This is a genomic window from Pseudomonas sp. PVC-5-1, from assembly GCF_057444345.1.
Window position 1 is genome coordinate 1687193 of the sequence record NZ_CM172024.1, and the last position, 56648, is coordinate 1743840.

The 56648-nt window shown below is 62.4% G+C and carries 50 protein-coding genes and 2 pseudogenes (2 of these 52 running past the window's edge); 31 read left to right on the forward strand and 21 right to left on the reverse strand.

What is annotated here, in order from left to right; genetic code table 11:
• Positions 1-91 carry the 5' portion of an AAA family ATPase gene (locus tag AC2T3R_RS07720; protein ID WP_486744875.1) on the reverse strand. The gene continues 3554 nt to the left of window position 1, outside the view, so only the first 91 of its 3645 coding nucleotides appear in the window; the start codon lies at positions 89-91; its stop codon lies beyond the left edge, outside the window.
• Positions 88-1326 (reverse strand): exonuclease SbcCD subunit D C-terminal domain-containing protein, encoded by a 1239-nt coding sequence (locus AC2T3R_RS07725; protein WP_486744876.1) that lies wholly within the window; start codon positions 1324-1326, stop codon positions 88-90. The genes AC2T3R_RS07720 and AC2T3R_RS07725 overlap by 4 nt, the downstream gene beginning before the upstream one ends.
• Positions 1327-1736: 410 nt before the next feature.
• Here AC2T3R_RS07725 and tssI point away from each other — a divergent pair, with 410 nt between their 5' ends.
• The 13 genes and pseudogenes from tssI (at position 1737) to AC2T3R_RS07790 (ending at position 13354) form a co-directional block, all read left to right on the forward strand.
• Positions 1737-3572 carry a type VI secretion system tip protein TssI/VgrG gene (gene tssI / locus AC2T3R_RS07730; RefSeq protein ID WP_486744877.1) on the forward strand — a complete coding sequence of 612 codons (1836 nt, stop codon included), beginning with the start codon at positions 1737-1739 and terminating at the stop codon, positions 3570-3572.
• A 21-nt stretch (positions 3573-3593) separates the two neighbouring features.
• Positions 3594-4187 (forward strand): DcrB-related protein, encoded by a 594-nt coding sequence (locus AC2T3R_RS07735; RefSeq protein WP_367245650.1) that lies wholly within the window; start codon positions 3594-3596, stop codon positions 4185-4187.
• Positions 4184-5404, forward strand: coding sequence for a PAAR domain-containing protein (locus tag AC2T3R_RS07740; protein ID WP_082810641.1), 1221 nt, complete (start codon positions 4184-4186; stop codon positions 5402-5404). The genes AC2T3R_RS07735 and AC2T3R_RS07740 overlap by 4 nt, the downstream gene beginning before the upstream one ends.
• Positions 5405-5411: 7 nt before the next feature.
• Complete coding sequence (locus AC2T3R_RS07745) at positions 5412-6131, forward strand: hypothetical protein (protein ID WP_486744878.1); 720 nt, start codon at positions 5412-5414, stop codon at positions 6129-6131.
• Positions 6132-6254: 123 nt separating this feature from the next.
• Positions 6255-6494, forward strand: a pseudogene (locus tag AC2T3R_RS07750) (contractile injection system protein, VgrG/Pvc8 family); the annotation flags it as partial.
• A gap of 14 nt (positions 6495-6508) precedes the next feature.
• Positions 6509-7111, forward strand: coding sequence for a suppressor of fused domain protein (locus AC2T3R_RS07755; protein ID WP_247847165.1), 603 nt, complete (start codon positions 6509-6511; stop codon positions 7109-7111).
• Positions 7112-7150: 39 nt separating this feature from the next.
• Positions 7151-9928, forward strand: a pseudogene (locus tag AC2T3R_RS07760) (RHS repeat-associated core domain-containing protein); the annotation flags it as partial.
• Positions 9922-10338 carry an SMI1/KNR4 family protein gene (locus AC2T3R_RS07765; protein WP_486744879.1) on the forward strand — a complete coding sequence of 139 codons (417 nt, stop codon included), beginning with the start codon at positions 9922-9924 and terminating at the stop codon, positions 10336-10338. The pseudogene AC2T3R_RS07760 and the gene AC2T3R_RS07765, both read left to right, overlap by 7 nt.
• 70 nt (positions 10339-10408) lie before the next feature.
• Positions 10409-10801 (forward strand): HNH endonuclease signature motif containing protein, encoded by a 393-nt coding sequence (locus AC2T3R_RS07770; protein WP_486744880.1) that lies wholly within the window; start codon positions 10409-10411, stop codon positions 10799-10801.
• A gap of 10 nt (positions 10802-10811) precedes the next feature.
• Positions 10812-11303 (forward strand): SMI1/KNR4 family protein, encoded by a 492-nt coding sequence (locus tag AC2T3R_RS07775; protein WP_486744881.1) that lies wholly within the window; start codon positions 10812-10814, stop codon positions 11301-11303.
• A 33-nt stretch (positions 11304-11336) separates the two neighbouring features.
• A complete protein-coding gene (locus AC2T3R_RS07780) occupies positions 11337-11783 on the forward strand; it encodes a YrhA family protein (protein WP_486744882.1) in 447 nt (148 codons plus the stop codon).
• 519 nt (positions 11784-12302) lie between these two features.
• Entirely contained in the window at positions 12303-12656 is a 354-nt protein-coding gene (locus AC2T3R_RS07785; protein WP_486744883.1) for a hypothetical protein, read from the forward strand.
• 266 nt (positions 12657-12922) lie between these two features.
• Positions 12923-13354, forward strand: a complete 432-nt coding sequence (locus tag AC2T3R_RS07790; protein ID WP_015269456.1) for a DUF2628 domain-containing protein — start codon at positions 12923-12925, stop codon at positions 13352-13354.
• Positions 13355-13555: 201 nt separating this feature from the next.
• Here the strand turns inward: AC2T3R_RS07790 and AC2T3R_RS07795 are convergent, their stop codons facing one another.
• From AC2T3R_RS07795 to AC2T3R_RS07825, 7 genes are all read right to left on the reverse strand, one after another.
• Positions 13556-13822: a hypothetical protein gene (locus tag AC2T3R_RS07795; RefSeq protein ID WP_182328527.1), complete on the reverse strand. Its 267-nt coding sequence runs from the start codon at positions 13820-13822 to the stop codon at positions 13556-13558.
• Between the two features lie 443 nt (positions 13823-14265).
• Positions 14266-15900: a BatD family protein gene (locus AC2T3R_RS07800; RefSeq protein WP_486744884.1), complete on the reverse strand. Its 1635-nt coding sequence runs from the start codon at positions 15898-15900 to the stop codon at positions 14266-14268.
• Positions 15897-17615, reverse strand: a complete 1719-nt coding sequence (locus AC2T3R_RS07805; protein ID WP_486744885.1) for a vWA domain-containing protein — start codon at positions 17613-17615, stop codon at positions 15897-15899. The genes AC2T3R_RS07800 and AC2T3R_RS07805 overlap by 4 nt, the downstream gene beginning before the upstream one ends.
• Positions 17612-18688: a vWA domain-containing protein gene (locus AC2T3R_RS07810; protein WP_486744886.1), complete on the reverse strand. Its 1077-nt coding sequence runs from the start codon at positions 18686-18688 to the stop codon at positions 17612-17614. The genes AC2T3R_RS07805 and AC2T3R_RS07810 overlap by 4 nt, the downstream gene beginning before the upstream one ends.
• On the reverse strand, positions 18681-19175 hold the full coding sequence (locus tag AC2T3R_RS07815) for a DUF4381 domain-containing protein (protein ID WP_015269461.1): 495 nt from the start codon (positions 19173-19175) through the stop codon (positions 18681-18683). Before AC2T3R_RS07815 ends, AC2T3R_RS07810 begins: the two co-directional genes overlap by 8 nt.
• Before the next feature lie 13 nt (positions 19176-19188).
• A complete protein-coding gene (locus tag AC2T3R_RS07820; protein ID WP_013971643.1) occupies positions 19189-20133 on the reverse strand; it encodes a DUF58 domain-containing protein in 945 nt (314 codons plus the stop codon).
• Between the two features lie 4 nt (positions 20134-20137).
• On the reverse strand, positions 20138-21097 hold the full coding sequence (locus tag AC2T3R_RS07825; protein WP_013971644.1) for an AAA family ATPase: 960 nt from the start codon (positions 21095-21097) through the stop codon (positions 20138-20140).
• 231 nt (positions 21098-21328) lie between these two features.
• Between AC2T3R_RS07825 and AC2T3R_RS07830 the strand changes: the two genes are divergently transcribed.
• Positions 21329-22636: a DUF2235 domain-containing protein gene (locus AC2T3R_RS07830; protein ID WP_486744887.1), complete on the forward strand. Its 1308-nt coding sequence runs from the start codon at positions 21329-21331 to the stop codon at positions 22634-22636.
• Between the two features lie 88 nt (positions 22637-22724).
• Here AC2T3R_RS07830 and AC2T3R_RS07835 read toward each other — a convergent pair whose 3' ends face one another.
• Both AC2T3R_RS07835 and AC2T3R_RS07840 read right to left on the reverse strand, forming a co-directional pair.
• A complete protein-coding gene (locus AC2T3R_RS07835; RefSeq protein ID WP_486744888.1) occupies positions 22725-23921 on the reverse strand; it encodes an MFS transporter in 1197 nt (398 codons plus the stop codon).
• A gap of 59 nt (positions 23922-23980) precedes the next feature.
• A complete protein-coding gene (locus tag AC2T3R_RS07840) occupies positions 23981-25195 on the reverse strand; it encodes a benzoate/H(+) symporter BenE family transporter (RefSeq protein WP_410953202.1) in 1215 nt (404 codons plus the stop codon).
• Positions 25196-25297: 102 nt separating this feature from the next.
• Between AC2T3R_RS07840 and pdxR the strand changes: the two genes are divergently transcribed.
• The gene (gene pdxR / locus AC2T3R_RS07845) at positions 25298-26809 is read left to right on the forward strand and encodes a MocR-like pyridoxine biosynthesis transcription factor PdxR (RefSeq protein ID WP_410953203.1); all 1512 of its coding nucleotides are present in this window, start codon (positions 25298-25300) and stop codon (positions 26807-26809) included.
• A 37-nt stretch (positions 26810-26846) separates the two neighbouring features.
• Here pdxR and AC2T3R_RS07850 read toward each other — a convergent pair whose 3' ends face one another.
• Entirely contained in the window at positions 26847-27734 is an 888-nt protein-coding gene (locus tag AC2T3R_RS07850; protein WP_047932983.1) for a dihydrodipicolinate synthase family protein, read from the reverse strand.
• A gap of 44 nt (positions 27735-27778) precedes the next feature.
• Entirely contained in the window at positions 27779-28561 is a 783-nt protein-coding gene (locus tag AC2T3R_RS07855) for an aldolase (protein WP_486744889.1), read from the reverse strand.
• A gap of 238 nt (positions 28562-28799) precedes the next feature.
• On the opposite strand from AC2T3R_RS07855, the gene AC2T3R_RS07860 reads away from it, so the two are divergent.
• The 3 genes from AC2T3R_RS07860 to AC2T3R_RS07870 all read left to right on the forward strand — a co-directional run bounded on the left by AC2T3R_RS07860 (position 28800) and on the right by AC2T3R_RS07870 (position 32884).
• Positions 28800-30347 carry an AMP-binding protein gene (locus AC2T3R_RS07860; RefSeq protein WP_031325722.1) on the forward strand — a complete coding sequence of 516 codons (1548 nt, stop codon included), beginning with the start codon at positions 28800-28802 and terminating at the stop codon, positions 30345-30347.
• A gap of 14 nt (positions 30348-30361) precedes the next feature.
• Positions 30362-31528 (forward strand): acyl-CoA dehydrogenase family protein, encoded by a 1167-nt coding sequence (locus tag AC2T3R_RS07865; protein WP_486744890.1) that lies wholly within the window; start codon positions 30362-30364, stop codon positions 31526-31528.
• A gap of 102 nt (positions 31529-31630) precedes the next feature.
• Positions 31631-32884 carry an MFS transporter gene (locus AC2T3R_RS07870; RefSeq protein WP_023663062.1) on the forward strand — a complete coding sequence of 418 codons (1254 nt, stop codon included), beginning with the start codon at positions 31631-31633 and terminating at the stop codon, positions 32882-32884.
• Positions 32885-32896: 12 nt separating this feature from the next.
• Here the strand turns inward: AC2T3R_RS07870 and AC2T3R_RS07875 are convergent, their stop codons facing one another.
• Positions 32897-33841 carry a LysR family transcriptional regulator gene (locus AC2T3R_RS07875; protein WP_486744891.1) on the reverse strand — a complete coding sequence of 315 codons (945 nt, stop codon included), beginning with the start codon at positions 33839-33841 and terminating at the stop codon, positions 32897-32899.
• Positions 33842-34055: 214 nt separating this feature from the next.
• Here AC2T3R_RS07875 and AC2T3R_RS07880 point away from each other — a divergent pair, with 214 nt between their 5' ends.
• The 4 genes from AC2T3R_RS07880 to AC2T3R_RS07895 are packed head-to-tail and all read left to right on the forward strand — an operon-like array spanning position 34056 to position 37914.
• On the forward strand, positions 34056-35909 hold the full coding sequence (locus AC2T3R_RS07880) for a DUF1302 domain-containing protein (protein WP_043935454.1): 1854 nt from the start codon (positions 34056-34058) through the stop codon (positions 35907-35909).
• Between the two features lie 22 nt (positions 35910-35931).
• Positions 35932-37242, forward strand: a complete 1311-nt coding sequence (locus AC2T3R_RS07885; RefSeq protein WP_486745267.1) for a DUF1329 domain-containing protein — start codon at positions 35932-35934, stop codon at positions 37240-37242.
• Positions 37242-37628, forward strand: a complete 387-nt coding sequence (locus AC2T3R_RS07890; protein ID WP_486744892.1) for a YidH family protein — start codon at positions 37242-37244, stop codon at positions 37626-37628. The genes AC2T3R_RS07885 and AC2T3R_RS07890 overlap by 1 nt, the downstream gene beginning before the upstream one ends.
• Positions 37621-37914, forward strand: coding sequence for a DUF202 domain-containing protein (locus tag AC2T3R_RS07895; RefSeq protein ID WP_486744893.1), 294 nt, complete (start codon positions 37621-37623; stop codon positions 37912-37914). The genes AC2T3R_RS07890 and AC2T3R_RS07895 overlap by 8 nt, the downstream gene beginning before the upstream one ends.
• An 82-nt stretch (positions 37915-37996) precedes the next feature.
• Here the strand turns inward: AC2T3R_RS07895 and AC2T3R_RS07900 are convergent, their stop codons facing one another.
• Both AC2T3R_RS07900 and AC2T3R_RS07905 read right to left on the reverse strand, forming a co-directional pair.
• On the reverse strand, positions 37997-39958 hold the full coding sequence (locus AC2T3R_RS07900; protein WP_486744894.1) for an alkyl/aryl-sulfatase: 1962 nt from the start codon (positions 39956-39958) through the stop codon (positions 37997-37999).
• 101 nt (positions 39959-40059) lie between these two features.
• Positions 40060-40983 (reverse strand): LysR family transcriptional regulator, encoded by a 924-nt coding sequence (locus AC2T3R_RS07905; protein WP_486744895.1) that lies wholly within the window; start codon positions 40981-40983, stop codon positions 40060-40062.
• A gap of 83 nt (positions 40984-41066) precedes the next feature.
• Between AC2T3R_RS07905 and AC2T3R_RS07910 the strand changes: the two genes are divergently transcribed.
• From AC2T3R_RS07910 to AC2T3R_RS07930, 5 genes are read left to right on the forward strand one after another with little or no spacing between them, the layout of a single operon-like run.
• The gene (locus AC2T3R_RS07910) at positions 41067-42305 is read left to right on the forward strand and encodes a 3-hydroxyacyl-CoA dehydrogenase (RefSeq protein WP_486744896.1); all 1239 of its coding nucleotides are present in this window, start codon (positions 41067-41069) and stop codon (positions 42303-42305) included.
• Positions 42302-44077, forward strand: a complete 1776-nt coding sequence (locus AC2T3R_RS07915) for an acyl-CoA dehydrogenase C-terminal domain-containing protein (protein ID WP_486744897.1) — start codon at positions 42302-42304, stop codon at positions 44075-44077. Before AC2T3R_RS07910 ends, AC2T3R_RS07915 begins: the two co-directional genes overlap by 4 nt.
• Positions 44078-44107: 30 nt before the next feature.
• Positions 44108-45271, forward strand: a complete 1164-nt coding sequence (locus tag AC2T3R_RS07920; protein ID WP_031325707.1) for an iron-containing alcohol dehydrogenase — start codon at positions 44108-44110, stop codon at positions 45269-45271.
• A complete protein-coding gene (locus AC2T3R_RS07925) occupies positions 45271-45723 on the forward strand; it encodes an acyl-CoA thioesterase (protein ID WP_003260181.1) in 453 nt (150 codons plus the stop codon). Before AC2T3R_RS07920 ends, AC2T3R_RS07925 begins: the two co-directional genes overlap by 1 nt.
• Positions 45720-46904 carry an acetyl-CoA C-acyltransferase gene (locus tag AC2T3R_RS07930; RefSeq protein ID WP_023663031.1) on the forward strand — a complete coding sequence of 395 codons (1185 nt, stop codon included), beginning with the start codon at positions 45720-45722 and terminating at the stop codon, positions 46902-46904. Before AC2T3R_RS07925 ends, AC2T3R_RS07930 begins: the two co-directional genes overlap by 4 nt.
• A gap of 95 nt (positions 46905-46999) precedes the next feature.
• Here AC2T3R_RS07930 and AC2T3R_RS07935 read toward each other — a convergent pair whose 3' ends face one another.
• Positions 47000-47860 carry a CAP domain-containing protein gene (locus AC2T3R_RS07935; protein ID WP_054573336.1) on the reverse strand — a complete coding sequence of 287 codons (861 nt, stop codon included), beginning with the start codon at positions 47858-47860 and terminating at the stop codon, positions 47000-47002.
• Positions 47861-48003: 143 nt separating this feature from the next.
• Here AC2T3R_RS07935 and AC2T3R_RS07940 point away from each other — a divergent pair, with 143 nt between their 5' ends.
• Positions 48004-48300 carry a DUF3144 domain-containing protein gene (locus tag AC2T3R_RS07940; protein WP_015269483.1) on the forward strand — a complete coding sequence of 99 codons (297 nt, stop codon included), beginning with the start codon at positions 48004-48006 and terminating at the stop codon, positions 48298-48300.
• 174 nt (positions 48301-48474) lie between these two features.
• On the opposite strand, the gene soxR is transcribed toward AC2T3R_RS07940, so the two are convergent.
• A complete protein-coding gene (gene soxR / locus AC2T3R_RS07945) occupies positions 48475-48930 on the reverse strand; it encodes a redox-sensitive transcriptional activator SoxR (protein ID WP_486744898.1) in 456 nt (151 codons plus the stop codon).
• Between the two features lie 85 nt (positions 48931-49015).
• On the opposite strand from soxR, the gene AC2T3R_RS07950 reads away from it, so the two are divergent.
• Both AC2T3R_RS07950 and AC2T3R_RS07955 read left to right on the forward strand, forming a co-directional pair.
• A complete protein-coding gene (locus AC2T3R_RS07950) occupies positions 49016-50113 on the forward strand; it encodes an efflux RND transporter periplasmic adaptor subunit (RefSeq protein WP_486744899.1) in 1098 nt (365 codons plus the stop codon).
• On the forward strand, positions 50110-53190 hold the full coding sequence (locus AC2T3R_RS07955; RefSeq protein ID WP_486744900.1) for a MexW/MexI family multidrug efflux RND transporter permease subunit: 3081 nt from the start codon (positions 50110-50112) through the stop codon (positions 53188-53190). Before AC2T3R_RS07950 ends, AC2T3R_RS07955 begins: the two co-directional genes overlap by 4 nt.
• A 199-nt stretch (positions 53191-53389) precedes the next feature.
• On the opposite strand, the gene AC2T3R_RS07960 is transcribed toward AC2T3R_RS07955, so the two are convergent.
• The 3 genes from AC2T3R_RS07960 to lysA form a co-directional block, all read right to left on the reverse strand.
• Positions 53390-54127, reverse strand: a complete 738-nt coding sequence (locus AC2T3R_RS07960; RefSeq protein ID WP_486744901.1) for a GntR family transcriptional regulator — start codon at positions 54125-54127, stop codon at positions 53390-53392.
• Positions 54128-54186: 59 nt separating this feature from the next.
• Complete coding sequence (locus AC2T3R_RS07965; protein ID WP_410953315.1) at positions 54187-54630, reverse strand: acetyltransferase; 444 nt, start codon at positions 54628-54630, stop codon at positions 54187-54189.
• Positions 54631-54982: 352 nt separating this feature from the next.
• A complete protein-coding gene (gene lysA, locus AC2T3R_RS07970; protein ID WP_486744902.1) occupies positions 54983-56215 on the reverse strand; it encodes a diaminopimelate decarboxylase in 1233 nt (410 codons plus the stop codon).
• Positions 56216-56339: 124 nt separating this feature from the next.
• On the opposite strand from lysA, the gene AC2T3R_RS07975 reads away from it, so the two are divergent.
• A protein-coding gene (locus AC2T3R_RS07975) for a LysR family transcriptional regulator (RefSeq protein ID WP_015269490.1) crosses the window boundary here: on the forward strand, positions 56340-56648 show its 5' end (the start). The gene runs 597 nt beyond the window's last position; the window shows 309 of its 906 coding nt (coding positions 1-309); it begins with the start codon at positions 56340-56342; its stop codon lies off the right edge, out of view.

The following is a 56648-nucleotide window of genomic DNA, read 5'->3' on the forward strand; positions in this document are numbered from 1 at the left end:
CGGCGCTGGCCAGCGGTTCGGCGGTGAAATCGATATCGACCGGGCCGGCCAGGGATGCCAGGTTCTTCAGGCGGATGGCAAGAATCTTCATGGCTGTTCCTCTTCCTGCTGCACGTCCTGCAACAGCAGGGCGAAGTCGGCCAGCGCCTGTTCGTCGGCGGGGTTGCCATAGGCCTGCTCCCAGGCGCGGGTGAACAGGTCCTGCGGGGTCATCTGGGCCAGTTCGACAAAGGCCAAGTCATCGTCTTCGGCATTGTTGCGGCCGGCGTATTCGGCGCTGATGCGGATCAAGCGCACGGCCTTGCCTTGCAGTGCGGTTTCGATCTGCTGGCGCAGGTCGGGTTGCGGCTCATCCAGTATCACCCGCACCTCCAGCCAGGGCTGGCGGTTGGGGTCTTCGAGCAGGTCGATCACTGGCAGCTCGGCCAACTGCTCCAGCAGTTCGCCCAGTGGTGCCGGGCCGACCCGTTGCAGGGCCACGGCGCGCGGTACCGGGCGCGGTTCGACGCTGACCAGGCCAGTGCCGTCCAGCTCCACTTCCAGCACTTGGTGCGGGTAGTTGATTTCGGCGAACGACAGCGGGATCGGCGAGCCGCTGTAGCGGATGCGTTCTTCGCGGTTGACCTTCTGCGGCTTGTGCAGGTGGCCCAGGGCGACGTAGCTGATGGCCTTGTCGAACAGCTTGGCCGGTAGCGCCTCGGCGTTGCCGATGATCAGGCTGCGCTCCGAGTCCTCCGACACCGCGCCACCGGCCATGTGCGCGTGGCTGATGGCGATCAGCGCCTGGTCCTTCTTGCGCTTCTTTTGCGCGGCGGCGATCAGCTGCTGGTGCACCTGGGTGATACCTTGCAGGTAGTCGTCGCCCAATTGCGGGCCGGTCACCTCGGCCGGGCGCAGGAAGGGCAAGGCCAGGCACCAGGCAGCGACCTTGCCGCGGCCGTTGGTCAGCGGAATCAGCAGGCGCTCGGCATCCAGCTGGCCCTCGTCCAGCCAGTGCACACGGCCCAGGGCATGGGTGCGCAGGCGGCGCATCAGCGCCGCGGGCAGCTCGATGCGCGAGCCGGAGTCGTGGTTGCCGGCGATCATCACGATGTCCAGCTTCGGCTGTTGCTCGTGGGCCTGGACGATGAAGTCGTAGAGACGTTCCTGGGCTTTGACCGGCGGGTTGACCGTGTCGAAGATATCGCCAGCGATCAGCAGCGCATCCGGCTGGCGCAGGCGCAGCTGGCCGAGCAGCCAGTCGAGGAAGCAGGCGTGTTCGAAGTCGCGTTCCTGGCCGTGCAGGCTTTGGCCCAGGTGCCAGTCGGAGGTATGAAACAGACGCATGGATGACCTGTTGGTGTCGAGTCGAGCAAGCGGGGGCTTGGCGTGAATGATGGGCTTCGCGGAGCCGGGTATGGTAACCCAAGGCAGTACGGCAGGGCAGTTGCTGCCCGCAGGTAAGTGCGAGTGCCGGTTATTTTGTAACTCCCTGATTCTGCGGGGCCCTGTGGGAGCGGGTTCACCCTCGACCAAGGGCAAAGCCCTTGCCAGGCGCATATTTTGCCGCAAAGTGGCGCCGTTGCTGAGTTGGCGTTCCATCTCGACGATGGGTACTTGCGTGCTGTGTAGGAAAGCGTGAAATCACCCGGTTTCTCGGTCCTACAAGCGCACATTTCCCTCAACATATCGTTCATTGTTAGCCCCTCGATCATTGCCCTAACCTCCGAGCGCTTCGAGCATTCAAGGACAATGCAATGATCATGGACTTGGCCGAGCGCCTTACGCCGCAGCATCGCCGACTGTTCAAGTTTCATCATTTGGCTGACCCCGACCAGCCTCTGCTGCTGGAATGTTTCAAGGGCGCCGAAGGCCTTTCGCAGCCGTTCGCCTACGAGCTGCTGTTGATCTGCGACGGGCCGCACCTAGCGCTCAAGTCGATGATCGGCCAGCAGGTGAGCATCGAGATCGAACTGGCCGACGCCGCGCCGCGCTTCATCAACGGCTACCTCTCCCGCTTTGCCAGTCTGGGTAGCGATGGCGCCCTGGACCGCTACAGTGCGATCCTGAGCCCTTGGCTGACGATGCTCAGGCACCGCACCGACACGCGCATCTTCCAGAACTGCACGGTCGCAGAGGTGCTCGCTGACGTTTTCGCCCTGTATCCACGCTACGTTGCCTATGCGCTGCGCTTGAGTCGTGTGCACAAGCGCTACACCTACATCACCCAATACCGCGAAAGCGACCTCAACTTCGTCCAGCGCCTGCTGGATGAAGCAGGGCTGTTTTACTTCTTCGAGCACAGTGCTGAAGCTCACACGTTGATCATCTGCGACGACTCCACCCTGCTCGACGCGCTCCCCGAGCAAGCGCAAATCCGCTTCCACAGCGCCTCGGTCACCGAAACCGCCGACTCGATCACCCAGTGGTGCGGTCATCGCCAGTTGCAGGCCGGCAGCATGGCCGCGCAGACCTTCGACTACCGCCAACCGCGCAACCGCCTGCCGGTGGCCATGCGCAGCCTGAACGAGCAGGGCGCCGTGCAGCGCTTCGAGGTCTACGACCCCGGCCAGTACACGCACAGCACATATGACGAAGGCGAGGCGTTGTTGCGGCTACGCATCGAAGCACTGGAACTGCGCGGCAAGCAGTTCGAAGGCGCCAGTAACTGCCGCGCCATGAAGCCCGGCTACGCCTTCGAGCTGCTGCAGCACTACGCCCACGACCAGGGTGCCGTCGAAGACCGCCAGTTCCTGCTGATGAGCGTGGAAAGCGAAGGCCACAACAACTACCTTACCGGCCAGCAGGCCAGCTACTTCAACACCTTCAGCTGCGTGCGCAAGAAGATCCCGTTCCGCCCGCAACTGAGCACGCCCAAGCCGACCATCGCCGGCCCGCAGACCGCGATCATCGTCGGCCCACCGGGTGAGGAGATCTTCACCGACGAACTGGGCCGGGTGAAGATCCAGTTCCACTGGGACCGCAATGGCAAGTACAACGACCACAGTTCGTGCTGGGTGCGCGTCGCCCAATCCGGTGCCAGCGGCGGCTTCGGCAGCATCCAGATCCCGCGTGTGGGCGACGAAGTGGTCGTGGTGTTCCTCGACGGAAACCCCGACCGCCCGCTGATCATGGGCAGCCTGTACAACAGCACCAACACCCCGCCATGGTCGCTGCCGGCGAACAAGACCCAGAGTGGTTTCCTGACCCGCTCTACTAAAGGTAAAGGGTCGAACGCGAACTTCTTCCGTTTCGAAGACAAGGCTGGTGCTGAGCAGATCATCATGCACGCCGAGCGCAATCTGGATACTGAGGTTGAGGCAGATGACAGTCTCAAGGTGGGCGGGAATAGAACTATCACTGTCGAGGGCAGACATTCCGAAACCATTAAGCTGGAAACCAGTATTGCGGTGGAGGAGGGCTCGTATTTTGTGACGGTGGACCAGGGTGAGGTAAAAATAAAAGCGGCAAAGTCAATCACCTTGGAGGTGGGAAAAAGCACGCTTGTAATGAACTCGGATGGCACGATTACACTGTCAGGCATCTCCGTGGACGTTGCAGGCAGCAAAATAATCAATTTGAACAAGTCTTGATTAGCGACAAGGAAAAGTCCCATGCGTAGAAACATCTACGATCGATTATCTGAACGGCGTGAACGCGAAGAGCGCCTTGAGCGTGAGCGTCTAGAAGAGGAGGCTCGCAATGCAGAGCCCCCTCCACCAGAGCGTTTTCTTACAAATGAGTTGAGTTTCATTCGTCCAGAGAATTTAAAAGACAAGACATTTCACGTCTTTACTCTGACGGACATCGGACCTAGCCCGTTCTCGTTCGTCGTGGGGCGTTCGCCGGTGGAGCCGGATACGGACTTGGAGACGCTTGCGCAACAACTGCTTGGTGAGTTGAAAAAGACGTTGTCCCATGTTCAGTGGATCGAACCGGTTTCCCCGGTAGAGGTAGCTGGATTAGAGGCCCGACGTGTCGAGTTCCGTTGGCGACAACAAGGCCAACCGGTTCATCAAGTACAGCTAATTTTTCTGCATCAGGATGAGTACAAGCGGCCTTTGCTCATGCAAATTACCGGTACGAGCAACAGTCCCAAAGGCATGACGGCGGAGGAGCGTAGTGCTTTCGATAGGTTGGTTGAAAGTCTTCAACTGCGCTATCTGCCTGTGAACGAGGGGGATGCTGAACAGGCCGAATCAGCATGACTGCGGCTGCTGCGAGACTAGATGATCCAATCGAGCACTCCAGCGCTTTAGGTGGATTGCTTGCTGGCTTAGCAATTGGTGCAGGCGCGGTACTCATAGGTATTGCCGTTATCGGGACCGGCGGGCTTGGGGCTGTAGCGCTAGCCGCGATGGTTGGAGCGGGAGCAGCCACTGGCGCTGGAATCGGTCAACTGATTGGTAGCCTATCTTTCGCTTGTAGTGAAACAGGGCAAATACGATCAGGCTCAAGTAACGTTTATATAAATGGGAAGCCTGCTGCGAGGGCTCATCTGGATAATGCCGAGTGTTCGGATCATCCAGGGGGACCTAAGATATTGGCCCAGGGTAGTGACTCGGTTTATATCAATGGTCAGCCTGCGGCTCGAGTCGGTGACCGGACAGTTTGTGATGCAAAAATAAGTGCTGGCTCCCCTAATGTGTGTATAGGAGGGGGAACAGCGACGACTGATGCAATTGACCCGGAAGTTCCTGTTTGGCTTGAGCGTGCGGTGATGGCGTTGGGGCTGGCTAGTGCTTTTGTACTGGCAAGTCCAGTGTTGGTGATGGCGGGGTTGGCTGGTGGTATTGCGGGCGGAATGGCTGGGCATTGGGCTGGCGGTGAGCTATTTGGTGAAGGTTCTGATGGCCAGAAACTGATGGCATTTGGTGGGGCTTTGCTTGGAGGGGGTATTGGCGCAAAGGGTGGCAAAGCCTTTGATGCCCGTTACGAAATTAAAGTGCAAGGTTTTGGTTCTAACCTTGGAAACGTTAAGGCAGTGCCGAAGAAAGTACCCGTGGATAGCCCTGATGCTAGTCCGCCATTGCGGGGGGCGGATGGTAGGTTTGTTAAGACCAGTGAGAACCCTGTTCAGTATAATCGAAAATCCCAATATCCAAGTGGTTATCGTGCGGGTGTTAAAGATAAGGTCTTGGATGCTAATACTATCCAAGATGGACCAGATGCAGGGAAAATTCTTACAGCTGATATGGATGTTGTCCATAGGAACGATCCCCGAATCACAATTGAACACAACAAGCCAGTCGTTGAACACTGGAACGGACAAGGCTATAATTCTACTCGCGCTGCACGGAATGATTTTTACAATGAAGTAGATAATATGAGTATTCGATTGCGTTCTGCTAACAGTTCCGGTGGCGCTAAAATGGCTGCGGATGGCGTGAGGTATAGGCAGGACGTAGGGCCTGATTATGAATGAGGTTGGTATGTTCTCTAAAGATGACTTATTGCAGTCCTTTGCTTGCGTGGAAGAATACGCCGGTTGCTATTTTTTTCAGCACAAGCTTCCAAAAGTGGTATATGAATATTGTTTGAAAAGTACAGATAGGAAAGATTTGCTGGTTATATCTGAGGGCGTAAGTGACAGGGTGTTTTCTGTGGAGGTTGTTGAGCAGGCGCCTGACTCCTTGAGTCAGGATAAGACTATAATATTCGATATTGCGCCGAATAAGTATGGTTTTACTCATGTGTTGGTTGTGCCCAATACTTATCACGGCAGCTTGAAAGGACGGCTGGACGGTAAGCGAGGGAACTTGTATCTTTGTATTCCTATACATCGGTGTGAATTTTCGGGAGGCGAATCTGAGGGTGAATTTAAAGAAATGATTCAGCGTATGATTCCTGTCTTTCGTTGGAATAGGAGCGCTTGTCCTAAAATTAAAGTGTATTTTGATAATCCGGGGACTGAAGCCGGCACCGATGAGTCTGGCGTGTTGATGAAGTATCCTGCACTATTATCAGAGATAGAGAATCTCAATGGTGTAGTTAGTGGATTTATTGAGATTACAAACTATAAGGGCGAAGTGGTGGAAGTCCTATCTCCAAAAAAAGAGGTGTTTACTCTAGTTCGTAACCGGAAAGATGAAGAAGTGCTCACGCATTCTCAATTGGTCGAGGTTTTGAACGGTTTTATTTTTGCTGGATGATGGCGTTTGCTAGGCAGAAGTTTCTGGGATTGGCGGTCTTTAAAATGCAAATTTTAGGTGACGACTGCTGGCGTTGAGGCGGTCGGATGTTTTGCTTTCTATTTTAACACTGGCCCTGGCGAGATTGCCGAAGACTCCGGCGTACCGCTGAAGTCGATGATGGGCCAGCACGTCAGCATCGAAATCGAGTTGGCCGAAGGCGCCCGCGCTATATACCTGACGCGCTTTGCCAGCATCAGCAGCATGGCCCGTTACACCGCCACCTTCAACCCGTGGTTCGCGATGCTCAAGAACTGCTTCGACACGCGGATCTTCCAGGGCACCACGGTCGAGGAAGTGGTCACCGAAGTGTTCGCCATCTATATTTGGGTCCGTAAATGACTATTCCAAGCGAACAGTGCAAGGCAGTAGCTAGGCATGCTTTGAAGGTTTTTGGGGGTGAGCTCAAGGTTCAAGCTTATTATGATGACTTTAGAAGTATTTCGGTAGATGTACTGACTACCCTGGACTCTTTGCATGTGGGGGTGAAGTCTTTAGGTACGATAGGGTTGTCGGAAGTTCCACTATTTGCTGGTGATGGCGAGGAATTTTCTACTCGTGTAGAGCTCTGTGCCGGGGCTTTGACTGAAGAGACCTACTGGGAAAATGCAATAGCTTCCGCAGCTTTCTTTATCCGAAAAAGCCAACGTTATGTAATGCCGGGTGATGTAATTGTTGATGTGTTCAATGATTACCTAAAGGCTCCAAAAAAGCCTCATATGTATTTGACAATTCCTTTCATGTGGAACGATGCTCATTTTCCACAGCTTGAATTTAACTCGCTAAAAATAAATTGGTTGCAGTGCATAGCGATTTATGAAGATGAGCGTGCTTTCATCGAGAAATTCGGAGGCGATGTTTTTGACGATTTGTTGTCTGATCAAGAGATAAATACGCTTGATCCTGATCGTCTTCCTGTTGATCTATCTCGATTTAAGTGATTTTAATTTGGTTTTACGGGGGCGGCAGCTGATAGTGGCCTCGATGCCCGCACCAGTTGGGCCACCGACGTGCTCGGCCGTGAATTGGAGGTACAGTACAACCCCGACCACCGGGTGATCGCCAGCCGCGACTACGGCGGCGAACGCTACGCCACCGAGCTGGACGACAATGGCAACATGGTCGACCTGACCTTGGCGGACGGTAGCTGCCTGCAATTCAAGTACGACGAATTCTCCCGTCTGCTCGAAGAGACCGACCCGCTGGGCCGCAAGACCACCTACGAATATCACCACCTGACCACGCTGGTGACCCAGGTCAGTTACCCGGATGGCAGCACCTGGCGGGCGCGCTACGACGACAAGGGCAACCTGCTCGCCGAATTCGATGCCCTGGGTCAAATGACCGAATACCTGAACAGCGACGACGGCCTGCCGCACACCATCATCGACGCTACCTACAAGTCCAAGTACCTGTGGTGGAACACCTTGGCACAGGTCGAGCGTTACCAGGATTGTTCGGGCAAGAACACCTGGTACCGCTACGACGAACGCCAGCACCTCGTCGCGGTAACCGATGCGCTGAACCAGACCACCACGCTGGAGCGCAAGCCCGACGGTGAGGTGCTGCGCATCAGCCATCCCGACGGCACGGCGGAAACTTTCACCTACAACGACCTTGGTCAGGTGCTCGACCACACCGATGGCAAAGGCCAGATCACCCGCCTGCTACGCACTTCCCGTGGTTTGCCGAGTAACCGCCGGGACCCGAAAGGAGGTGTGGTTCGTTACGAGTACGACAAGGCTTGGCGCCTGACCGGGTTGGTGAACGAGAACAACGCCACGTACCGCTTTGCCTATGACGCCTCGGACCGGCTGACTGAAGAAGTGCGGGTGGATAACCTGACCCGGCGTTTCAGCTACAACCTCGGCGGCCATCTGACCCGGCTGGATGAGATTGGTTATGGCGAAAATGCCGAGCGCCCGGAACGTCATACGCTATTCGAGCGTGACACTATTGGCCGGTTGGTCGCCAAGATCAACCGCGATGCGAGCCAGACCTTCGCGTACGACGACGGCGACCGGTTGCTGAGCATCGAGCGGCAGCCTACCGGGATCGGCAAGCAGCTTGGGATCACGGAAGAGAAGCTGGAGTACACCTACGATCTGCTGGGGCGGCTGACCAAAGAAATCACCCCCGACGGCACGCTCGGCTACGAGTACGATCCGCTCGGCAACCTGACTACGCTGACCCTGCCGGATGGCCGCAAGGTCAATCACCTGTACTACGGCAGTGGGCATCTGCACCAACTGAACCTGGACGGTCAGGTGATCAGCGACATGGAGCGTGATGACCTGCACCGCGAGGTTTACCGGACCCAGGGCAAGCTCACCAGTTGTTTCGGTTATGACGCGATGGGGCGCAAGGCGTGGCAATACGCATCGATGCTGCCGGCCGACAAGCTCTCGCAGGTGCACAACACCGGTATCAATACCTCATTGCTGGTGGAGCATGCGTACAACCCGATTCACCGCCGTTATCAGTACGACCCGGCAGGTGAACTGGTGCGTACGCTCGACAAGCTGTGTGGCGAGATCAAGTACGAGTACGAAGCGAACGGCCAGTTGCGCAGCCGCGATACGGGCTCGCTGGTTGGCAGCGAAGAGTTTCGTTACGACCCTGCGGGCAACCGCCTGGATTTCAATGCCCGGCAATTTGCCAAGTCCAGGGACAACCGCATCACACACTGGCGGGACCAGGAGTACCGTTACGACCCGTGGGGCAACCTGATCGAAAAATGCTCGGAATATGGCAACCGGTTGCAGCGCTTCGGTTATGACGGTGAAAACCGGCTGGTGCGGGCGGAGACATGGGTCAATGGCAAGCTGGAGAGTGCCGGGCACTACCGTTATGACAGCCTGGGGCGGCGGGTGGCCAAGCTGGCTGAGATCAATGGGCAGGTCGAGCAGAAGCGCTTCCTCTGGCAAGGGCTGAGGATGCTGCGTGAGGAGACGCCCGGGCAGAGCATCCTGTACCTGTATGAGCCGGGTAGCTATGCGCCGTTGGCGCGGGTTGATCAGGTGGAAGGGGAGGAGCAGAAGCTCTATTACTTCCATACGGACCAGATTGGTACGCCGCTGGAGGTCACGGACAGTGACGGTAAGATCGTCTGGCAGGCGACGTTTCGCTCGTGGGGGGCAATAGAGAGTCTGCCGATCAATGAGATCGAGCAGAATTTGCGTTTCCAAGGTCAGTACTTTGATAGCGAAACGGGACTGCACTACAACACGTTCCGGTACTATGGTCCTGAGATAGGGCAATTTATCACCCAAGACCCAATTGGCTTGGGCGGAGGATGGAATCTCTATAAATATGCCAACAATCCAGTTGTTTGGGTTGATCCCTTTGGATTGGATGCATTAAGCACTCTTGCCGAGCGTGGTTATTTTGGTATAACTAAAACACTAGGTGGTGGGCTAGATTATTCTGGTAGCAATGCGCTTTATGCGAAAAAACCAGGGGTCAATCCCATAGTGGTAATTGAATATACAGGAAATTATATTGAGGACTTTGAGGCTGCAAACAACGTGGCCGAATTAAATCAAAAAACCACGCCGCGAGGCTATGTGTGGCATCATGTGGATGACTATAATCCTAAAACCAATAAAGGCACTATGCAATTAGTAGAGCAGAGGGCTCATCAAGGTGTTCCTCATAATGGAGGAGTATCTCAATATAAAGCTGCAACCGGAAAAGCTTATACGTTCCCAGCCAGAAAGCCAGTGGCCGCGAAAAAAGCAGGAGGAATTTCATGTTAGATCTTGAAGGGTCTGAATCCAGTATTGATGTCGGTGATTTTTCAGAAATTGAAACTTTGGCAAATGGTAAGCTTCCGATCCTATTTAAGGAAATTTATCTTAGGAACAATGGCGGATTTCCCAGAATTACCGAGGTGGAAGGTGATGAGTATGTATTTAGTATAAATGGTTTCAATTCGGTAAAATTCGGGGAGCTACCGATAGAAAAATTAATGCAAGAATATAATGCTCAAGATAAGGCTTTGCATGGCTATGTGCCTTTTGCATATGACGATGGTGGCAACAGTTTCATGCTTTCTCTGAGGGAGGAAGACGCTGGAACTGTATATTTACTAATTCAAGATGGTCTGCAAATGGAGAGGGTCTGTGCGAGATTTGATGATTTCGTAAATTCGCTGAGCATTGGGTGAGATAGTTGTTTTATTAAGGTGAGGTTCAGTTGTGAAAGTGCTGGATTCAATCGCTTAGCAAGAACTGTTTATGGGGTTGATAGATGTTGCGGCAATCGAGGTTGAACCGGAGTGCGTTGAGGTTTTCGCTCGGTTTGATTCTGCTAAGCAGCGTGCGCCTGAACTGTGCTCTGACTTTGCCGAGGCTTACAAACAGGCTGGACTGACAAAGACTCAAGTGAAATCAATAGGCAAATACACTTGGCACCATTTGGACGATTTCGATCCTGTAACGGGTAAAGGCACTATGCAGTTAGTAACACAGTCCGCTCACGAAGCTTCGTTGCCGCATACTGGTTCAGTCGCGCAATTCGAAAAACATTTTGGTTTGCCTTCTGGATCTTATGGCACGCCTGAAGCTGTAGCTATCTCACAGGGTTGGCTAAAAGGCCGCCCACAGAAAATAACATTTACAACTTGTTGAGGATTCTATAATGGATGACTTTGAATTGTTTGATTCTGGTGCTCCCGTCTCGATATCAGATATTGATAACCTTGAGTCTGAAATTGGCATAAAATTTCCAGCAGACTTCAGGGAGCTTTACCTGTCTTTCAATGGAGGCACTCCGAATCGGGAGTTTTGGGCGGGCGATGAAAATTATGAGCCGATTAGAATTGAAGATTTTAAAAGCATCGCCAGCGCTGAAATCGTTGACAAAGACGAGACTAAATACATAGGCGGATGCTTCAATTTGATGGTGCATAGGAACGTATTGCCAGCACATTTGGTACCTTTTGCCGTTGATGAGGCAGGTAATTTTATTTGCCTTGATAAAGAAGGAGGTAGTGTTATTTATTTTGCGGTTGATGTTTTTCAGCCGGATATTGACATGCGCATAAATCACATTAACGCGCAAAAGATGTTGTCCTCTTCGTTTCGTGTGTTTATTGACTCCTTGGTTGGTGAGGATGAGGTCGATCAGTAGATTCCTTGAGGGGCGTGCATATTAGGTCATTAGATGATTGAAATGAAAATGATGATCGACAAGTTGTCTGGTACGCCTGCACTTATTCCCGGTGCATCCGAAGAAGATCTGGAGTTATTTGTTCAGCGCTGTCAGTTGGCGTTGCTTGCTATGCCACCCTCAGAGTATCTGGAGCTATTAGGTGTTTGTAATGGGGCTGCGGAGAATGGCGTTTTTTTGTATTCAACTCACCGAATACCATTTTCGGATTGTGCTGGTGAGACCAATGATTTTATAGAGATGAATTTAAATTGGCGTGATTTGGAATGGATGAAGGATTACTTGGTTTTTGGAGAAAGTGATGTGGATGTGTATGTGCTAGAAGTGCCCTCAAAAATATACCAGGTGAGGGATCGCCAGGCCTTCGATAATGTTTACTGTGAGTTTTCAACATTTAATGAAATGGTAAGTCATATGTTTGGTTTGATGGCGGTCGGGTGAGTTTTTAAGGGGCAGTTTTCCAATTTCTGATAGAGTGCGATCCATGAACTCCCCCTGCTACAAGATGGGGCTCAATTTGCCGTGGCATCTCTGGCCCCATGAAAAAACCTGCGCCTCCTGGGTTTGAGGTTACGAGACCTCTACATGCGGATTGTTCCGATGAAGGAATATACAGAAATGGAAGGTTTTTCTCGATTGGCTTCGAGGATCAAGTAAAGGTGTTAAACTATGAATCAAACTTCCAAGGGTCGAGTGAAGTAGTAAATACCTAAAAGAGGGCAAGATCATTTTCCGGATGGGGGTTATATAAAAATGGAGATATCCCTGTTGATCCAGAGTTTCGTTTTTCCATGATTGCTAAGGCTGATAAATTGGGTTCGGAACTGCAGCGGGTCAATAGTTCGCCTTCGGGGTATTGAGGTGTATGAAAATGAATTGGCCTGAATCTTTGAGGCGGCGTATTGTAACGAGCTAAAAGGTTATGATGTATATTTTTCACCTGACGATGTCCCTAGAATAATGTCTGTCATTGCGATTGTGATGGAGGGGGCTGGGATCTCAGCTTCAGTCCTTATGAAACTCCATCGTGTACTTGGTGTCCCATTGTTGCAGTTGAAATCAACGATTCTGGCGCATGAGCCAGTATTAGAGTTGGAGATTTTTGACGGCGACTACCACGATCATGCAAAAATGATTCGATCAGTTTGTGCTGTGCTAACTGCGGAAAAAGTAGATGCGTCTTATTACGAAATTCCCTGTGGTCAGCAATATGTAGGGAACCCCCAGTTATCCATTTGGAAAATCGATTCAAATCTGGTGGAGGATATATTGAGTGCGGCTGATGATGAGGTGGAGCGACAGCTCAATAGTTAGTCTAATAGGGGGTATACGAAGTTCCTCAGCGGCACCCGCGTTCACCTGCACTACGACAACCCGCTGGGTCGCCTGAGCGACATCAATCGTTTGGTGAACAACGAATTTCTGATCGCGCCGATCTGGAAGCCTTGAGCGTTCTGTGACTTGGCTCTCGCTTTGCGGGAGGTATCAAGCTTGCCCTCAAAGGCATGCTGATTTACCCTCCGAACCGGCCATGATCATGGCTATTCGACACTCACGGACGACGATCACAGGAGTCACCAATGGAAGGCATCCCACAAACTCAATCCACCCCAGATAACCTCAAGCCAAAATGGCGGGAGCGCTTCGCTTTCTTCGATCAGTACGGCGCACCCACCTCCGAGCCCTACAAAGCCGCTTTCCGCGCCTTGCCATTTGGCAAGAAGCTGCTGATCAACAACAACTTCATCGCCTTTTTCTTCGGCCCGATCTACTGGTTCGTACTGGGGCTGTGGAAGAAGAACCTGGTCATGCTGGCCATCATGATCGCCATCGGCGTTCTCCTGAGCTACTACGAGATCGCGACGGGTAGCGAAATCCCGCGCCCGGTGGATAACGGCATCAGCATGGCGTTTGCGTTTCTGTACAGCTTCCTGACCAACCGTGCCTACTACCTGAAGCAGACCAAAGGGCAGCAGAGCTGGAACCCGTTCGAGGGGCAGCGGTTCATCTGAGCCGTCAGCCAGTTCAACCGGTGCTCGCAGGTTGATGAAGCCCCAATCACGGTCTCTGTAGGAGCGGCCTTGTGTCGCGAAAGGGCCGCAAGGCGGCCCCGGCGATTTTGCGGTGATGCGCAGATCCTGGGGGCGCTTCGCACCCCTTTCGCGACACAAGGCCGCTCCTACAGGGGGCGCGCATGGCTTGGGGCTGTGTAGTCAGTGCCGGGTGATATCCCCGGTTTGCCGGTGCAACAGCAACTCGGCCAAGGCCTTGGTCATCTGTACGTGATGCACCGCGTTGACCAGCATGTTGATGCCGGGCTCGCCGGCATTGGCGCAGATGTATTCGTCCAGCGAGTCTTCGATGCCGGCCATCAGCTGGAGGGTGTGGATCAGGGCGTCAACCGAGGGTGTGTCCTGGTTGATGGTGTAGAAGGGGCGGGCCGTTAGTTTTACGGGTGGATCGGGGACGATCTTTTTCATGATTAAAACCCTTTGCTTGATCAGAGAATGCCACCACCGCAACCTTCTCACGGGTTTAGGTGGCAGCCGTGCGCGGGGTGAGAAACCGAGGAAGCAAAGGAAAACTCGGCCAGACCGAAGTCTGCCCGCGCGCGGCCGCCATGAAAGCTGACGGAATTTGCTTATCGTCGGGTTCTCACACCCGGTCACCGAAGCGACCCGGAAACGTTATCCGTGAGGTGTTTCCCCGACAACAGCGATAGTTCGGCAGCGCGCGTAGGATAATTCCTAAGCGGGTTGATCCTGAAGCATTGGGGGGCAGGTTCAGAAATATCTTACGGTGGCACCGGCTGCGCCGGTGTTCGCGGGCACGCCCGCTCCCACAGGTACTGCGCAAGGTTCTCGGCGGGCGCGGTCACTGTGGGAGCGGGCATGCCCGCGAAGAGGCCTGCACAGGCAGCACATCACTTGGGATAGAGCGGCGGCAGGCTGCCGTTCTCGCCGGTCGGCAGCAATACCTGCTCAGCCGGGGGAATCGTACCGATCGCCCGCCACAAATCTTCACCCTGCCAATACTGCCCGCTCTCGCTATACAGCGCCCCGTTCAACCCATCCAGTGCATCCGACAACGGCACGAACCGCGCCGCCATCTCGGCCAGGGTTTCCGGCTGCTGGCGGGCCCAGGCGTCCAGCGCCTGGCGGGTTGCCTGTGGGTCGTTGGCCTGGCACGCGCGCTTGAGATCATCCAGCAAGGTACGCGGGCTCGGCCCGGCCTGCGCGGCACGCAGCACCGCTGGCTGCGAGCGGGCGCGCCACCACAGGGCAAAGCCCAGCACGGTGGTGAGGGCGAACACCAGGGTGGCCAGCTGCCAGGGCCACAGCAAGCTGCTGGCACTGCTGTTGTCGCCGACCGGGGTGTCGGCGCTCAGCGCCGGGTTGTCCTGCACATTCAGCGTGCGCGCCGGCAGGCTGCTGTGCTCCAGGTGGTCTTCTCGGGTATTCCACCAGGCCACTTCCAGCGCCGGCAGGGCCAGCGCGCCGCTGTGGGTCGGCACCAAGGCTTCGCGCTCTTCGCGGTTGGCAATCATCCCTCGTTCGCTGATTTCGTTGCGCAGCAATGGCTGGTCGGGGTACCGGCGCAGGCCGGTGATTTCGGTGGCTGGCAGCGGTGGCAGCTGGGTGCTGGACAAGCCTTCGGCACGCAGGGTGATGTTGCGGGTCAGCGAGTCGCCAATCTGCACCTGCTGGTTGCCAGGGTCGGGGTTCCAGTGCTCTTCAAGTGTCAGGCTGCGGGCCGGTAGCCAGGGCACGCCAGCAGGCCAGGCCGCCGGAATCGGCCGCACGGCCAGGCGCAATGGCAACGAGCTGACCTGCACCTGGTGGCCGGCCCGGGCCGTGCCGTTGGCTTGCGGGGCCTCGTCCTGGCTGGCGGCGGCGGTGGCGGTGAAAGTCAACGGCGGGATGTCGAGGGTGCCGCTTTGTTGGGCATACACGGCATAGCGGGTTTCGATCACGCCGTGGCGGACGCCGTTGATTTCCTTTTCATAGGTGCGCGATTCACCCAGCGGTTCGACCTTGGCGTTTTCCAGTTGCAGCGGGCTGAGGCTGCTGTCGTCGTACAGGGCCACTGAATGGTAGATGCGCAGGGTGAGCACGGCCTGGGCCTGGACGTAGACCTCGCTGCTGTCGAGCGTGGCTTCGATGAACACCTGTGAGGCACTGTCCTGGCGGCTGGCATCGGCCTGCAGCACTTGCAGTTCGATGGCCTGGCTGTGCGACTGGCCCAGTTGCAGTTCGGGGATGCGCAGGCTGCCGCTGCGCCGCGGCAGCAGGGTGATGATCCAGCGGGTACTGGCGCGGGTTTCGCCGTCGAGGCTGTGCAGGCTGTTCAGCTGGCGCGTGCCGCGCACTTCGAAGTCACCCTCCAGCGCGCGCAGGTCGGGCTTGCCGAACTGGGTGACGTCCTGGCTTTCCAGGGTCAGCTCCAGGCTTTCGCCGGCTTCCAGGCGGGTACGGTCGACGCTGGCTCGCAGCAACGGTTCGGCCTGGGCCAGCACGGCCCACAGCAGACTGAGGAGAAAGACGCCGAAGCGACTCATCGTGGGGTTTCCTGATGCAATTGCTGTTCATACCAGAATTTGCGCCGCAGCAGCTCCGCCGGGTTGTCGGGGATCTCCCGCAGCCATTGTTCCAGGGCCTGGCGCTGTTCGGCATCGAGGCTGGTCGATACCGGGCGCTGCGGCGGCTGGATGACGCTGTCATCCGCGCCCGCTTGGTTGCCGGGCGCTACCTGGCTGTTGCTGCTGCCTTCGCCGGGCTGTTCGGCGCTGGCTTGTTCGTCGTTGCCGGGCGTGCCTTGGGACGGGCTGCTGGCCGAGCTGCTGTTGCCTTCGGTTTCGCTGCCGGGCGTGCCTTGGGCATCGCTGTTGGCTGGTTGTTCCTCGGCCTTGGCTTCGCGCTGTTGCAGCAGTTGCTGCACCAGTGCCTGGTTGTCCAGCGCCGCTTGCAGGTCGGGCTGGCGTTCCAGGGCTTGTTCGTAAGCGTCCAGGGCTGCTTCCAGTTCACCGCTATGGGCCAGGGCATTGCCTCGATTGTAGTGGGCGGCGGCGGTGTCGCCTTGGGAAAAGGCTTCGGCGGCGCCAGCATAGTCGCCCGCCTGGTACAGGGCCATGCCGCGCCATTGCGGGTCCTGGAACTGGCGCGCGGCACTGGCCGGGCGGTTCTGCTCCAGCAGGCGCTGGCCTTGCTGGTCGGGGCGCAGCCACAGGTCGTTGAACTCGAAGGCCTGGCTGGGCTGGGGCAGGGCCAGCAGCAGCGGCAGGCAGAACAGCCAGCCGCGTCGGCCGGCACAGGCGGCCAGCAGCAACAGCGGCAGCAGCAGCCAGTAACCCTGGTCGGCCCAGCTGTCCAGTTGCAGGGTCTGGCCGTCATTGCGCCCGGCGCGCGGGTTGTCGAACAGGCCCAGGCCACGCAGGTCGAGGTCGTCGATGCGGGCATGCCGGTAGCGCCCGCCGGTGCCGCTGATGAAACCCTTGAGGCTGGCGCTGTCCAGACGTGGCAACAGGATGCCGCCCTGGTCGTCCTTCAGGTATTCGCCATTGGCCTGGCGCACCGGTGCGCCTTCGCGGCTGCCGATGCCCAGCATCAGCAGGCTCGGGCCCTGGCGGCCGAGGGCCTGGGCGATGCCTTCGCGCTCCGGGGCGCTGAGCGACGAGCCGATCAGCAGCAGGCGGCCCTGGCCCAGGCCGCTCTGGGCAAGCAGGGCGAGGCCTTTTTGCACGGCCAGGTCGGCGCGCTGGCCGGGCTTGGGCATGATCGATGGGTCGACCGCCTCGAGCAGGTTGCGGCTGGTGGCCAAGTCATCAGACAGCGGCACCAGGGTGTGTGCGGAGCCAGCGTAGACCACCAGCGCGGTCTGGCTGTCGCGGCGGTGCTCCAGCAGGTCGAGGATTTTGCGCCGCGCCTGCTCCAGGCGGTTGGGCGGGCTGTCCTCGGCGAGCATCTGCGGGGTCAGTTCGAGCAGGATCACCAGCGGGTCGGCCGGGCGCTGGCGGCTTTCTTCCACGCGCTGCCAACTGGGCCCGAGTAGTGCCAGGATCACCAGCACCCAGGCCAGGCCCAGCGCCACCCACGGCAGCTTGCTGGTGCTGCCGCTGCCACCGCCGAGCAGGACGCCATGGAACGCCGGCGGCAGAATCATCTGCCAGCGCCCGGCGCGCTTGCGCCGGTGCCACAGTTTGTACAGCAGCCAGGCGAGCAGGGGCACGGCCAGCAGCCAGAGCGGGCGCAACCATTCGGGCCACAGTTCGATCATCGCCGCCTCCTCAGGCGCAGGCGCTTCAGGCGCTGGCGCCATTCCGGGTGCGGTTGCAGGAAGCGCGGCTTGCGCAGCAGGCGGTGCAGCACGTTGTCGGGCCATTGCACGGCCAGTACCAGCAGCACGCTCAGCAGCAGGGCCAGGGCCAGGGGCCAGGCATACAGGGCCTTGGCCGTGCGCGCCTGGGTCGGCTGCTGGGCCACCGGTTCGAGCTGGTCGAGGGTGTCGCCGATGGCGTCCAGTTCGGCGCCGTCATGGGCGCGGAAGTAGGTACCGTGGGTGATGTCGGCAATTTCCTTGAGCGAGGCTTCGTCCAGGTCCAGGCTCGGGTTCAGGCCGAGCAGGCCGGGGGTGCCACTGGCTTCGGGGTTGGCGCCGATGCCGATGGTGTAGATGCGCACGCCTTCCTGGGCGGCCAGGCGGGCGGCGGTCAGCGGGTGGATCTGCCCGCCGTTGTTGGCACCGTCGGTGATCAGCACCAGCACCCGGCTTTGTGCCGGCCGTTGACGCAGGCGCTTGACCGCCAGGCCAATGGCGTCTCCGATGGCGGTGTTCTTGCCGGCGATGCCGATCTGCGCCTCGTCGAGGAAGGTGCGCACGGTGCGCCGGTCGAAAGTGAGCGGCGCCTGCAGGTAGGCCTGGCTGCCGAACAGGATCAGGCCCACGCGGTCGCCCTCGCGGTCCTGCAGGAAGTCGCCGAGCAGCGCCTTGACCAGGTCGAGGCGGCTGATTTCTTCGTTCTGCCACTGCATGTCGGGGAAGTCCATCGACCCGGACACATCCACCGCCACCAGCAGGTCGCGGCCGCTGGCAGCCACTGGCACTGGCTCGCCCAACCATTGCGGGCGGGCGGCGGCGCACAGCAGCAACAGCCAGATGACGACAAAGGGCGCCTGCTGGCGCCAGGTCGGCAGGTTGAGCCGCGCGCGGCGCCCGGCCAGGCCTTCCAGTTCGTCGAGGAAGCCCACCTTGAGCACCGGTTCGCCGCTGTCGGCGGCCGGCAGCACCAGGCGCGCCAGCCACGGCAGCGGCAACAGGGCGAAGACCCACGGCCAGGCCAGTTCAAACATGCTTGCGAATCCAGGTTTCGACGGCTTGGCTGAGCCCGGCGATGGCCTTGTCGTCGAGCTTGCACTCGGGTTTGTAGGCGCCTTCGACCAGTACCATCCAGCGGGTCAGGCCGGCGGCCGGGCAGCGGTTGTCGAGAAACGCCAGCCACTGGCGGCCGTTGAGGGTATGGCTGTTGGCACCCGGGTAGTGGCTGCGGCACAGGCGCTTGAGCAGGGCGTTGATCTGTTGCAGCCACGCCCCGGCCGGGGCGCCGTCGTAGGGGCGCGGCAGGCGGGCAAGTTCGGCCAGTGCTTCCACGCGTACCGGGTCCAAGGGTTGTTCGGCACGCACGATACGGCGTTTGCCCGGGCGCCAGTGGCGCACCCGCCATAGGCCCCAGGCCAGCAGCGGCAGCACGGCCAGCAGCAGCCACCAGCCGGGTGCCGGTGGCCAAAGGCCGATCGGCGCGGGGGCGATCAGCGGCTGCAGTTGATCAAGCGGGTTCATTGGCCGCTGCTCTTCATGACGCGCTCCGTGGCCGCTGGGCGTTCAGGTACTCGCGCAGTTGCTCGATCATGTCGCTTTGGGTGCTCAGTGGCATCAGCAGCACGCGCAGCTTTTGCGCCATCAGCTCCCAGCGCTCGATACGCGCTTCGGCCTGCTGGCGGTAGGCCTGGCGCAGGTTGGCGTCCAGGGTGTCGAGCTCCAGCTGCGCGCTGCGCTGGGCGAAGCGCAGCAGGCCGGCGGCGGGCAGGGCATGATCGAGCGGGTCGGACACCGGCATCAGCAGCAGGTCGCAATGGCGCGAGAGCATGGCCAGGTGCTGCTCCACCTGGGCAGTGAGCGAGCGCTCATCGCAGATCACGATGGCCAGGCTGCCGGGGCGCAGCACTTCGCGGGCGCGGCGCAGGGCCAGGCCCAGGCTGTCGGCCCCGGGCGTGGCCTCGGTGTGCAGCGCCTGGTTGACCTTGGCCAGGCGGTTGAGCAGTTGCAGCAGGCTCTGCTTGCTGCGCCGGGGCTTGATTTCGTGGTGTTCGTTGTCGCCGAACACCAACCCGCCGATGCGGTCGTTGTGGCCCAGCGCGGCCCAGCCGAACAGCGCGGCGGCCTGGGCGGCCAGCACCGACTTGAACATCAGCCCCGAGCCGAAGAACAGCCGTTGGCTCTGCTCGACGAGGATGAAGATGGGCCGTTCGCGCTCTTCGTGGAACAGCTTGGTGTGCGGTTCCTGGGTACGCGCGGTGACCCGCCAGTCGATGTTGCGCACATCGTCGCCGGCCTGGTAAACGCGCACCTGGTCGAAGTCCACGCCGCGCCCGCGAAGCTTGGAGTGGTGCAGGCCCACCAGCGGGCTGCGTTGGCCGGGCCGGGAAAACAGCTGGATTTCGCGCACGCGGTGGCGCATGTCGATCAGCTCGGCAAGGCCGATGCGGATGCCGGGTTCGGCCAGCGATGCAGTGGGCATGGGCTCAGGCAACGGCGACGACGTCGAGGATGCGCTGGACCACGCGGTCCTGGTCGATCCCTGCCGCCTCGGCCTCGAACGAGAGGATGATGCGGTGGCGCAGCACGTCGAACAGCACCGCCTGGATGTCTTCGGGGCTGACGAAATCGCGCCCGGCCAGCCAGGCGTGGGCGCGCGCGCAGCGGTCCAGCGAAATGGAACCACGCGGGCTGGCGCCGTAGGCGATCCAGTCGGCCAGTTCGGCATCGAACTTGGCCGGGGTGCGGGTGGCCATCACCAGTTGCACCAGGTATTCCTCCACCGCGTCGGCCATGTACAGGCCAAGGATTTCCTTGCGGGCGGCGAAGATCGCCTGCTGGCTGACCCGGCGCTCGGGCTTGGTCTCGCCGCCCAGGGCTTCACCACGGGCCTGCAACAGGATGCGCCGCTCTACCGCAGCGTCGGGGAAGCCGATTTTCACGTGCATCAGGAAGCGGTCGAGCTGGGCTTCGGGCAGCGGGTAGGTGCCTTCCTGCTCGATCGGGTTCTGTGTGGCCATGACCAGGAACAGCGGCGACAGATCGTAGGTGCTGCGGCCCACGCTGACCTGGCGTTCGGCCATGGCCTCGAGCAGTGCGGACTGCACCTTGGCCGGGGCGCGGTTGATTTCGTCGGCCAGCACCAGGTTGTGGAAGATCGGCCCCTGCTGGAACACGAAGCTGCCGGTTTCCGGGCGGTAGATTTCGGTGCCGGTGATGTCGGCCGGGAGCAGGTCGGGGGTGAACTGGATGCGATGGAACTGCGCCTCGATGCCTTCGGCGAGCTCTTTGATGGCCTTGGTCTTGGCCAGGCCCGGCGCGCCTTCGACCAGCATGTGGCCGTCTGCCAGAAGCACGATCAATAGCCGCTCGACCAGTTTCTCCTGGCCTAGGATCTGGGAAGAAAGAAAGGTGCGCAGCGCGATCAGCGCTTCACGGTGTTCCATCGGTGACGGTTCCTGGTATGGGGCCGCAGGCGGCTGGAAGCAGCTGCCCTGGCAAGGGGTGATACTTTAATCCATCCGGGGGGGTGGCGACCAATGGCGGTAGGGAAATTTATCCTTGCCGGGGGCCATGCAGGTCCGGAAATGTCCTGTGTATCGCTGGCCATTGGCTGATGTTCCGCAGCAGCGTGCTGGCGCCTGCTTGTGCTTTTGGTACAAGCAGGAAGCACGACGATGGACCTGAACAGCTGTAGCACTGCACGCATCACGCCGGTCACCCTGCGTTTTGGCGTGTTCTTCGATGGCACCGGTAACAACCTGAGCAATGTGATGCCGGTGGATGCACCGGGGAACAAGGGGGGCAGTTATGCCAATGCCTTGAGCAATGTGGCCCTGTTGCATGCACTGTACCCGACGCAGGGGGCCAATGCTGATGAGACCATGGCGTTTCTGAAGCGCTATGTCGAGGGCGTGGGCACCCTGGCGGGGGAGGCGGATCATGCCTATGCCTCGGCCACCGGGTGTGGGCGTAGAGGAGCCGAGGCGCGTGTCACCGAGGCCTTGGCGGGGATTGCCGGGCAACTGCGGGACTGGCGCCAGGCGCACCCAAAGGCAAGGCTCGAGCGGGTCGAGTTCGACTTGTTCGGTTTCAGCCGCGGCGCTGCGGCTGTGCGTCATCTGGCCAACCTGCTGCATGATGGCGGCAGCAGCCTGTTGGCTGTGCCCTGTGGCATCGTGATCAACTTCATCGGCCTGTTCGACACGGTTGCTGCAATCATCGCTCCGCTGCAGGGCGACTTCGATCCTGCCGACGACCGCCATGGTGACTTGCGCCTGGGCCTGGGCGCGGGCATTGCCCGGCAAATGGTGCAGCTGGTGGCGGGGGACGAGCAGCGGCACAACTTCCCGCTGGTACGCAGCGGCCATGACATCGTGTTGCCAGGCGTGCACTCGAACATTGGCGGTGGTTACCCGGATACCACGCAGGAGCAGGTGTTGCTGTGCAAACCGCATTCTCAGCGGGTGCCGCTCAGAATGCGCGCCGAGCACACGCGTGTGCATGCCATAGTCAGTGCGTTGCTGGCGTCGTCGTTTGGCGAAATGGGCGCGCCCAGGCCGCGTGTGCTGGCCTGGGAGGTTCCGATTGCCGGTGGCCTGCCTAGCGAGGCGCAAAAACAGGTATATGCGGCGGTGTACCGCGAACGGGAAGTGGCGGGGCAGCTGTCGCGGGTGTACCTGAGCATCATGCGGGAGCTGGCGGTGCGCGCTGGTGTGCCGTTTGCGCAACTGGGCGGGCAGGTCGAGCACCGGCTGCCGGATGAACTGCTGGGCATCAGCCGCAAGTTGCATGCGTTTGCCCTGGGTGAATGCGAACAGCCTGGGTTGACCGAGGATGAGCAGCGATTGTTGCGAGACAGGTACGTGCATGCATCAGCGAACTGGAATGCGTTGAAGGGGTTGCACGGCAGTGTGCTGGATGTGTTGTTCGTCAATCGGCCGGGGGCAGGTGGGCGGGTGGTGCATGCCAATCCGGTCGCCTGAGTAGCCAGTGCGCAGATGAATCAATGGCCATGTGCTGTTCTGCAGGATCTGCCTTGCATTGCGAAAGGGCTGCAAAGCAGCCCTGGGGCTAGACAGGCTGTCGGTGCTTCCTGGCCAGGTAGGCCTCCTGCGCCAAGGTCAGCAGCACCGTCAGCAGCATGAACACGATCGATGCCACGAAGATGCCATGAGGCAGGCGTTGGTCGAGCATCCAGCCAAACGCCACCGGCCCGAGGGCACCGCCGATGCTGAAGCCGGTCGAGACCAGCCCGAACGCTTTGCCCTCGGCGCCGCTCGGTGCCGCCGCCTTCACCAGCATGTCCCTCGACGGGGCGATGATCCCGGTCAGCAAGCCAATGGCACCGAGAACCACCACCAACCCCCAGCCCCGAAGCAGCCCGAGGGCCACCAGCGTTGTCAACGCGGCAGCCAGGGCAAAGGCCGAGGCCGCCACCAGGCCGTGACGCCGGGTCCGGTCAGCCAAGGCCCCACCGCACAGTACACCTGCAGCACTGCTGAGCAGAAAGGCCGTGAGTGCCGTGTTGGCCCAGGCCAGGGTCAGGTCTTGGCCCTGGACCAGGGCGGCCACGGAGAACTTCTCGATGGCACTGGTGCTCAGGTTGAGCAAGATGAACAGGACCGTCAGCAGCCCGAGCATGGGCGTGAACAGTCGCGCGCGACCTGCTGCAGTGGGGCCAGCGCCGCCTTTGCCAGGCTTGGCAACGTGGTGGATTCCACTGCCTGGAACCGATATCAACAGCAAGGCGGCAACCCCCGCAGCCGCGCCCGCCATCAGGGCAGCCTGCGTGCCGAATAGTGCAGCGATGCCGAGAAATATAGCTGGCGTTACCGCCGAGCCGAGGAAGCCGGCAAAGGTATGGATCGAGAACGCCCGCCCCAGGCGGCCTTGTTCGATGCCGTTGGCCAGCAGCGCGTAGTCGGCCGGGTGGTACACGCCATTGGCCAGGCCGGCCATGGCCATCGCCACCAACAGCAGGATGTAGCTGGGGCTGACAGCAACCAGCAGGAAACTGATGCTGCCCAGCAGCAAGCCCGCCTTGAGCACCTTGCGCGCACCGTAGTGGTCGACGGCATAGCCTAGCGGTGCCTGCACCAGGGCGGAGACGACATTGAACACGGCCAGGGCTGCGCCGAGTTCGACGAACCCTACCCCCAGCAAGTCGGGGAGCACGGGTAGCAGCGCCGGGATAAGCATGATGTGCACATGGCTGACGAAGTGTACGGCAGCAATTTGGGTAAGAAGCTTGGGGCCAGCTTTGGGCATGTCGATACCTGTTGTACGGCGTGCGCACCTGGCGCACGGCAGGATGGTGGAAAGCCCGCTTACCGGGAGAAGTGGCAGAAACCGGGTAGGCGGCCGTTCAATACGGCATAGGCCAGCAAGCCAATGACCAGCCCCCAGAATGCCCCGCCAATGCCAAACAGGTTGATGTTGGCTGCCGCGGCCAGGAATGTGATCAGTGCCGCTTCGCGTGAACGGGCATCTGCCATTGCGTTGGCCAGGCTGGCGCCGATGGTGCCCAGCAGTGCAAGGCCGGCCAGCGTGGTGATGAAGGTGGCCGGCAGGGCCATGAACACACTGGCCAGGGTGACCCCGAATACCCCTACGAGGATGTAGCAGACGCCGGCAGCGATGCCCGCGACCCAGCGTTTGCCCGGGTCTTCGTGGGCTTCCTTGCCAGTGCAGATGGCGGCGGTGATGGCAGCGATGTTGAAGGCGTGCGACCCGAACGGTGCCATCAGCAACGACCCCAGGCCAGTGACTGCCACGATCGGATTGGCGCTGGTCTTGAAGCCATCGTTGCGCAGCACCAGCATGCCTGGCATGTACTGACCGGTAAGGGTGATCAGGAACAACGGCAGGGCCACGCTCAGGGCGGCGTTGAGGGAGAAGGTGGGCGCGGTGAACAACGGCGTGGCGAATTCCAGCCTGAGCGCTGTCAGGTCCACCTGACCCTGCAGTAGCAGGTAGCCCAGGCCCAGCAGCAGAATGCCTACTACGGCATAGCGGGCGGTAAAGCGTTTGAATGTTACATAGGCCGCGATCAACAGCCCGGCCAGGGCGGGGTCGACCGACAGGCCGCCGAATGCACCAATGCCGAATTGCAACAGGATACCCGCCAGCAGGCCGGCGGCAATTCCGCCCGGGATGGCCCGCACCAGGCGCTCGAAGTAACCGGTCACTCCCAGCATCACGAAGCCGGCTGCCGACAGCAGGTAGGCACCGATGGCGTCGCTGTAGGGCACGCTGGCCAGCGCTGTGACCAGGAACGCAGCGGCCGGCGTGGACCAGGCGGTGATCACCGGCTCGCGGCTGTACCAGGACAGGACCAGGCCACTGAGCCCGACGCCGATCGACACTGACCAGACCCACGAGGAGGTCAGCGCCGGGCTCAGCCCGGCCAGCTTGGCGGCCTGGAACACCAGGATGAAGGTGCCGCCATAATTGACTATTACCGAAACGATCCCCGCCACCACGGGGTGAAGGATGTCTGTCAGCCGTAGCGGGGTTGGAGCAGTGTGTGCGGGCGTGTTCATCGAGGCCTCGGTCGTTCTGGCGCATAGGGTTGGAAAGGCTGGTTTTTATAGCGCTAGAATGGCCGGTATAGCCCCACCACTTTTCCATACATGGCCATACCAATGTTCAAGCATGCACAACTGGAGTCGGTGAAAGCCTGGATCGGCGACCCAGAGCGCGCGTCACTGCCTTTGCACGTAAGAATCCAGCGTGCGATACGCCAGCTTGTTCTCGAAGGGGCGTTGCCCGTGGGCAAGGCGTTGCCCGCCTCCCGTGCGCTGGCGGCCTCGCTGGCTGTGTCACGGGATACGGTCGAGGCTGCATATGGCCAGCTGCACGCCGAAGGCTTCATCGAGCGCCGGGTGGGCAGTGGCAGCTTCGTTTCACCCCGTGCGCAGTACCTGCCGGCCCAGCCCCGGGGTCGCAAGGTGAAAGCCCCGGACGAACCGCCGGCAATCAGCCGTCGTGGCCAGGCGCTGTGCCAGGAGGGCGGAGTGCACAATTTCTTCGTTTCTCGGCCGTTTGCGCCGGGGGTGGCGGAAACCCGCAACTTCCCGTTGCAGGCCTGGGAAAAGCTGCAACGGCAGGTGTTCAAGGAACATGGCTCCCAGGCATTGCAGCCCAGTAGCGCGCAAGGTACCGAGCCACTGCGGCGGGCTATTGCCGATTACGTCAATCTTGAACGTGGCGCACAGGCCACGGCTGACCGCGTGCTCATCCTTACCAGTTCACAGCAGGCGTTCAGCCTGTGTGCCCACGTATTGGCCGACGCGGGCGACCAAGTGGTTATCGAAGACCCGGCCTACCATGGGGTCAGGAAGGCGCTGGGTGCTGCTGGCCTGCATTGCATCGCCGTGGCCGTGGACACGGACGGCATGCAGGTCGAGCAGATAACACGGCTGGCTCCCCATGCCAGGGCTGTTTTCCTGACCCCTTCGCATCAGTTCCCTACTGGCGTGACCCTGTCCCTGGACCGGCGTCTGGCGGTGATCGAGTGGGCGCGGCAACAACGCGCCTGGATCATCGAGGACGATTACGACAGCGAGTTTCACTATGCCGGCAAACCCACCGCGTGCGTGCAAGGCCTGGATGCCCACGACCGTACGGTTTACATCGGCACGTTCACCAAGTCTCTGTTCGCCGGCTTGCGCATTGCCTACATGGTCTTGCCGCCGCAACTGGTCGAGCCGATGACCGCTGCGCGAACCTTGCAGGACGGGCATACGGCTTCGCTGGCGCAACTGACCTTGGCCAGGTTCATCGAAGGCGGGCACTTCGGCGCCCATGTGCGCTTGATGCGGGCGATCTATGCGGAGCGCCGCGATGCCCTGGCGGCATTGGTGCAGGCACAGCTGTCGGACTTTCTTGTCGCGCGTGTGCCCGCAGGCGGCATGCAGATGCCTTGTGTTTTCACCAGGCCGATGCCTGAAGAGCAGGTCGTGAAGGCGGCGCAGGCCGCTGGTATCGACCTGCTGGGGCTAAGTGGCCTTTATGCGTCGACGAAAGGGGAGGCGGGATTGCTGATGGGGTTTGCGGCACATACCCCTGGCGAGCTGGCGATGGCCGTGGCAAAACTGGCGAAGGTGTTGCGCCAGGTCGAGTCTGGCCAAGGGCGAGCAACGTTGCCAGGATGAAGCCCGGCAGCAAGACGCCGCCGGGCAGTTGTCACGGTCAGTCGGCCAGTTCTACCAGCATGCTCTTCAGGTAGTCGCTGCCTTGCGCATCCAGCGGTTGCAGGGGCAGGCGTGGAGCGCCGACATCCTGGCCGAGCAGTTTCAAACCGGCCTTGATGGTGGTGGGCAGGCCACGGCGGGTGATGTACTCCAGCAGTTCATACTGCCGGTAGAACAACGCGCGAGCTTCGGCCAGGTTGCCTTGCTGCACCGCGTCCCACAGCGCCAGGTTCAGCGCCGGGATCAGGTTGGGCGCGGCGGTGCACCAGCCGGTGGCACCGGCCACCAGGGCTTCCAGGGTGAGCGGGTTGCAACCGTTGTAGAAGGCCACCTGGCCATCGGTGGCCTTGAACAGGCGGTGCATGCGCTGGATGTCGCCGGTGCTTTCCTTGACCATGGTCACATTAGGCACTTCGCCGAGGATGCGCAGGATCAGCTCCACCGACAGGTCGGTGCCGCTGGTGCCCGGGTTGTTGTAGAGCATGATCGGAATGTCGATGGCCGCGCCCACCGCCTTGTAGTGGGCGACCACTTCGGCTTCGGTGAGCTTCCAGTAGGAGATGGGCAGCACCATCACCGCCGTGGCGCCGCAGGCCTGTGCCAGGCGGGCGCGCTGCACGGTGCGTGCGGTGGTCAGGTCGGAGACGCTGACCACGCTGGGCACGCGGCCGGCGATGCGTGCCTGGCTGAAGCGCACCACCGTTTCCCATTCGCTGTCGGACAGGTAGGCGCCTTCGCCGGTGCTGCCCAGCGGTGCGATGGCGTGCACGCCGTCCTCTATCAGGCGGTCGATGGACAGGCCCAGGGCATCCAGATCGAGCGCGCCGTCTGCCGTGAAGGGAGTGATGGTGTAGCCGATAACGCCGCGAATTACAGGTGTAGACATAACCAGGCACCTCTGCCGTTGTTGGGGAAAGAGTACAGCTTCAGTCAGCCCAGGCAGTCGCCATGGGCACGCAAGGCACGGCGCGCGTAATAGCTGAACGCGGCACCATGACGTTTGGGGGTGGAGATCCAGTCGTGGGCTTCCTTGCCCAGGGCATCCGGGATGGGGCGAATTTCACCGGCGCCCATGGCTAGCAGCTGCATCTTGGCTGCGCGCTCGAACAGCAGGGCGAGCACGCAGGCTTCCTCGATCGAGCGGCCGGCAATCAGCAGGCCATGGTGGGAAAGCAGGATCGCGCGCTTGTCGCCGATCGCCCTGGAGATGATTTCACCTTCTTCGTTGCCCACTGGTACGCCGGGCCATTCCTTGAGGAACGCGCAGTCGTCGAATAGCGGGCACAGGTCCATGTGCGAGATCGCCAGTGGCACTTCCAGCATCGACAGGGCGGCACTGTGCAGTGGGTGGGTGTGGATGATGCAGTTGACGTCGGGGCGTGCGCGGTACAGCCAGCTGTGGAAGCGGTTGGCCGGGTTGGCCATGCCGCGGCCTTGCAGCACGGTGAGGTCTTCGTCGACCACCAGCAGGTTGGAAGCGGCGATTTCGTCGAAGCCCAGGCCGAGTTGTTGCGTGTAGTAGGTGCCAGGCTGCTCGGCGCGGGCGGTGATCTGCCCGGCCAGGCCGGAGTCGTGGCCACCGTCGAACAGGATGCGGCAGGTGAGGGCGAGTTTTTGTCGAGGGGTGTAGGTGTTGTCGGCCAGCGCCGTCAGCATCTGCTGCTGGGCGAGTTTGACCAGCTGGTTCTTGGGGGTCTGCATGGTGGTCGTCATGGGCGGTACCTGCATGGGGAAGGGCGATGGATTGCTGATCGGCGACGACGCCGTCAGGACACAAGCTCGATATTAATGACACAAAGTGTCATATGCAAGCGATGTGTCATCACCCCTGCCGCTCATGCGATGTGGTCCAGTGCAAACCGTTATGGCCCGCATACGTAACTGGTATTACTTGCTCCGACCGCATGCTGTTTAGCATCGACCGGGTCTTAACCGCGACGAGAACAACAACGTGAACCTCGCAACCCTAACCAGTCGAAGTGCAAGATACTGGCCTGAGCGCTTGGCGGTGATCGACCGCCACACCCGCCTCACCTTCGCGCAGCTTGAGCAGCGGACCAATCAGTTGGCCTCGGCCTTGTTGGCCCATGGCATCGCCAGCGGCGAACATGTCGCGATCCTGGCTCCCAACCGGGTCGAGCTGGTGGAGGCTGAGGTGGCTTTCTACAAGGCCGGCCTGGTCAAGGTCCCGGTCAATGCACGCCTGGCGCTGGATGAAGTGATCCAGGTACTGAATGACGCCTGCAGCGTCGCGCTGATCGCCGACCCGCAAGCTGCCGAGGCCTTGCTGGCGCGTAGGCAGGAGGTGCCTGCGCTACGCCTGATCGTTACCCTTGGCGAGCAGGGCGGCGATATCGGCTACGGCGCACTGCTGGCCCAAGGCAGCAGCCAGCCGGTCAGTTGCGATCTGCCTGACGATGCACTGGCCGTATTGCACTACACCTCGGGCAGTTCCGGTGTGCTCAAGGCAGCAATGCTCAGCGTCGGCAACCGCAAGGCGCTGATCCGCAAGAGCATCGCCAGCCCCACCCGGCGTGCCGGCCCAGGCGACATCATGGCCCATGTCGGCCCCATCACCCATGCCAGCGGCATGCAGCTGATGCCGCTGCTGGCGGTGGGTGCCTGCAGCCTTTTGCTGGAACGCTACGATGACCAGTTGCTGCTCGAGACCATCCAGCGCGAGGGCGTGACCCGGTTGTTCCTGGTGCCGGCCATGATCAACCGTCTGGTCAATTTCCCCGGGGTCGAGCGCTATGACCTGAGCAGCCTGCGCCTGGTGATGTATGGCGCAGCGCCAATGGCGCCAGCGCTGGTCAAGCGGGCTATCGAAGTGTTCGGGCCGATCCTGGCCCAGGGCTACGGCGCTGGCGAAACCTGCTCGCTGGTGACGGTGCTGACCGAGCAGGACCACCTGTGTGAAGGCGGCGACTACCGCCGGCTGGCCTCGTGCGGACGATGCTACTTCGAGACCGACCTGCGTGTGGTGAACGACGATTTCCGCGATGTCCAGCCAGGCGAGGTGGGCGAGATCGTGGTCAAGGGACCGGACATCATGCAGGGCTACTGGCGCGCACCGCATCTCACCGCCGAGGTTATGCGTGATGGCTACTACCTCACCGGCGACCTGGCCACGGTGGACCAGCAGGGCTACGTGTTCATCGTCGACCGCAAGAAGGAAATGATCATTTCCGGTGGCTTCAACATCTACCCCAGCGAAGTCGAGCAGGTGCTCTACAGCCTGCCGCAAGTGTTCGAGGCTGCCGTGGTGGGCGTGCCCGACGAGCAGTGGGGCGAAGCGGTGCGGGCAGTGATCGTGCTCAAGCCTGGCATGCAGTTGCAGGAGCACGAGGTGATCGAGCATTGCGCCCAGGCTCTTGCCGGGTTCAAGAAACCGCGTGGGGTGGACTTCGTCAGCGAGCTGCCGAAGAACCCCAACGGCAAAGTGGTGCGCCGCCTGATTCGAGACGCCTACTGGCAAAACAGCGAACGCCGCATCTGACCTGAGGAATTGCCATGTACCAGCCAAGCGAAAAGGCCAAACAGATCATCGAGGCCATCGGCGGCTTCGTTCGCAACGAAATCCTGCCCCTGGAACAACGCGCCGGCCTCAGCTGGGCCGAACCGCACCCGCGTGAGGTGCTGCAGCAGGTGTGGCAACGCTCCTGCGAGCAGGGTTTCTACAACATCATGCTGCCCGAAACGATTGGTGGGGCAGGATTGAGCGTGTCCGACCTGTGTGCGGTGAAGGAGGCCACGGTGCTGACGGGCTCTATGCTGGCGCCGCACATTCTCGGCGAGCTTTCCGGGCCGCCGCGTGTCGGCCACCTGTTCAAAGTGGCCAGCCCGGCCCAGGTCGAGGCTTTCCTGCAGCCGGTGTGCCGAGCCGAAAAGGCCGTGTGCTTCGCGCTGACCGAAAGTGAAGCCGGGTCCGATGCCACGGCGATCAGGACTACCGCTCGGCGCGACGGCGAGCATTACGTGCTGAGCGGGGCCAAGCGCTACATTTCCGGGGCGCCTTATGCCGATATCGCAATACTGCTCGCGGTCACCGGCCCCGGGCGTGGCGCACAGGGGATCTCGGCGTTCTTTGTCGAGCTGGATGCGCCGGGCGTGCGGGTGGAAAGCGATTACTCGGTCATGTCCGGCGGCGGCGCCCATGGCGACATCCTTCTCGATGAGGTACGAGTGCCGGTGGCCAACCGCATTGGCGAGGAGGGGCAGGGCTTCAAGCTGGCAATGGGGCGCATCACGCTCAATCGTCTGCTGCATTGCCCAACCATGCTGGGTCTGGCGGGCCTGGCGCTGAACCTGTCGGTCGATTACGCCCGCACGCGCAAGCAGTTTGGCCAGCCGATCGCGATGTTCCAGTCGATCAATCACATGATCGCCGACATGGCCACCGAACTGCATGCGGCACGCAGCATGGTCTATGCCACTGCCGCGGTGAATGACGCCGGTGGCGATATCCGCACCCAGGCGCCGATGTGCAAGCTGTTCGTATCGGAAACGGCCTTCCGCATCGCCGACCGCGCGGTGCAGATTCATGGGGGGGCCGGGCTGTTGCGGGGCAACCCGGTGGAGTGGATCTTCCGTGCGACCCGTATGATGCGCATTCTTACCGGGACCAGCGAAATCCAGCGCAACACCATTGCCAAGGGCGTGCTCATGCCTGAGCAATGAAACTGCACGCCCGGCCTCGAGTGGCCGGGCTCTCCCACAAGAACAATAAGAGAGATCGACATGACTCATACTGACCCCCGGGCGCGTGCAGGCACGGCCTGGATGATTGCGGTACTGCTGGCACTGCTTATGCTGGTGAACTTCCTGGACAAGGTGGTCATCGGCCTTGTAGCGGTACCCATGTCCAGGGAACTGGGTTTGTCCCCGGCCGAGTTCGGCCTGGTGGGTGGCGCGTTGCACTGGTTCTTCGCCATCTCTGCAGTGGTCGGTGGCTTCATGGCCAACCGCCGGCCGACCCGCACCCTGCTGTTGGGCATGGGCGCGTTCTGGGCGCTGATCCAGTTGCCCATGCTGTTCGTCACCTCCCTGTGGGCGATTGTCGCTTGCCGGGTGCTGCTGGGCATCGGCGAAGGGCCGGCGTCACCGGTGGCAACCCATGCCTTGTACAAGTGGTTCCCCAACGACCGGCGCAATCTGCCGGTGGCGCTGTTGCATACCGGTAGTGCACTTGGGCTGCTGGTGGCAGGCGCAATGATTCCATGGATCAGCGTGCACTATGGCTGGCGCATGAACTTCATCGTGCTGGCCTTGATCGGTGCGGCGTGGTGCGTGCTGTGGTGGGCATTGGGGCGCGAGGGTACTCTTGACCGCATCCGCCCCGGCCAGCCCAGGGAAGAACAGGCGCACATCGCCTACCGCCGTCTGCTCGGCGACCGCACTGTGCTGGGCAATTACCTGTGCCACTTCGCCGCCAATTGGTCGCTGGCCCTGACCTTGACGTGGGTGCCGAGTTATCTGGAAACCGGGTTGGGCATCGACCCGATCATGACCGGTCGGGTGTTCGTGCTTTTCGTGGTGGTGACCACGCCGCTGAGCCTGTTCATGGCCTGGCTGTCGCAGCGCATGATGCGCGCCGGGGTGGCGACACGCTGGTCGCGCGGAGCCTTCGTGTCCCTGTGCCTGATTGCCAGCGGGTTGTTGTCGGCGGCATTGTTCCTGCCGGGCCTGGGGAATGTCGAGCGAATCATCAGCCTGACTTTCAGTGGCGGGCTGGCGCTGGTCATGTACTCGGTGGGGCCAGCCATGCTGGCGGAGTTCACGCCCAGCGGGCAGCGTGGCGGCATCCTGGCTATCGGCAATGGTATCGCTTCGCTGGCCGGGCTGGCGGCACCCGTAGTCACGGGGTTTCTGGTGCAGGGCGCCGGAGCCGACCACCCGGCAGGGTATGGCCAGGGCTTCCTGGTATGCGGGGCGGTGCTGGTCATTGCCGGGTTGACCGGGCTGGTGTGGATGGACCCTCAGAAAACCCGCCAACGGCTGCAGCAGGTGGGCACGACTGCGCTGGCCCGGGCCTGACCTGCGCTGCGTTCAGAGGCTCTGCTGGGGGAGGGGGGCACGCTCGATCAGGGTGCCTTTCCAGCGCTCGCTGCGCACCGCCTCCACGAGCAGCCCGCGCACCAGGTCGCGCATGCAGGCGGCGGCGAACGACAATGGCTTGTGTTGCGAATGGGCCAGGGCAATCGTACGAGTGATGCGCGGCTCCACGATCAGCCGCGCGCTGGCCGGGGCGGCCAGGTCCAGCAATGGCGGCCAGTTGCTGATGGTCGCCGCCAGGCCGGCGCGTACCAGGCTGGCTATGCCGGGTGCAGACTGCTGTTCATAGCTTGAATCCAGGGCCACGCCGGTTTCCATGGCCGCCTGCTCGATGCGCCTGCGCAGGTGCAGGCTGCGCGGCGGCATTACCAGCCGGCTCGACGCGGCCTCGGCCAGGGTGATCGGTGAATCGTCCGGACCATGCGCAGGCAGGCCGACCCAGTACAGGTCTTCGGAGAACACGGGCTCGGCGACAATGTGCGCCAGCTCCTCCGCATTTGGCACCACACCGAAATCCACCTTGCCCAGCTCGATCGCCTGGCCGCCTTCGCGGCTAAGGCCGTCCCATACGGTGAGCTTGATACCAGGAAAGCGCGCCTGCGCCTGGGTGATGATGGCTGGCAACAACAGCGCCGAAGCCGTGGCCGGAATCGAGATGGCCACGTGGCCCTTGGGGTTGCCGCGGCTGGACTTGAGTTCGTCCTTCACCGAATCAAGCTTCTGTATCACCGAGCGTGCCACTTCGTACAGCTGGCGCCCTGCATCGGTCAGCTCGATGCCGTCATGCTGGCGCGCCAGCAACTGCATTTCCAGCTCGCTTTCCAGCAGTCCTATCTGACGGCTCAATGCTGGCTGGGCAATGAACGCGTGGCGCGCGGCGTTGGAGAAGCTGCCGGCTTCGACAATGGCAATCAGGTAACGCAGCTGTTTCAAAGTCATGGCAATTCTCAGGCTATGCCGAAGTGGTATGGCAACTATCGAGAGACGTTATTTGTTCAGCTCTAGTGGCCTACTTAGTATCGGGGAACACCGGATCGAGGATAACAGAAACTTTCACTTATTTACCCTGCCCCTTTTACACAAGCCTTTGCGCCGTGTTTCGGCGCTAACTCGCAACTCACTCTCGAATAAACACAATAAGAGGTTAAGAGTGATGGCATTTCGTGCTTCTGGTCTTTCGGGACCGTTGTCGCTGCTTGCGTCGTCTGCACTTTTTTCTGTGCCTGCCCTGGCTGTTCAATTTAATCTGGGAGAGTTTGAAGGACAGTTTGATTCAGCGTTTTCGTTTGGCACCAGTATTTCCACTGCCAACCCGGACCCGGCTTTGCACAATAGTGCAAACAGTGATGACGGCCGCCTGAACTTTGCCTCGGGTGATGTATTTTCGGCAGTGTTCAAAGGTACCCATGATCTGGAGCTCAAACATGCCAACCTGGGTGTGTTCCTGCGTGGCACCTACTGGTACGACACGGCGCTGCGCGACCATGACCAGCGCTTCAAGCAGGTCGAGGACAACAACCGCAAGCGCTCGGCCAAGACCGCAGGTACCCAGCTGCTCGACGCCTTTGGCTACTACCTCTACGACATCGATGGCCAGCCAGGCTCGGCAAGGCTGGGCAAGCAGGTAGTGAACTGGGGCGAGAGCACCTTCATCCAGGGCGGGCTGAACGTCATCAATCCCTTCAACCTGGCGGCGCTGCGCCGCCCAGGTTCCGAGGTGAAGGACGCGCTGGTGCCGGTGAACCTGTTCTACTTCACGCAGAACCTGACCGAGGCGTTGTCGGTCGATGGCTTCTACCAGTTGGACTGGGACCAGACCCAGCTCGACAACTGCGGCACGTTCTTCTCCAACAACGACTTCCTGCCCGATGGTTGCGATGGCCTGGATGTGGGAGCCAGGTTGCTTGGCAACCCGGCTGCCGTGGCCGGCCTTGCACCGTTTGGCGTGAACCTGACCAGCGAAGGCGTGCGCATACCCCGGGGCAGTGACCAGGATGCCCGCGACGGCGGGCAGTGGGGTGTTTCGTTGCGCTGGTACGTGGCGGCGCTGGACACCGAGTTCGGTGCCTACGCAGCCAACTATCACAGCCGCACGCCTTATCTGGGGACGGTCAGCAGCCCTTATTTCGACAACAGCCGCTTCGCTCCCCAGTTGTGCGCCAACCTGGGTATCGGCCCGGCCGGCTGCGCCGGGTTCCTCGGCTCCGCTGCCGGTCAGTCGCTGGTCGGTGCATTGCGCCTGGGTACCTCCCAGTACCGTGTGCAGTACCCCGAGGACATCCGCATGTACGGGTTGTCGTTCGCCACCACCCTGCGCAGCGGTACGGCCCTGCAGGGTGAGCTGAGTTACCGGCCGAATATGCCCATGCAACTCAACGGTACCGACATCATCCAGTCGCTGCTCAACGTCGAGGGGCGTTCGCCTTTGCTGGGCGACGGGCTGCGGCCAGAAAGCGCCAGCACCCTGTTCGACGGCTACCGGCGCAAGGAGGTGACCCAGCTTCAGGTGACCGCCGTACATGCCTTCAGCCAGGTGCTGGGGGCCAACCAGATGCTGCTGGTGGGCGAGGCCGGGGCCACCTACGTCGGCGGGCTGGAGGGCGGCGCAGGCCCGCGTTACGGCCGCTCGGGTACCTTCAACAGTGGCGAGCTGGCGGACAACAGCGTATGCCGGGCGATTTCCAAGACGCCAGAGCACTGCAACGACCAAGGCTTCATGACCCCGTTCTCCTGGGGCTACCGGCTACGCGCCACCTTGACCTACCCCAACGTGATCGCCGGCTTCGACCTGCGGCCGAACCTGTCCTGGTCGCACGATGTGCACGGTACAGGCCCGGTGGAAGGCTCGGCTTTCAGCGAAGGCTCCAAGGCCATGAGCGTCGGGCTGGATGCGACGCTTGCCAGCACCTACAGCCTGAGCCTGTCGTATACCGACTTTATCGATGGCGACTATGGCACCCGTGGTGACCGGGACTTTGTCTCGCTGAGCCTGGGCGTCACCTTCTGAGGGCATGATGATGAATATGCGAATGGTGATGATCGGCCTGTTCTGGGCCAGCGGCGCGCTGGCTGCGACAGGCCTGCCAGACAACCTCACCCCTGTGGGCGCCGAACGCGCGGCCAGCCCGGACGGCCGTATCCCGGCCTGGCAAGGCGGGTTGAGCGTCGCCCAGCAGCGCCTGGGTGACAACGGCACGCCGCTGGATCCGTATGCCGCCGAGCAGCCGCTGTACCGGATCACGGCGGCCAACTATCGGCGTTACCAGGGCCAGCTTTCCGACGGCCAGGTAGCCTTGCTCAAGCGCTTCCCGCACACCTTCGAGCTGCCGGTCTACCCCACCCATCGCAGTGTCGCGGTGCCTGCCGGCGTCGCCGCCTCGGCCGCCCGCAATGCAGCGCAGGCGCAGCTGGATGACCAGGGCAACGGCCTGCGCGGGTTCAATGGAGTGATTGCGTTTCCCCGGCCGGACAACGGGCTGGAAGTGATCTGGAACCATCTGACCCGGCACCGCAATGCCAGTTACATTCAGATGTCCGACAGCGTCACACCGTTCAAGAACGGCCGCTTCGTGCTGATGAGCGCGCGCCAGGATGTAGCCCGCCCGGAAGGCCTGGGTGGGCTGGGTGCAGGCAATGTGTTGTATTACTTCACCTACCGCATGACGGCACCATCACGGCTTGCCGGTGATGCCATGGTGGTTCACGAAACCCTTGACCAGGTAGCCGAGCCCCGCTTGTCCTGGGTCTACAGCGCCAGTCAGCGGCGTGTGCGGCGCGCGCCGAACATCGCCTACGACACCACGGGGCCTGGCACCGCAGGCCTGCGTACTGCCGACAGCCGCGACATGTTCAATGGCGCCCCCGACCGTTACCAGTGGAAGCTGCTGGGCAAGCAGGCCCTGCACGTGCCGTACAACAGCTACCGCCTGGCATCGCCCGAGCTGCGCTATGCCGAGCTGATCAGGCCTGGTCATGTCAATCCGGCACCTACACGCTACGAGCTGCACCGGGTGTGGGTGGTGGAGGCGACGCTGAAGCCCGGCGCACAGCACATCTATGCCAAGCGACGCTTCTATGTGGACGAAGACACCTGGGCCATTCTCGAAACCGACAGCTACGATGCTGACGGCCATCTGTGGCGTACATCACAGGCCCACAGCTTCTACCACCCGGGCGGCGAGGTGGCGGTCAACGCAATGGAAGTCACCTATGACCTCAAGAGTGGCCGCTACCATGCGTCGGGGCTGATCAACGAGCAACGTCGCCCGTTCGACTTCAATGTTCGCACCAGCCTTTCGTATTTTTCTCCCGGCGCCCTGCGCAGCTTTGGCGTGCGCTGATGGACGCGTTTGAACCACGGCCGGACTGGGCTCGGCGTCTGATGGGGCAGGGCGAGGCGCCCGACCCTCGCTTCACCTTGGCCAACGAGCGCACGTTCCTGGCCTGGATCCGTACCGCGCTGGCGTTGCTGGGAGGTGGCATTGCCATCGAGACCTTTGCCGGCCAGGCCCTGCAGGCGCCGCTTCGGCTCTGGCTTGTCGGCAGCCTGATGTTGCTGAGCATGTTGCTGAGCGCCGGCGCCTGCCTGCGCTGGCTGCGGGTGGAGCGTGCCTTGCGACAGCGCCGGCCATTGCCGCTGCCGGCGCTGGTGCCGCTGTTGGCCCTGGGTTGCCTGATCGCGGCGTTGATGGCCGCTGTCGTGTTGTGGCCGCGCTGGCATGCCTGATCCGGGCTTGCAGGCCGAACGCACCGAACTGGCTTGGCGGCGTACCTGGTTGGCGCTGGTGGCGGTCGCGGGGTTGGCTTTGCGCCAGGGCGACCTGGCGCTGGCCGCAGTGGTCGGCTTCGCAACGCTGGCGCTGTTGACCCGCCAGGGGCGGCGCTACAGCGAGGGCCTGGCGATGTTGCGGGTCGAGCGCGGTCAGCCTGCGATTCTGCCGGTAGTGGCACTGGGCAGCGCAGTGTGCCTGATGGCGCTGGCAGGGTTGTACCGGTTGGCGAACGGGGGCTGAAACCCCTCCCACAGGTACGATGTGAATCCAGACGCCATTGCGGTACCTGTGAGAGCGGGCTTGCCGGCGAAGACGCCGGCGCTCAAGGGGTCACGATGTTGAAACGCGAATCGGCGTTCTCCAGGCCGCCCATGAAACGCAGGAACTTCACCCGCTCACCTTCGATGGAAATCTCGCCCAGCGTGGCTTCCTTGAGGAACCCGGTCTGCTTCAGGGCAATGCGGTCCAACGTCTGTTTGCTCATGCTCACCTGCACATCGGCCTGGGCGTGACGAGTCAGGTCGCGATGGGTGAGCACGCCGTTGCGTAGGGTCAGGGCGTAGTCTTCACCCAGGTCGGTGAAGCGCCAGTTGATGCTCAGGTCGCTCTCCGCCGCCTTGAAGGCATCCACCCGTACCCCAAGGTAATCGAAGAACAGGCTTGGGGTCAGTGCCCGCACCATGTCGTCGGCATTGCCGCCACTGCCGGTGGAGGCGGCTACTCCACCGCGCAGCTCCTGGGCGCCGCTGAGGTAGGCGTTGCGCCAGGTAGCGTTCTCGCTCTGGTAACCCAGCTGTTCCAGCGCATCGGCCTGCAGTTCGCGCGCTGCGGTATTGCCCGGTTCGGCGAATACCAGATGGTTCACCAACTGCGCGACCCAGCGGTAGTCACCTTCGGCAAAGGCTTGGCGTGCCTGGGCCAGCACCTGATCGGCGCCACCCATTGCCGCCACGTAGCGCTTGCCGGCAGCTTGCGGCGGCAGTGGGTCGAGGTTGGCCGGGTTGCCATCGTAAAAGCCCATGTAGCGTTGGTAGACCGCACGTACGTTATGGCTGAGCGAGCCATAGTAGTCGCGGCTGTACCACTTGCTGGCCAGGCGCGGCGGGAGGTTGGCCAGGCTCTGGGCGATTTCCATTGGTGTCTGGCCCTGGTTGATCAGGCGCAAGGTCTGGCTATCGATGAAGGCATACATGTCGCGCTGGTCGGCCAGGTACTCGCGGATTGCCGGCCCGCCCCAGGTCGGCCAGTGATGCTGGGCGAACACTACCTCGGCCTGGTCGCCGTAACGCAACAGCGATTGGTCCAGGTAGTGCGCCCAGACTTTCGGGTCGCGTACAAGCGCACCGCGCAGGGTCAGCACATTGTGCTGTACGTGGGTGGCGTTCTCGGCCATGCACAGAGCCTTGAGCCCAGGGAAGTAGATGTTCATCTCCGCTGGCGCTTCGGTGCCAGGGGTCAACTGGAACTCTACCTCCACGCCGCTGAGGGTCATGCGTTGCAGCGGCTGGCTGATTTCCAGCGTCGGCGCTATCAGGCTGACGGTGGCGTTGGCCGGCACCCCTTTGCCCAGACCGGCATCCACCTGGCCGCGTGGCCCGCGGGGCAGGGGGGCACCGTACATGTACTGGGCGCGGCGCTTCATGGCCGGGCCGGCCAGCACGTTTTCGCCGATGGCATGCTCGAAGAAGCCTTCGGGTGCAATGACCTGGACCTTGCCGGCCTTTACGTCCGCCTCGTCGATCACTCCGCGCGCGCCGCCGAAATGGTCGATGTGCGGGTGGGTGTAGATCAGCGTGGTCACCGGTTTGCGCGGGCGGTGCCGAAAATACAGTTCGAGGCCGGCCCTGGCGGTTTCGACGGCCAGCAGCGGATCGAGCACGATCAGCCCGTCCTGGCCTTCAACGATGGTCATGTTGGCCAAGTCCAGGCCGCGGACCTGGTAGATGCCTTCGGTGACCTTGAACAGGCCGGCGATGGTGTTCAGCTGGGCGATGCGCCACAGGCTCGGGTTTACCGTGGCCGGGGCCTGCGTCGGGTCGAGAAAACGATACTGACCCAGGTCCCACACAGTCTTGCCATCGGCGGTCGCGACCGGCCCGTCGAAGCGTTCAAGCAGCCCGCGCCGGGCCGCTTCGAAATCCCCGTGGTCATCGAAAGGCAGGCGTTGCAGCCATTGCTGGTTGCTGGCCTGGGTGGCCGGGGTGGCATCCTTTGCCGCCGTAGTGGCCAGGCTCGGGAGGGGCGCCAGCAGGGCGAGCGCCAGCATCGACAGTGGGAAGCGCATGGTGTGTCCTTGTTGTTATGGTGGCGGACCACTGTAGGGGACGGGTTCGGGCACCAGCCAATACCAGAGCGGCATGGTTGCCATCGCATTTGCTGATGGCCTCAGGCAGGCGGAAGCTCCATGATCTGCTCCACCAGCCAGGCCAGGGCGGGGTCGTGCCGACGATGGGTCAGGTACACCAGTTCCAGCTCGAACGGCTCCAGGGCGAAGGGCAGTTCGTGCACCGCCAAGGGCAGCAACTTGGCGAACTGCTGCGCAAGTTGCCGCGGCAGCACCACGCACATCTCGGTGGCGGCGGCCAGATGCGCTGCTTGAAGGTAGTTGGGGGTGGTGTAGGCAATTTTCCGGGTCAGGCCTTGTTCGGCCAGCCATTGGTCGACCATGCCGCGGGTCTGGCCACCGTGTACCCAGATGTGCCGCAAACCAAGAAACGCCTGAAGATCCAGTGCCTGGTCCGGCGCCAGTTGCGGATGCTTCTGGCGCAGCGCGACTTGCAGGGTTTCACGCCTCCAAGGGCGGCGGCTGAAACGTGCCGGCACCTCATCGAAGCGCCCCAGCACCAGGTCGAGGTCGCCGCGGTCCAGCGCGTCGGCCGGCAGGTTGGGAGCCAGGTGCACCACATCGATGCGCAGGTGCGGGGCCAGAACCTGCAGACGTGCCAGCAGCGGTGGCATGCACAACTGTTCGACGAAGTCGGTGAGGGCGATGCGCAGCTGACGGTGGCTGCGCCGTGGCTCGAAGGCATCGCCAGTGGCCAGGGTCTGCTCGATTTGTTGCAGCGCCGCTCGAATCGGCCCTTCCAGCGCCAACGCCCGTGGCGTAGGGCGCATGCGCCGGCCCACACGAACCAGCAGCGGGTCGCCCAGCTGGTCGCGCAGCCGCGCCAGGGCGTTGCTGACAGTGGGCTGGGTCAGGGCCAGGCGTTCAGCCGCCCGTGAGACGTTCTGCTCGCGCAGCAACATGTCGAAGACCCGCAGCAGGTTCAGATCGAAGTTGGAAATATTCATGGGCAGAATATATGGCATACGAAATTGAAATTTCAAAAATACCTGCGGCCTGCTTAGGGTGATGCCTGTCCTCATACCTACAACAAGCAGGAGCGTTGCGCGTGAATACCCCCTTTCCGATCAACCAGGTGGCCGTGATAGGCGCAGGTACCATGGGCCGCGGCATTGTCATCAGCCTCGCCAGTGCCGGGCTGTCGGTGCTGTGGCTCGACAGCAACGCATCAGCCCTGGACGCTGGCCTGAGCATGGTCAGCCAGGCCTGGACTCAGCAGGTGGAGAAGCAGCGTGTCACCCAGACCGAGGCTGAAGCCTGCCTGGCGCGAGTGCAGGCGGTGGATGGCTACGCCGCGCTGGCCCAGGCCGATCTGGTGATCGAGGCAGTGTATGAAAGCCTTGAACTCAAACAGGAAATCTTCCGGGCCCTGGACCAGCACCTCAAACCGGAGGCGATCCTGGCCAGCAATACCTCGGCGCTGGACATCGACGCGATCGCGGCGGTGACCCGGCGACCGTCGCACGTACTGGGCCTGCATTTCTTCAGCCCCGCGCATGTCATGAAGCTGCTCGAGATAGTGCGCGGCGCGCACACCGGCCAGGCGGTGCTCCATACCGCCCTGGCGCTGGGCGAGCGCCTGGGCAAGGTGGCGGTAGTGGCCGGCAACTGCCCCGGTTTCATCGGCAACCGCATGCTGCGCAGTTATGTGGCCGAAGCGCGCAAGTTGCTGCTCGAAGGCGCGCTGCCGCACCAGGTGGATGCGGTGCTGCAACAGTTCGGTTTTGCCATGGGCCCGTTCCGCATGTACGACGTGGTCGGTATCGACCTGGAATGGCGTGCCCGCCAGCTGGCCAGGCAGGGCATGCACGATCCGCTGGTGCAAGTGGATAATGCGCTGTGTGATCTGGGCCGGCTGGGTCAGAAGACAGGGAAGGGCTATTACCGTTATGCACCTGGCAGCCGCCAGGCCGAGCATGACCCCGAGGTCGACGCCCTGGTGCTCAAGATTTCCAACGACCTGGGTTACCGACGCCGGGGCATCAGCGCCGAGGAAATCGTCGAGCGCTGCCTGCTGGCGCTGGTCAACGAGGGCGCGAAGATTCTGCAGGAAGGCATCGCTGCCAGCAGCGCCGACATCGACCGGGTGTGGCTCAACGGCTATGGCTTCCCTGCGGCCACAGGTGGCCCGATGCGCTGGGCCGATGACCAGGGTGCAGCATTCGTCCTGGCTCGGCTGGAATACCTGCAAAGCGTACTGGGCGAGCACTGGCGCCCGGCCGCTCTACTCTGCACGCTGGTGGCAAACGGCAAGCGTTTCGAGCAGCTGGCGGAGGTTCAGGCATGAACTACCAGGCTCCCTTGCGCGACATGCGCTTCGTGCTGCACGAGCTGTTCGACGTTGCCGCCCATTGTCAGCAGCTGGGTATCGAACTGGACCGCGACACACTCGACGGCATACTGGAAGAGGCCGCGCGCTTTACCGGCGAGGTAGTCGCTCCCCTCAACCGCAACAGTGACGAGCAGGGCTGCCAGCTGGCTGATGGGGAGGTCATCACGCCCGATGGTTTCCGCGACGCCTACCGGCAATACGTGGCCCATGGCTGGGCCAGCATGACCGGGCCGCAGGCTTACGGCGGGCAGGGCCTGCCGCAAATGGCCTCGGCCAGCTTCCACGAAATGCTGATGGCCGCGTCGTTGTCGTTCCGCATCTACTCCGGCCTCACCGAAGGTGCCGTGCTGGCCCTGCATCGCCATGGCAGCCCGGCGCTGCAGCAGTCCTATCTGGCGCGCATGGTCAGTGGCGAGTGGGCCGGCACCATGTGCCTCACCGAGCCGCAGGCCGGCACCGACCTGGCCTTGCTGCGCACCCGCGCCCAGCCGCAGGTCGACGGTTCCTATCGCATCACAGGCAGCAAGATCTTCATCAGTGGCGGCGAACAGGACCTGACCGACAATATCGTTCATCTGGTACTTGCACGCCTGCCCGATGCGCCGGCCGGGGTGCGGGGCATCAGCCTGTTCCTGGTGCCCAAGCTGCTGCCGGGCGGCGAACGCAACGCGTTGGGCTGTGGCGCGCTGGAGCACAAGATGGGCATCAAGGGCGCCTCGACTTGCGTGATGAATTTCGACGGTGCCCAGGGATGGCTGGTAGGCGAGGCCAACCAAGGCCTGGCGTGCATGTTTACCATGATGAACGACGCCCGTTTCCAAGTCGGCCTGCAAGGGCTGGGCATTGCCGAAGCGGCCTTCCAGGGGGGGCTGGCCTATGCACGCGAGCGCTTGCAATCGCGCGCGCTGACCGGGCCGGCGGCGGCGGACAGGCCGGCCGATCCGATCATCGTCCACCCGGATGTGCGACGCATGCTGCTGACCCAGAAAACCCTCACCGAGGGCTGCCGAATGCTTGCCATCTATACCGCCCGGCAGCTCGACCTGGAGCACGCAGCGGCTAGCGATCAGGCACGCAAGGGCGCAACCCGGCGGGCGGCACTGCTGATCCCGATCGTCAAGGCGTTTTTCACCGATGTCGGGCAGGAGGTCGCCAGCCTTGGCGTGCAGCTATATGGCGGACACGGCTATATCCGCGAGTGGGGCATGGAGCAGTTGATGCGCGACAGCCGCATCACCCAGCTCTATGAAGGCACCAACGGCATCCAGGCTCTCGACCTGGTGCGCCGCAAGCTGCTGGGCGACGGCGGGGCCGAGCTGAACTTGCTGGTCGATGAACTGGCCCTGCATGTCGAGGCGGCTGGTGTCGGTGGTGGTCTGCATGCCATGGCGACAGCGGTCGGGCAGCGTCTGGAGGAATGGCGTGCGCTGGCAGGCCATGTAGTCGAGGCTTGCCAGCGTGACCCTCAGGAAATGGGCGCGGTCTCGGTGGACTTCCTGGCTTACTCGGCCTATGTGCTGCTCGCAGCGTTCTGGCTGCAGGCGGCCGTGCGCGCCGAGACGGCGCTGGCTGGCGGCAGTGCCGAAACTGGTTTCTACCGGGCCAAGCTGCACGCGGCGCAGTTCTACTGGCGACGCGTCCTGCCCCGCGCCACCGCGCACCGCGAAGCCCTGCTGGGCGGTGCAGATTGCCTCATGGCACTGCCTGCGAGTGACTTCGCCTTCTGACGCAGGGCCAACGACGACAAGGAGAGCCAGATGCAGCCTTTCAGCTTTGCCACTACCGGGCAGATCCTCTGCGAAGCGGGCGCAGTGCAGCGCCTTGCCACTCTGTGCCGCGAGCGCGGCGCACGGCGCGTGCTGATCGTCAGTGACCCCGGTATCGCCCGCCTGGGCATGCTCGATGATCTGCTACCGGGATTCACGACGGCCAAGGTCGGCGTGGCGATCTTCAGCGAGGTTACCGCCGACCCCAGCGAAGCTTGTGTACTGGCAGCCACCCAGCGGGCCCGGCATATCGGTGCCGACCTGGTGGTGGGCTTTGGCGGCGGCAGTTCGATGGATGTTGCCAAGCTGGTCGCGCTGCTGGCCCACCGCGACTGCAACCAGCCGCTTGCCGAACTCTATGGCATGGACAAGGCCAAGGGCCGACGCCTGCCGTTGATCCAGGTGCCGACCACGGCCGGCACCGGTTCGGAGGTGACGCCGATCGCCATCGTCACCACCGGCGCCACCAGCAAGATGGGCATCGTATCGCCGCTACTGCTGCCGGACCTGGCGGTACTCGATGCCGTCTGCACGCTCGGCCTGCCCCCGGCGGTAACCGCCGCAACCGGTATCGATGCCATGGTGCATGCCATCGAAGCCTATACCAGCCGCCTCAAGCGCAACCCGCTGTCGAGCCTGCTGGCGCGCGAGGCGCTGCGGCTGCTGGCGGAAAACCTGGATCAGGCCGTGCACAATGGCGGCAATCTGGACGCGCGTCAGGCCATGCTGCTGGGCGCCTGCCTGGCCGGCCAGGCGTTTGCCAATGCCCCGGTGGCGGCGGTGCACGCGCTGGCTTATCCGTTGGGTGGGCACTTCCACATTCCCCATGGCCTGTCCAATGCATTGGTGTTGCCGCATGTGCTGCGTTTCAACCTGCCCGTGACGGTGACGGACTATGCCCAGCTGGCGGTGCCCCTGTTGGGCGCACGGTTGCAGCCTGGCGACCTGTACCGGCAGGCTGATCAGTTCGTCGAGGAACTGGCCGCGCTGGGCGCCCGCTGCGGTTTGCCTGGGCGGCTGCGTGATGCCGATGTTCCGCGCCATCGCCTGCCGCAACTGGCAGAAGATGCCATGCAACAGCAGCGCCTGCTGGTCAACAACCCGCGTGAAGTCACCCAGGCCGATGCACTGGCCATCTACGAGGCTGCCTACTGATGAGTGTGCATCGGCAACGTGACTACTACCGGCACTACACGCCAATCGCCACCCGCTGGCATGACAATGACGCCTACGGGCACGTGAACAACGTGGTCTATTACGGCTTTTTCGACAGCGCCGTGAACCGCCTGCTGATCGAGCAGGGCGGACTGGATATCCACCATGGCGCGGTGATTGCGCTGGTGGTCAGTTCGGCCTGCGACTACCAGTCGCCTGTAGCGTTTCCGCAGGGCATCGAGGTGGGCCTGGCGGTAAGCCGGCTGGGCAACACCTCGGTGCAGTACCAGTTGGCCGTATTCATCCAGGGCCAATCCCTGGCTTGCGCCACCGGACGCTTCGTCCATGTATTCGTCGACCGGCAGGGCCGACGCCCGGTCCCGGTGCCTGCCCGCTTGCGGCAGGTGTTGAGCGAACTGCAGCCTTTACTCCCCGAGGAATTTCGACCATGAAAGACGCCGTGATCGTAGCCACTGCCCGCACACCCATCGGCAAAGCCATGCGTGGCGCCTTCAACGACCTGAAAACCCCCAGCATGACTGCCGTCGCCATTCGGGCAGCCGTCGAGCGGGCTGGTATCGAGCCGGCGCAGGTGGAGGATCTGGTGCTGGGTACCGCCATGCAGAGTGGTACCGCCGCGATCAACCCTGGCCGACTGTCGGCGCTGGCTGCCGGCTTGCCGCAATCGGTCAGCGGGCAGACCCTCGACCGCCAGTGTGCGTCGGGCCTGATGGCCATCGCTACAGCGGCCAAGCAGATCATTGTCGATGGTATGCAGGTGACCATCGGCGCCGGCCAGGAGCAGATCAGCCTGGTCCAGCAGGTGCACAACCAGCTGGCCAGCGAGGCCTATGACCCTGCCGTGCTGCGGATGAGCGAACACGCCTACATGCCGATGCTGCAAACCGCCGAGTTTGTCGCCCGCCGCTATGGCATCAGCCGGGAAGCGCAGGACGCCTACGCCTTGCAGTCGCAGCAACGCACTGCAGCGGCGCAGGCGGCGGGGTTGTTTGCCGATGAAATCGTGCCCGTCTCGGCACGCAGGAAGGTGGTCGACAAGCTGTCCGGTGCGGTGAGCCATGAGGAAGTCTGCCTCAGCCAGGACGAAGGTAACCGGCCGGCGACCACCCTGGCAGACCTGCAAGGGCTGAAGCCAGTTGTCGAAGGCGGCTGCGTGACGGCCGGCAATGCCAGCCAGCTGTCTGATGGCGCCAGTGCCTGCGTGCTGATGGAAGGCGCACTGGCCGCAAGGTCGGGCAAGGCGCCGCTGGGGCTGTATCGTGGTATCGCCGTGGCCGGTCTGGCTCCTGAGGAAATGGGTATCGGCCCGGTGCTGGCGGTGCCCAGGTTGCTGCACCAGCACGGCCTGAACGTGGACGACATCGGTCTGTGGGAGCTGAACGAAGCGTTCGCCTGCCAGGTACTGTACTGTGCCCAGCGTTTGCAGATAGACCCTGCGAAGCTGAACGTCAATGGCGGTGCCATTGCCATCGGCCACCCCTACGGCATGAGCGGTGCACGGATGGTCGGGCATGCGCTTCTGGAGGGCAGGCGGCGCGGGGTGAAGTACGTGGTGGTGACCATGTGTGTTGGCGGCGGGATGGGCGCGGCAGGGCTGTTCGAAGTGCTGTAGGGCATCGGTCAGGCCAGCCCCGGCGTCTGCGGCTGGCCGCGGGGTGGCCTGCAAGTCTGAACGGCGGCTCGTTCGGGGTCTGCAGCCTGAGTCAGTCAAGGCGCGCCGAACAGCATCGTCCAGTACACGCCGTTATCGCTACGCGAGTTCTCGGCAAAGGCCGCACCCACCTGGGTAAACATCGGGTTCATCAGGTTGGCGCAATGCCCGGGGCTGGCCAGCCAGCCTGCCATCGCCTTGCTCGGTGACCCTTGGCCTGCGGCAATGTTCTCGCCGATCTGCCGCCCACGGTAGCCGGCATCCCATGCCCGATCCGCGGGTAGATCACCGTCGAGGTCGCGGTGCGCGAAGAAATTATCGTTGGCCATCGCCCGGCTGTGTCGCTGCGCCGCCGTTCCCAGGGCGGTGTTCCAGGCTAGCGGGCGTGCAGCGGCAAAGCGCTTGCGACCACACAGGCGTGGTTTCGCCCGTGCAGCGTTCACCTGTGCCAGCAACGCTTTGCTTGCCGATCGCCCATCGCCGAGCTGGGCATCGAGCAGGGGCCGAGCCAGCAGCACCCGCCACTCGTTGCGTGAGCGACTGACGCCGATATCGGCATATTGGCTATCGAGCAGGGCCGTGCAGTAGTCGCTGCGCAGCATGTCGAAGGCCTCCTCGGCATCTTGTGCGCCGACCAGACGGATGGCCCGCACCTTCACCGCCTGATACCCCGCAGCCTTCAATCCTTCCCGCAATGCCCCGCCGTAGCCGACCGGCAACGCCAGTTTCGGCTTCAGCACCAGCGGCGTCGAGCCCCGGATAATGCGCCGCTCGCAGCGTTGTGGCTGGGTGCGATAGTCGTTGATGGCTGCCACCAGTTGCCTTTCCCCGCTGGCATGGGCGGGGTTGGCGAACAGGTGGAAAAAAGGAATGAGGCAGAGCGAGACAAAGGGGGAGCGACGGACTGCGTGGCGCATGGGGTGAATGGCTCTGGTGAATGGCGGCGGCAAGGCCGAATTAAGGGCTCGGCTAAGACTGTGCGGCTCAATACAGGTTCACGCGTACGGGGTACAATTTTTCGCGGGTACTCAACTTGAATGCTGCAGCAAGGTAAACCGCAATGACACAAGCTACAGATCAGGCTTTTTATGACCGCGCGGATGCGCATATCGAACTGGCGAACCAGCAGATCGAGAAAATCGAAGACCTGGGCAAGGTCAGCGCCTCACTGACCTTCGGCGCCTCGCGCTTCAATGCCTGGATGAGCGCCCGCAGTTTCAAGACCAGTGCGGAACTGGCTGCCGCGCGGGAGGAGTTGTTGAAGTATTTCTGCGAGCAGTACCGGATGATGCTCGAGGACAACCTGGACGAGCACATCGAGCATTTTGACCGGTATGTGTTGGGCAAAGGCGACTGAACTTTATGGGGCAGGCGGTCCCTTGTAGGAGCGGCCTTGTGTCGCGAACGGGCTGCGGAGCAGCCCCAGGACCTCAGCCGAAATGCATAAATTGCTGGGGCTGCTCTGCAGCCCTTTCGCGACACAAGGCCGCTCCTACAGGGTACGCGATGCGTGGATAAACCCGGTGACGGGCTATCGGGCCTTTTTCTCCAGAATCCGCGCCCCGGTACCTTCCTTGCCCAGCACATCCTCGGGGTTGCGCAGCGGGCATTCCTCCAGCGACAGGCAGCCGCAGCCAATGCAGTTGTCCAGGCTGTCGCGCAACGCTTCCAGAGTACGAATGCGGGCGTTCAGGTCTTCGCGCCAGGCGGTCGACATCTCGCCCCATTGCGCTGCCGTGAGCTTGCTGTTGGGCGCATAGCGGCTGAAGGCCTGCTTTATCTCGTCAAGCGGAATACCCGTGCGCTGCGCCACCTTGATGATGGCCAGCGTGCGCAGAACCAGTGAAGGATAGCGGCGCTGGTTACCCGCCGTACGGACGCTGGCGATCAGCCCCTTGGTCTCGTAGAAGTGCAGCGCAGAAACCGCCACGCCGCTGCGTTTGGCCACTTCCCCTACCGTTAGCATCCGTGTGTTGTCCGCTGCCATGCCTGTTGACCTCAAGTTAACTCGAGCTCTTATAGTCCTGCCCGATCTTCCCCGCAACCGCTTTCCCTGATGATCGGAGCACTGCATGAACAAAAGGACGTTACTGGCCTGGGCTGGCGCTGTTGCAGGTGTGCTGGCCGCTGCCTATGCATTGGTCGGCAGTGGCTCGGCGCCGCCGGCTGCGGCGGCATGGCCGGCGACCAAGGTGGCGCTGGCCACGGCCGAGCAAGTGCACCTGGCACGGCAGAACTTTGCTTCGGGGGAGCTGGAGGCGGTCAACCAGGTACAGGTGGCGGCCGAGACGGCGGGGCGCATCACCCGCATCGCCTTCGAGTCGGGGCAATTGGTGAGTGCAGGGCAATTGCTGGTACAGCTGAACGATGCCCCGGAGCAGGCCCAGCGCGTGCAGTTGCGCGCCAGGCTGCGCAATGCCGAAGTGGTGCTGCAGCGCAGCCGCAAGCTGCGCGCGGTGAACGCCGTGTCACAGGAGCTGCTCGACAATGCGGCCACCGCCGTGGACGTGGCCAGTGGTGAGCTGCAGCATGTCGAGGCGCTGATCGCGCAGAAGGCAATTCGCGCGCCGTTTGCCGGCAAGCTCGGCATTCGCCGGGTGCATCAGGGCCAGTACCTGAGTGCCGGTGAGACCATCGCCAGCCTGGCCGACATCAGCCAGCTGCACGTCAATTTTTCCTTGGGCGAACAAGCCGCCCCCGAAGTGCACGTGGGGCAACTGCTGGCGCTGACGGTGGATGCGGTGCGCGGGCAGGACTTCCAGGCCCGGGTGGTCGCGGTGGACCCGGTGGTGAGCAAGGCGCGCCTGGTGCAGGTGCAGGCGGCCTTGCCGAACCCGGGCGGGCAGTTGCAGCCGGGTATGTACGCCGGCGTGCGCCTGGATGCCGCGCAGCCGTCAAGCGTGCTGGCCGTGCCGGAAACCGCGATCACCTACACCGCCTACGGGCAGACGGTGTTCGTCGCTACCCGGGACCCTGAACAGGGCACCCGGGTCAGCCGGGTGCGGGTGACTACCGGTGAGCGCTGGCAGGGGCGGGTGGAGATCACCTCAGGCCTGGCACCCGGTGACCAGGTGGTGGTTTCCGGCCAGTTGAAACTGAGCGACGGCATGCCGGTCGAGCCAGTGGCTCAGGACAGCCTGCAGGCCAGCCAGGGAGGGCGGCAATCGTGAAGTTCACCGACCTCTTTGTCCGCCGCCCGGTGCTGGCGCTGGTGGTCAGCAGCCTGATCATCCTGTTGGGGCTGTTTGCCATGGGCAAGCTGCCGATCCGCCAGTACCCGCTGCTGGAAACTTCCACCATCACCATCAGCACCGAGTACCCGGGCGCCTCTGCCGAGCTGATGCAAGGCTTCGTGACCCAGCCGATCACCCAGGCGGTGTCGTCGGTCGAAGGCATCGACTACCTGTCCTCGTCGTCGCAGCAGGGGCGCAGCCTGATCACCTTGCGCATGGTGCTCAACCGCGATTCGACCCAGGCGCTTGCCGAGACCATGGCCAAGGTCAACCAGGTGCGCTATCGCCTGCCGGAAAAGGCCTACGACCCGGTGGTGGAGCTGTCGGCAGGTGACTCCACGGCGGTGGCCTACGTGGGCTTTGCCAGCGAAACCTTGTCGATACCCGAACTGAGCGATTACCTGTCGCGGGTGGTGGAACCGCAGTTCTCCGGCATCGACGGTGTGGCCAAGGTGCAGTCGTTCGGCGGGCAGCGCCTGGCCATGCGCCTTTGGCTGGACAGCGAACAGATGGCCGGGCGCGGGGTGACGGCTGCCGACGTGGCACAGGCGGTGCGTGCCAACAACTACCAGGCGACGCCGGGGCAGGTGCGTGGGCAGTACGTGCTGGCCGATATCCAGGTGGACACCGACCTGACCCGGGTCGAGGACTTCCGCGAGCTGATCATCCGCAACGATGGCACCGACCTGGTGCGCCTGCGCGATGTCGGCACCGTCGAGCTGAGCGCGGCGGCCACCCAGACCAGCGCCACCATGGACGGCAAGCCCGCCGTGCACCTGGGGCTGTTCCCCACCCCGACCGGCAACCCGCTGGTGATCGTCGAGGGTATTCGCCAGCTGCTGCCGCAGATCCGCCAGACCCTGCCACCCGGGGTGGAGGTGGCGCTGGCCTACGAGACCGCACGCTTCATCGACGCCTCGATCGACGAGGTGCTGCGCACGCTGGTGGAGGCCATGGTGATCGTGGTGCTGGTCATCTGGCTGTGCCTGGGCTCACTACGCAGCGTGGTGATCGCGGTGGTGGCCATCCCGCTGTCGATGCTCGGTGCGGCGGGCCTGATGCTGCTGTTCGGCTTCAGCCTGAACCTGCTGACCTTGCTGGCGATGGTGCTGGCCATCGGCCTGGTGGTGGACGATGCCATCGTGGTGGTGGAGAACGTGCACCGTCATATCGAAGAGGGCAAGTCGCCGATTGCCGCGGCGCTGGCCGGGGCGCGGGAAATCGCCGGGCCGGTGATCGCCATGACCCTGACCCTGGCCGCCGTATACGCGCCGATCGGCTTGATGGGCGGGCTGACCGGCACGCTGTTCCGTGAGTTTGCCCTGACCCTGGCTGGGGCGGTGATCGTGTCCGGCATCGTCGCGCTCACCCTGTCGCCGGTGATGAGTTCGCTGTTGTTGCAACCCGGCCAGCAGCATGGCGCCATGGCCAACATGGCCGACCGCCTGTTCGGCATGCTGACCGGGGCCTATGGGCGAGTGCTCGCCTACACCCTGTCGCATCGCTGGATCAGTGGTGGTGTGGCGCTTGTGGTGTGCCTGAGCCTGCCTTGGCTGTACCTGCTGCCGCAGCGCGAACTGGCCCCGCCCGAGGACCAGGCGGCGGTGCTGACGGCCATCAAGTCGCCGCAGCATGCCAGCCTGGATTATGTGGAGCGCTTTGCCCTGAAGCTGGACCAGGTGATGAAGTCCCTCGCCGAAACCACCGACACCTGGATCATCAACGGTACCGACGGCCCGGCCGCCAGTTTCGGCGGCATCAACCTCAGCGCCTGGCAGGCCCGCGAGCGTTCCGCCGCGCAGGTGCAGGCGCAGTTGCAGCAGGCCGTGGCGGACATCGAGGGCAGCAGCATCTTCGCCTTCCAGGTGGCCTCGCTGCCGGGTTCCAGCGGTGGCTTGCCGGTGCAGATGGTGTTGCGCAGCGCACAGGACTACCCCGAGCTGTACCAGACCATGGAAATGATCAAGCAGCGCGCCCGCGACAGCGGCCTGTTCAGCGTGGTGGACAGCGACCTCGACTACAACAACCCGGTGGTCAAGGTGCGCATCGACCGCGCCAAGGCGGCCAGCCTGGGCATCAGCATGCAGGCCATCGGCGAGTCGCTGGGTGTGCTGGTGGGTGAACAGTACCTCAACCGCTTCGCCCTGTTCGGGCGCTCCTACGACGTGATCCCGCAAAGCATCCAGGACCAGCGCCTGACGCCGGCAGCGCTGAACCGCCAGTACGTGCGCGCCGAAAACGGCACCCTGGTGCCGCTGGCCACGGTGGTGCACCTGGACATCGAAGTGGCGCCCAACCGCTTGCTGCAGTTCGACCAGCAGAACGCCAGTACCCTGCAGGCGATCCCGGCGCCCGGTGTGTCGATGGGTAATGCCGTGGCATTTCTCGAACAGCTTGCCGCCGAACTGCCACCTGGCTTCAGCCATGACTGGCAATCGGAGTCGCGCCAGTACGTGCAGGAGGGCTTTGCCCTGATGTGGGCGTTTCTCGCCGCCCTGGTGGTGATCTACCTGGTGCTGGCCGCGCAGTACGAAAGCCTGGTGGACCCGCTGATCATCCTGGTGACCGTGCCGCTGTCGATCTGCGGTGCGTTGCTGCCGCTGGCGCTGGGCTGGGCCACGCTGAACATCTACACGCAGATCGGCCTGGTGACCCTGATCGGCCTGATCAGCAAGCACGGCATCCTGATGGTGGAGTTCGCCAACGAGATCCAGGTGCGTGACAACCTCGACCGTGCCACCGCCATCGTCCGCGCCGCGCAGATACGCCTGCGGCCGGTGCTGATGACCACGGCGGCGATGACCTTCGGCGTGCTGCCGCTGCTGTTCGCCAGCGGCGCCGGGGCCAACAGCCGTTTTGGCCTGGGGGTGGTGATCGTGTGCGGGATGCTGGTGGGGACCTTGTTTACCCTGTTTGTGCTGCCGACGATCTATGCCTTGCTGGCGCGAGACCATCGGGTGGCCACGGTTCGGGGGCAGCAGTTGGCAGAGGCTGAGCGGGTGTTGGACATGTGAGGTAAACCTGGCCACTGCTTACAGGCATGCGCGATCCCTGTAGGAGCGGCCTTGTGTCGCGAAAGGGCTGCGCAGCAGCCCCGGCAATTTATGCACCTGCGCGGAAATCCTGGGGCTGCTGCGCAGCCCTTTCGCGACACAAGGCCGCTCCTACAGGGATCGCGCAAGTTTTGGGATATCGAGCATGGCGCTGGTTTGATCAGCCAGGCGACCGATCCCGGCGCATCTGGCTAACCAGGGTAAAGCGGTCATCCGGGTGCACCGTCTCGGACACCGCCATCAGGTCGCCGTTTTCCTCGCGGTAATGGCGAATGATCTTCAGCCCCGGCGCGCCTGTCTCGGCCTTCAGCACCCGGGCCATTTCCGCGGTCAGCAACACTGCCCGCACCTGCTGGTCGACCACCGCGATCGCCCGGCCATAGTGTTGCTCGATCAGCCCCGCAATCAGTTGGTCGGGGTGCTCGCGGGCCAACTCGATGACCTCGGCATAGTCGCGCTGCGCATACACATCGGTCCAGCACAGCGGCGCCGCTTTGTGCACGCGGTCGACACGGATGCTCGACACGCAGAAGTAGTGCTCGCCCGGTACCAGCCCCAGCCGCGCCGCCTCGCTCAGGTCGGCGACGAAGTGGCGCACGTCCTGGATTTCCAGTTGCTGGGTTTCCGCCAGGTGTGCCAGGTCCGCCACGCTGGCCAGTGACTGCGAGTAGCCACCGCGCGGGCTGCTGGCCTCCACCCGGGTACCCACGCGCTTGCGCCGCGATACCAGCCCTTGGTTGAGCAACTGGTTGATCGCCGCGCGCACCGTGTGTCGGCTCACATCGTACAGGTCGCACAGCTCGAACTCGGTCGGCAGCAGGCTGCCCACCGGGTAGCGGCCGCTGGCGATGCCTTCCATCAAGTCCTTTGCCACGGTGGTATAACGCGTCGGGTTCATGCCTTTGGTCTGTCTCGCGAATTTGTATCAGCAGCAGGGGCGCAAAGTCGCCCCGAAAATCAAGCCTGGGCAGGCAGGCTCATATGCAGCAAGGGGAACGGTCGGCCTTCGCCATCCAGCGCTGAGCGGCCGGTCTGGATGAAGCCGTAATGCCGGTAGAACCCCACTGCCTGCGGGTTCTGCTCGTTGACATCGACGCTCATCACGTTGTGCTTCTGGCGGCCGAAATCCAGCAGCGCGCGGCCTATGCCCTGGCCATGGTGCTCGGGGGCGACGAAGAGCATTTCCACGTGGTTGCCATTGAAACCGATGAAGCCCAGCGGGCGGTCTTCGGTGTCAACCGCGACCCAGAGCTCGACGGCCTGGAAGTAGACGTCGCGCAATTGCGGCAGCAGCGCGTCGATGTCGGACGCTTGCAGAAAGTGGTGCGTGGCGCGCACGGCGCGCAGCCAGATATCGAGCAGTTGCGGGTGGTCTGCAGCGATACTTTGGCGAATGATCATGGAGTCATGCCTGGGCGGTGTATGGCCGGGGAGGCCGGGAGGAAGAAAAAGGGTACCCGGATTGTGTGGGACAGGGCAATGGACGGTGGGGCAGGGCATCAGCTGATGTGTTGCCCGGGCCGGCCCTTTCGCGGGTAAACCCGCTCCCACAAGTAGGCACTGCCCTCGAGCCCGGCGCCGTACCTGTGGGAGCGGCTTTAGCCGCGAACACCGGCGTAGCCGGTGCCATGCACCGCGTTGGATTCTTCGCGGCTAAAGCCGCTCCCACAGGGTACGCGTACCGCTTGCGAATTCAGTTCTCTACGCGGCAGCGCAGCCCAACGCGCTGGGCAATCTGCCTGAAAAACGGTATCTAGATGCCCGCCTCCAGGCCCAGCAAGTCCTGCACCGTCTGCCTGCGGCGAATCATCCGTAGCGCTCCATCCTCGATCAGGAACTCCGGCAGCAACGGCCGGCTGTTGTAGTTCGATGACATCGACGCGCCATAGGCCCCGGCGTCGTGGATCACCAGCAGGTCACCCACCTGCGCCTGGGGCAGGTCGTGCGGGGTCAGTTCCTGGTCATCCTGGGTAAACACATCACCCGACTCGCACAGCGGTCCGGCCACCACGGTCGGCTGCCGTGGGCGGTCCACCGGTTGGCCGTTGGCGTCGAGCAGGCTCATGCGGTGGTAGGCCCCGTACATCGCTGGGCGCATCAGGTCGTTGAAACCGGCGTCGATCATGACGAAGGTGTTGCGGCCCACCTGCTTCACGGCGCGTACCTCGGCCACCAGGTAGCCCGATTCCGCCACCAGGAAGCGCCCTGGCTCGATCTCCATGCGCACGGGGTGGCCCAGCATCGCTTCGATTTCCTTGCGGGCCACGGCCCAGGTCCGGGCGTAGCGTTGCAGGTCGACCGGCTTGTCGCTGCTGCGGTACGGGGTGGAAAGGCCGCCGCCAATGGAGAACGCCTCGATGTCCACGCCCAGGCGGCCGATCAGCTCGATCATCGAGCGGGCCACTTGCTCCAGGTGCTGGTAATCCACCCCCGAGCCGATGTGCATGTGCACCCCTACCAGGTGCAGGCCATGGGCTTTCACGCAGGCCAGCGCTTCGCCCAGCTCTTCGTGCCAGATGCCGTGTTTGCTGTTCTCGCCGCCGGTGTTGGTCTTGCGGCTGTGGCCATGGCCGAAGCCGGGGTTGATGCGGATCCACACGCGGTGGCCGGGCGAGCGTTCACCCAGTTGGCGCAGCATGTCGATGGAGCCGGCGTTGACTTCGATCTTCGAGGCCACCACCCGCTCCAGGGTCGGCCGGTCCAGCGCGTCGCAGGTCAGCACCACGCCGGCAGGGTCGCCATCCACGCTGGCGCCCGCGGCAAAGGCCCGCTCCATTTCGCCCAGCGACACTGCGTCCAGCACCAGGCCGTGGGCGCGCATCAGGCGCAGCACATGCAGGTTGGGGTTGGCCTTCTGGGCGAAGCGCACGGTGTCGAACACCTTCAGCTGTTCGACACGCTCGGCGATGGTGCCGGCGTCGTAGGCCCACAGCGGCGAGCCGTGCTGGCGGACAGCCTCGGCCAGAAGAGTGAAGGGTGCAGTCATGGTGGCGCTACTCATATAAGGAAGGTCACGAGGATGAGCCAAAGCAGGAATTCAGAAAAATAGCTATTTTTCTATCAGCCATTCATATCTGATATGACCATTACCGACTTGCCAGGTGTTGCCCGTGAAACTGTCCGTCCGCCATATCGAAGTGTTCCGCGCCATCATGGCCGCTGGCAGCGTCACCGGTGCGGCGCGTCTACTGTTCACCTCGCAGCCCACCGTCAGCCGCGAACTGGCGCGGCTGGAGCAGGTAACCGGGCTGAACCTGTTCGAGCGCGAAGGTGGCCGCCTGGTGGCGACGGCCCAGGCGCTGCTGTTGATCGAGGAGGTTGAGCGGGCCTACGTAGGGCTGGAGCGCATCGACCGCTTTGCCCAGGCCATCCGCAATTTCGAGCAGGGCCGGCTGGCCATTACTTGCCTGCCGCTGTTT

Coding starts and splice junctions, on each gene's coding strand:
- AC2T3R_RS07785 (WP_486744883.1), top strand. CDS start 12,303: ATGTCTGTCATTGCGATTGTGATGGAGGGGGCTGGGATCTCAGCTTCA.
- AC2T3R_RS07765 (WP_486744879.1), top strand. CDS start 9,922: ATGTTAGATCTTGAAGGGTCTGAATCCAGTATTGATGTCGGTGATTTT.
- AC2T3R_RS07725 (WP_486744876.1), bottom strand. CDS start 1,326: ATGCGTCTGTTTCATACCTCCGACTGGCACCTGGGCCAAAGCCTGCAC.
- AC2T3R_RS07815 (WP_015269461.1), bottom strand. CDS start 19,175: ATGAACCCGCTTGATCAACTGCAGCCGCTGATCGCCCCCGCGCCGATC.
- AC2T3R_RS07935 (WP_054573336.1), bottom strand. CDS start 47,860: ATGCGCCACGCAGTCCGTCGCTCCCCCTTTGTCTCGCTCTGCCTCATT.
- soxR (WP_486744898.1), bottom strand. CDS start 48,930: ATGGCAGCGGACAACACACGGATGCTAACGGTAGGGGAAGTGGCCAAA.
- AC2T3R_RS07920 (WP_031325707.1), top strand. CDS start 44,108: ATGCAGCCTTTCAGCTTTGCCACTACCGGGCAGATCCTCTGCGAAGCG.
- AC2T3R_RS07745 (WP_486744878.1), top strand. CDS start 5,412: ATGTTCTCTAAAGATGACTTATTGCAGTCCTTTGCTTGCGTGGAAGAA.
- AC2T3R_RS07740 (WP_082810641.1), top strand. CDS start 4,184: ATGACTGCGGCTGCTGCGAGACTAGATGATCCAATCGAGCACTCCAGC.
- AC2T3R_RS07755 (WP_247847165.1), top strand. CDS start 6,509: ATGACTATTCCAAGCGAACAGTGCAAGGCAGTAGCTAGGCATGCTTTG.
- AC2T3R_RS07850 (WP_047932983.1), bottom strand. CDS start 27,734: ATGTCTACACCTGTAATTCGCGGCGTTATCGGCTACACCATCACTCCC.
- AC2T3R_RS07735 (WP_367245650.1), top strand. CDS start 3,594: ATGCGTAGAAACATCTACGATCGATTATCTGAACGGCGTGAACGCGAA.
- AC2T3R_RS07965 (WP_410953315.1), bottom strand. CDS start 54,630: ATGATCATTCGCCAAAGTATCGCTGCAGACCACCCGCAACTGCTCGAT.
- AC2T3R_RS07950 (WP_486744899.1), top strand. CDS start 49,016: ATGAACAAAAGGACGTTACTGGCCTGGGCTGGCGCTGTTGCAGGTGTG.
- pdxR (WP_410953203.1), top strand. CDS start 25,298: ATGTTCAAGCATGCACAACTGGAGTCGGTGAAAGCCTGGATCGGCGAC.
- AC2T3R_RS07795 (WP_182328527.1), bottom strand. CDS start 13,822: ATGAAAAAGATCGTCCCCGATCCACCCGTAAAACTAACGGCCCGCCCC.
- AC2T3R_RS07880 (WP_043935454.1), top strand. CDS start 34,056: ATGGCATTTCGTGCTTCTGGTCTTTCGGGACCGTTGTCGCTGCTTGCG.
- AC2T3R_RS07830 (WP_486744887.1), top strand. CDS start 21,329: ATGGACCTGAACAGCTGTAGCACTGCACGCATCACGCCGGTCACCCTG.
- AC2T3R_RS07900 (WP_486744894.1), bottom strand. CDS start 39,958: ATGCGCTTCCCACTGTCGATGCTGGCGCTCGCCCTGCTGGCGCCCCTC.
- AC2T3R_RS07855 (WP_486744889.1), bottom strand. CDS start 28,561: ATGACGACCACCATGCAGACCCCCAAGAACCAGCTGGTCAAACTCGCC.
- AC2T3R_RS07805 (WP_486744885.1), bottom strand. CDS start 17,615: ATGATCGAACTGTGGCCCGAATGGTTGCGCCCGCTCTGGCTGCTGGCC.
- AC2T3R_RS07790 (WP_015269456.1), top strand. CDS start 12,923: ATGGAAGGCATCCCACAAACTCAATCCACCCCAGATAACCTCAAGCCA.
- AC2T3R_RS07775 (WP_486744881.1), top strand. CDS start 10,812: ATGGATGACTTTGAATTGTTTGATTCTGGTGCTCCCGTCTCGATATCA.
- AC2T3R_RS07875 (WP_486744891.1), bottom strand. CDS start 33,841: ATGACTTTGAAACAGCTGCGTTACCTGATTGCCATTGTCGAAGCCGGC.
- AC2T3R_RS07840 (WP_410953202.1), bottom strand. CDS start 25,195: ATGAACACGCCCGCACACACTGCTCCAACCCCGCTACGGCTGACAGAC.
- AC2T3R_RS07865 (WP_486744890.1), top strand. CDS start 30,362: ATGTACCAGCCAAGCGAAAAGGCCAAACAGATCATCGAGGCCATCGGC.
- AC2T3R_RS07835 (WP_486744888.1), bottom strand. CDS start 23,921: ATGCCCAAAGCTGGCCCCAAGCTTCTTACCCAAATTGCTGCCGTACAC.
- AC2T3R_RS07810 (WP_486744886.1), bottom strand. CDS start 18,688: ATGTTTGAACTGGCCTGGCCGTGGGTCTTCGCCCTGTTGCCGCTGCCG.
- AC2T3R_RS07925 (WP_003260181.1), top strand. CDS start 45,271: ATGAGTGTGCATCGGCAACGTGACTACTACCGGCACTACACGCCAATC.
- AC2T3R_RS07960 (WP_486744901.1), bottom strand. CDS start 54,127: ATGAACCCGACGCGTTATACCACCGTGGCAAAGGACTTGATGGAAGGC.
- AC2T3R_RS07825 (WP_013971644.1), bottom strand. CDS start 21,097: ATGGAACACCGTGAAGCGCTGATCGCGCTGCGCACCTTTCTTTCTTCC.
- tssI (WP_486744877.1), top strand. CDS start 1,737: ATGATCATGGACTTGGCCGAGCGCCTTACGCCGCAGCATCGCCGACTG.
- AC2T3R_RS07940 (WP_015269483.1), top strand. CDS start 48,004: ATGACACAAGCTACAGATCAGGCTTTTTATGACCGCGCGGATGCGCAT.
- AC2T3R_RS07895 (WP_486744893.1), top strand. CDS start 37,621: ATGCCTGATCCGGGCTTGCAGGCCGAACGCACCGAACTGGCTTGGCGG.
- AC2T3R_RS07820 (WP_013971643.1), bottom strand. CDS start 20,133: ATGCCCACTGCATCGCTGGCCGAACCCGGCATCCGCATCGGCCTTGCC.
- AC2T3R_RS07870 (WP_023663062.1), top strand. CDS start 31,631: ATGATTGCGGTACTGCTGGCACTGCTTATGCTGGTGAACTTCCTGGAC.
- AC2T3R_RS07770 (WP_486744880.1), top strand. CDS start 10,409: ATGGGGTTGATAGATGTTGCGGCAATCGAGGTTGAACCGGAGTGCGTT.
- AC2T3R_RS07890 (WP_486744892.1), top strand. CDS start 37,242: ATGGACGCGTTTGAACCACGGCCGGACTGGGCTCGGCGTCTGATGGGG.
- AC2T3R_RS07800 (WP_486744884.1), bottom strand. CDS start 15,900: ATGAGTCGCTTCGGCGTCTTTCTCCTCAGTCTGCTGTGGGCCGTGCTG.
- AC2T3R_RS07915 (WP_486744897.1), top strand. CDS start 42,302: ATGAACTACCAGGCTCCCTTGCGCGACATGCGCTTCGTGCTGCACGAG.
- AC2T3R_RS07780 (WP_486744882.1), top strand. CDS start 11,337: ATGATTGAAATGAAAATGATGATCGACAAGTTGTCTGGTACGCCTGCA.
- AC2T3R_RS07930 (WP_023663031.1), top strand. CDS start 45,720: ATGAAAGACGCCGTGATCGTAGCCACTGCCCGCACACCCATCGGCAAA.
- AC2T3R_RS07905 (WP_486744895.1), bottom strand. CDS start 40,983: ATGCCATATATTCTGCCCATGAATATTTCCAACTTCGATCTGAACCTG.
- lysA (WP_486744902.1), bottom strand. CDS start 56,215: ATGACTGCACCCTTCACTCTTCTGGCCGAGGCTGTCCGCCAGCACGGC.
- AC2T3R_RS07885 (WP_486745267.1), top strand. CDS start 35,932: ATGGTGATGATCGGCCTGTTCTGGGCCAGCGGCGCGCTGGCTGCGACA.